At 62.6% G+C, this 55999-nt stretch carries 57 protein-coding genes, 2 pseudogenes and 1 riboswitch (1 of these 60 cut by a window edge); of the genes and pseudogenes, 40 read left to right on the forward strand and 19 right to left on the reverse strand.

The window, feature by feature from the left end; genetic code table 11:
- Window positions 1-403: pseudogene (locus CIC12_RS29480) on the forward strand (NAD-dependent dehydratase); the annotation flags it as partial.
- A gap of 168 nt (window positions 404-571) precedes the next feature.
- Here the strand turns inward: CIC12_RS29480 and CIC12_RS29485 are convergent.
- Window positions 572-1300, reverse strand: a complete 729-nt coding sequence (locus tag CIC12_RS29485; protein WP_168669688.1) for a FadR/GntR family transcriptional regulator — start codon at window positions 1298-1300, stop codon at window positions 572-574.
- Between the two features lie 273 nt (window positions 1301-1573).
- On the opposite strand from CIC12_RS29485, the gene uxuA reads away from it, so the two are divergent.
- The 8 genes from uxuA (at window position 1574) to CIC12_RS29525 (ending at window position 10298) form a co-directional block, all read left to right on the forward strand.
- Window positions 1574-2614 (forward strand): mannonate dehydratase, encoded by a 1041-nt coding sequence (gene uxuA, locus CIC12_RS29490; protein ID WP_342030585.1) that lies wholly within the window; start codon window positions 1574-1576, stop codon window positions 2612-2614.
- 87 nt (window positions 2615-2701) lie between these two features.
- Window positions 2702-4015 carry an MFS transporter gene (locus tag CIC12_RS29495; RefSeq protein ID WP_168669570.1) on the forward strand — a complete coding sequence of 438 codons (1314 nt, stop codon included), beginning with the start codon at window positions 2702-2704 and terminating at the stop codon, window positions 4013-4015.
- A 147-nt stretch (window positions 4016-4162) separates the two neighbouring features.
- Window positions 4163-4885 (forward strand): FadR/GntR family transcriptional regulator, encoded by a 723-nt coding sequence (locus CIC12_RS29500; RefSeq protein ID WP_174772246.1) that lies wholly within the window; start codon window positions 4163-4165, stop codon window positions 4883-4885.
- A gap of 108 nt (window positions 4886-4993) precedes the next feature.
- On the forward strand, window positions 4994-5761 hold the full coding sequence (locus tag CIC12_RS29505; RefSeq protein WP_168669572.1) for an SDR family oxidoreductase: 768 nt from the start codon (window positions 4994-4996) through the stop codon (window positions 5759-5761).
- A gap of 110 nt (window positions 5762-5871) precedes the next feature.
- On the forward strand, window positions 5872-7164 hold the full coding sequence (locus tag CIC12_RS29510; protein ID WP_168669574.1) for an MFS transporter: 1293 nt from the start codon (window positions 5872-5874) through the stop codon (window positions 7162-7164).
- Between the two features lie 52 nt (window positions 7165-7216).
- Window positions 7217-8464 carry an enolase C-terminal domain-like protein gene (locus CIC12_RS29515; protein WP_168669576.1) on the forward strand — a complete coding sequence of 416 codons (1248 nt, stop codon included), beginning with the start codon at window positions 7217-7219 and terminating at the stop codon, window positions 8462-8464.
- A 625-nt stretch (window positions 8465-9089) separates the two neighbouring features.
- Entirely contained in the window at window positions 9090-9545 is a 456-nt protein-coding gene (locus tag CIC12_RS29520) for a ribonuclease (RefSeq protein ID WP_168669578.1), read from the forward strand.
- 288 nt (window positions 9546-9833) lie between these two features.
- Window positions 9834-10298 (forward strand): VOC family protein, encoded by a 465-nt coding sequence (locus tag CIC12_RS29525; protein WP_168669695.1) that lies wholly within the window; start codon window positions 9834-9836, stop codon window positions 10296-10298.
- A 300-nt stretch (window positions 10299-10598) separates the two neighbouring features.
- On the opposite strand, the pseudogene CIC12_RS29530 reads toward CIC12_RS29525, so the two are convergent.
- Window positions 10599-10969: pseudogene (locus CIC12_RS29530) on the reverse strand (amidohydrolase family protein); the annotation flags it as partial.
- Between the two features lie 223 nt (window positions 10970-11192).
- A riboswitch (glycine riboswitch) is annotated at window positions 11193-11286 on the forward strand.
- Between the two features lie 168 nt (window positions 11287-11454).
- On the opposite strand from CIC12_RS29530, the gene CIC12_RS29535 reads away from it, so the two are divergent.
- On the forward strand, window positions 11455-12663 hold the full coding sequence (locus tag CIC12_RS29535) for a D-amino acid dehydrogenase (RefSeq protein ID WP_168669581.1): 1209 nt from the start codon (window positions 11455-11457) through the stop codon (window positions 12661-12663).
- 70 nt (window positions 12664-12733) lie between these two features.
- Here the strand turns inward: CIC12_RS29535 and CIC12_RS29540 are convergent, their stop codons facing one another.
- From CIC12_RS29540 to CIC12_RS29555, 4 genes are all read right to left on the reverse strand, one after another.
- A complete protein-coding gene (locus tag CIC12_RS29540; protein WP_168669583.1) occupies window positions 12734-13699 on the reverse strand; it encodes a LysR substrate-binding domain-containing protein in 966 nt (321 codons plus the stop codon).
- 82 nt (window positions 13700-13781) lie between these two features.
- Entirely contained in the window at window positions 13782-15209 is a 1428-nt protein-coding gene (locus CIC12_RS29545) for a M20 family metallopeptidase (RefSeq protein ID WP_168669585.1), read from the reverse strand.
- Window positions 15210-15266: 57 nt separating this feature from the next.
- Window positions 15267-16481, reverse strand: coding sequence for a porin (locus CIC12_RS29550; protein WP_168669587.1), 1215 nt, complete (start codon window positions 16479-16481; stop codon window positions 15267-15269).
- Between the two features lie 158 nt (window positions 16482-16639).
- A complete protein-coding gene (locus tag CIC12_RS29555) occupies window positions 16640-17944 on the reverse strand; it encodes an MFS transporter (RefSeq protein ID WP_168669589.1) in 1305 nt (434 codons plus the stop codon).
- 489 nt (window positions 17945-18433) lie between these two features.
- Here CIC12_RS29555 and CIC12_RS29560 point away from each other — a divergent pair, with 489 nt between their 5' ends.
- On the forward strand, window positions 18434-18883 hold the full coding sequence (locus CIC12_RS29560; protein ID WP_168669697.1) for a hypothetical protein: 450 nt from the start codon (window positions 18434-18436) through the stop codon (window positions 18881-18883).
- 250 nt (window positions 18884-19133) lie between these two features.
- Here the strand turns inward: CIC12_RS29560 and CIC12_RS29565 are convergent, their stop codons facing one another.
- The gene (locus CIC12_RS29565) at window positions 19134-20435 is read right to left on the reverse strand and encodes an MFS transporter (protein ID WP_168669591.1); all 1302 of its coding nucleotides are present in this window, start codon (window positions 20433-20435) and stop codon (window positions 19134-19136) included.
- A 90-nt stretch (window positions 20436-20525) separates the two neighbouring features.
- Entirely contained in the window at window positions 20526-21749 is a 1224-nt protein-coding gene (locus tag CIC12_RS29570; protein WP_168669593.1) for a CaiB/BaiF CoA transferase family protein, read from the reverse strand.
- A 148-nt stretch (window positions 21750-21897) separates the two neighbouring features.
- Between CIC12_RS29570 and CIC12_RS29575 the strand changes: the two genes are divergently transcribed.
- The 17 genes from CIC12_RS29575 to CIC12_RS29655 all read left to right on the forward strand — a co-directional run bounded on the left by CIC12_RS29575 (window position 21898) and on the right by CIC12_RS29655 (window position 36890).
- Complete coding sequence (locus CIC12_RS29575) at window positions 21898-23109, forward strand: ABC transporter substrate-binding protein (RefSeq protein WP_168669595.1); 1212 nt, start codon at window positions 21898-21900, stop codon at window positions 23107-23109.
- Between the two features lie 11 nt (window positions 23110-23120).
- Window positions 23121-23963, forward strand: coding sequence for an FAS1-like dehydratase domain-containing protein (locus CIC12_RS29580; RefSeq protein WP_168669597.1), 843 nt, complete (start codon window positions 23121-23123; stop codon window positions 23961-23963).
- Window positions 23964-24010: 47 nt separating this feature from the next.
- The gene (locus tag CIC12_RS29585; RefSeq protein WP_168669599.1) at window positions 24011-24754 is read left to right on the forward strand and encodes an SDR family NAD(P)-dependent oxidoreductase; all 744 of its coding nucleotides are present in this window, start codon (window positions 24011-24013) and stop codon (window positions 24752-24754) included.
- Window positions 24755-24771: 17 nt separating this feature from the next.
- Entirely contained in the window at window positions 24772-25698 is a 927-nt protein-coding gene (locus tag CIC12_RS29590; protein ID WP_168669601.1) for an NAD(P)-dependent oxidoreductase, read from the forward strand.
- Between the two features lie 4 nt (window positions 25699-25702).
- Complete coding sequence (locus CIC12_RS29595; protein WP_168669603.1) at window positions 25703-26581, forward strand: branched-chain amino acid ABC transporter permease; 879 nt, start codon at window positions 25703-25705, stop codon at window positions 26579-26581.
- Window positions 26574-27581, forward strand: coding sequence for a branched-chain amino acid ABC transporter permease (locus CIC12_RS29600; protein WP_342030586.1), 1008 nt, complete (start codon window positions 26574-26576; stop codon window positions 27579-27581). The genes CIC12_RS29595 and CIC12_RS29600 overlap by 8 nt, the downstream gene beginning before the upstream one ends.
- Window positions 27578-28372 (forward strand): ABC transporter ATP-binding protein, encoded by a 795-nt coding sequence (locus CIC12_RS29605; protein WP_168669605.1) that lies wholly within the window; start codon window positions 27578-27580, stop codon window positions 28370-28372. Before CIC12_RS29600 ends, CIC12_RS29605 begins: the two co-directional genes overlap by 4 nt.
- The gene (locus CIC12_RS29610) at window positions 28365-29126 is read left to right on the forward strand and encodes an ABC transporter ATP-binding protein (RefSeq protein ID WP_168669607.1); all 762 of its coding nucleotides are present in this window, start codon (window positions 28365-28367) and stop codon (window positions 29124-29126) included. The genes CIC12_RS29605 and CIC12_RS29610 overlap by 8 nt, the downstream gene beginning before the upstream one ends.
- A gap of 52 nt (window positions 29127-29178) precedes the next feature.
- Window positions 29179-30102 carry an SMP-30/gluconolactonase/LRE family protein gene (locus CIC12_RS29615; RefSeq protein WP_168669609.1) on the forward strand — a complete coding sequence of 308 codons (924 nt, stop codon included), beginning with the start codon at window positions 29179-29181 and terminating at the stop codon, window positions 30100-30102.
- An 87-nt stretch (window positions 30103-30189) separates the two neighbouring features.
- Complete coding sequence (locus tag CIC12_RS29620) at window positions 30190-31404, forward strand: FAS1-like dehydratase domain-containing protein (protein ID WP_174772247.1); 1215 nt, start codon at window positions 30190-30192, stop codon at window positions 31402-31404.
- Window positions 31405-31443: 39 nt separating this feature from the next.
- Window positions 31444-32610, forward strand: coding sequence for a CoA transferase (locus CIC12_RS29625; RefSeq protein ID WP_168669611.1), 1167 nt, complete (start codon window positions 31444-31446; stop codon window positions 32608-32610).
- Window positions 32607-33806 carry a CaiB/BaiF CoA transferase family protein gene (locus CIC12_RS29630; RefSeq protein WP_168669614.1) on the forward strand — a complete coding sequence of 400 codons (1200 nt, stop codon included), beginning with the start codon at window positions 32607-32609 and terminating at the stop codon, window positions 33804-33806. Before CIC12_RS29625 ends, CIC12_RS29630 begins: the two co-directional genes overlap by 4 nt.
- A 43-nt stretch (window positions 33807-33849) precedes the next feature.
- A complete protein-coding gene (locus tag CIC12_RS29635; protein WP_342030587.1) occupies window positions 33850-34431 on the forward strand; it encodes a cysteine hydrolase family protein in 582 nt (193 codons plus the stop codon).
- Between the two features lie 7 nt (window positions 34432-34438).
- Complete coding sequence (locus CIC12_RS29640) at window positions 34439-35251, forward strand: HpcH/HpaI aldolase/citrate lyase family protein (protein WP_168669616.1); 813 nt, start codon at window positions 34439-34441, stop codon at window positions 35249-35251.
- 111 nt (window positions 35252-35362) lie between these two features.
- Window positions 35363-35992, forward strand: a complete 630-nt coding sequence (locus CIC12_RS29645; RefSeq protein ID WP_168669618.1) for a GntR family transcriptional regulator — start codon at window positions 35363-35365, stop codon at window positions 35990-35992.
- Between the two features lie 93 nt (window positions 35993-36085).
- Entirely contained in the window at window positions 36086-36490 is a 405-nt protein-coding gene (locus tag CIC12_RS29650) for a PaaI family thioesterase (RefSeq protein WP_168669620.1), read from the forward strand.
- A gap of 157 nt (window positions 36491-36647) precedes the next feature.
- Complete coding sequence (locus CIC12_RS29655) at window positions 36648-36890, forward strand: hypothetical protein (RefSeq protein WP_238812958.1); 243 nt, start codon at window positions 36648-36650, stop codon at window positions 36888-36890.
- Between the two features lie 6 nt (window positions 36891-36896).
- Here CIC12_RS29655 and CIC12_RS29660 read toward each other — a convergent pair whose 3' ends face one another.
- On the reverse strand, window positions 36897-37826 hold the full coding sequence (locus CIC12_RS29660; RefSeq protein WP_168669622.1) for a LysR family transcriptional regulator: 930 nt from the start codon (window positions 37824-37826) through the stop codon (window positions 36897-36899).
- 150 nt (window positions 37827-37976) lie between these two features.
- Here CIC12_RS29660 and CIC12_RS29665 point away from each other — a divergent pair, with 150 nt between their 5' ends.
- The gene (locus CIC12_RS29665) at window positions 37977-39116 is read left to right on the forward strand and encodes an iron-containing alcohol dehydrogenase (RefSeq protein WP_168669624.1); all 1140 of its coding nucleotides are present in this window, start codon (window positions 37977-37979) and stop codon (window positions 39114-39116) included.
- Here CIC12_RS29665 and CIC12_RS29670 read toward each other — a convergent pair.
- Complete coding sequence (locus CIC12_RS29670; RefSeq protein WP_168669568.1) at window positions 39086-39433, reverse strand: hypothetical protein; 348 nt, start codon at window positions 39431-39433, stop codon at window positions 39086-39088. The genes CIC12_RS29665 and CIC12_RS29670 overlap by 31 nt on opposite strands.
- Before the next feature lie 370 nt (window positions 39434-39803).
- On the opposite strand from CIC12_RS29670, the gene CIC12_RS29675 reads away from it, so the two are divergent.
- The 5 genes from CIC12_RS29675 to CIC12_RS29695 all read left to right on the forward strand — a co-directional run bounded on the left by CIC12_RS29675 (window position 39804) and on the right by CIC12_RS29695 (window position 44573).
- Complete coding sequence (locus CIC12_RS29675) at window positions 39804-40688, forward strand: manganese catalase family protein (protein ID WP_168669706.1); 885 nt, start codon at window positions 39804-39806, stop codon at window positions 40686-40688.
- A gap of 152 nt (window positions 40689-40840) precedes the next feature.
- Window positions 40841-41353 (forward strand): phasin family protein, encoded by a 513-nt coding sequence (locus tag CIC12_RS29680; protein ID WP_168669626.1) that lies wholly within the window; start codon window positions 40841-40843, stop codon window positions 41351-41353.
- 364 nt (window positions 41354-41717) lie between these two features.
- Entirely contained in the window at window positions 41718-42038 is a 321-nt protein-coding gene (locus tag CIC12_RS33475) for a response regulator (protein WP_342030588.1), read from the forward strand.
- Between the two features lie 196 nt (window positions 42039-42234).
- Window positions 42235-42771 (forward strand): hemerythrin domain-containing protein, encoded by a 537-nt coding sequence (locus tag CIC12_RS29690; RefSeq protein ID WP_168669628.1) that lies wholly within the window; start codon window positions 42235-42237, stop codon window positions 42769-42771.
- 53 nt (window positions 42772-42824) lie between these two features.
- A complete protein-coding gene (locus CIC12_RS29695) occupies window positions 42825-44573 on the forward strand; it encodes a RecQ family ATP-dependent DNA helicase (protein WP_168669630.1) in 1749 nt (582 codons plus the stop codon).
- Between the two features lie 175 nt (window positions 44574-44748).
- Here CIC12_RS29695 and CIC12_RS33480 read toward each other — a convergent pair whose 3' ends face one another.
- From CIC12_RS33480 to CIC12_RS29705, 3 genes are all read right to left on the reverse strand, one after another.
- Complete coding sequence (locus CIC12_RS33480; protein WP_238812959.1) at window positions 44749-45057, reverse strand: hypothetical protein; 309 nt, start codon at window positions 45055-45057, stop codon at window positions 44749-44751.
- The gene (locus CIC12_RS29700) at window positions 45054-45428 is read right to left on the reverse strand and encodes a phage holin family protein (protein WP_168669632.1); all 375 of its coding nucleotides are present in this window, start codon (window positions 45426-45428) and stop codon (window positions 45054-45056) included. Before CIC12_RS29700 ends, CIC12_RS33480 begins: the two co-directional genes overlap by 4 nt.
- Window positions 45429-45532: 104 nt before the next feature.
- Window positions 45533-45829 (reverse strand): CsbD family protein, encoded by a 297-nt coding sequence (locus CIC12_RS29705; protein WP_168669634.1) that lies wholly within the window; start codon window positions 45827-45829, stop codon window positions 45533-45535.
- A gap of 756 nt (window positions 45830-46585) precedes the next feature.
- Between CIC12_RS29705 and CIC12_RS29710 the strand changes: the two genes are divergently transcribed.
- The 4 genes from CIC12_RS29710 to CIC12_RS29725 all read left to right on the forward strand — a co-directional run bounded on the left by CIC12_RS29710 (window position 46586) and on the right by CIC12_RS29725 (window position 49976).
- Window positions 46586-47287, forward strand: coding sequence for a glycosyltransferase (locus tag CIC12_RS29710; RefSeq protein WP_168669636.1), 702 nt, complete (start codon window positions 46586-46588; stop codon window positions 47285-47287).
- A 177-nt stretch (window positions 47288-47464) separates the two neighbouring features.
- Complete coding sequence (locus tag CIC12_RS29715; protein WP_168669708.1) at window positions 47465-48694, forward strand: DUF2252 domain-containing protein; 1230 nt, start codon at window positions 47465-47467, stop codon at window positions 48692-48694.
- Between the two features lie 174 nt (window positions 48695-48868).
- Window positions 48869-49306 carry a response regulator gene (locus CIC12_RS29720; protein ID WP_168669638.1) on the forward strand — a complete coding sequence of 146 codons (438 nt, stop codon included), beginning with the start codon at window positions 48869-48871 and terminating at the stop codon, window positions 49304-49306.
- Window positions 49307-49697: 391 nt separating this feature from the next.
- Window positions 49698-49976: a hypothetical protein gene (locus tag CIC12_RS29725; protein ID WP_168669640.1), complete on the forward strand. Its 279-nt coding sequence runs from the start codon at window positions 49698-49700 to the stop codon at window positions 49974-49976.
- 272 nt (window positions 49977-50248) lie between these two features.
- Here CIC12_RS29725 and CIC12_RS29730 read toward each other — a convergent pair whose 3' ends face one another.
- The 6 genes from CIC12_RS29730 to CIC12_RS29755 all read right to left on the reverse strand — a co-directional run bounded on the left by CIC12_RS29730 (window position 50249) and on the right by CIC12_RS29755 (window position 54740).
- Complete coding sequence (locus tag CIC12_RS29730) at window positions 50249-51166, reverse strand: YihY/virulence factor BrkB family protein (RefSeq protein WP_168669642.1); 918 nt, start codon at window positions 51164-51166, stop codon at window positions 50249-50251.
- 117 nt (window positions 51167-51283) lie between these two features.
- Window positions 51284-51457 carry a hypothetical protein gene (locus tag CIC12_RS29735; RefSeq protein ID WP_168669644.1) on the reverse strand — a complete coding sequence of 58 codons (174 nt, stop codon included), beginning with the start codon at window positions 51455-51457 and terminating at the stop codon, window positions 51284-51286.
- Window positions 51458-51698: 241 nt separating this feature from the next.
- Complete coding sequence (locus tag CIC12_RS29740; protein WP_168669646.1) at window positions 51699-52148, reverse strand: DUF3597 domain-containing protein; 450 nt, start codon at window positions 52146-52148, stop codon at window positions 51699-51701.
- A gap of 205 nt (window positions 52149-52353) precedes the next feature.
- On the reverse strand, window positions 52354-53265 hold the full coding sequence (locus CIC12_RS29745; RefSeq protein ID WP_168669648.1) for a DUF72 domain-containing protein: 912 nt from the start codon (window positions 53263-53265) through the stop codon (window positions 52354-52356).
- Between the two features lie 66 nt (window positions 53266-53331).
- Window positions 53332-53949, reverse strand: coding sequence for a rhomboid family intramembrane serine protease (locus CIC12_RS29750; RefSeq protein WP_168669650.1), 618 nt, complete (start codon window positions 53947-53949; stop codon window positions 53332-53334).
- Window positions 53950-54380: 431 nt separating this feature from the next.
- The gene (locus CIC12_RS29755; protein WP_168669652.1) at window positions 54381-54740 is read right to left on the reverse strand and encodes a DUF3022 domain-containing protein; all 360 of its coding nucleotides are present in this window, start codon (window positions 54738-54740) and stop codon (window positions 54381-54383) included.
- A 155-nt stretch (window positions 54741-54895) separates the two neighbouring features.
- On the opposite strand from CIC12_RS29755, the gene CIC12_RS29760 reads away from it, so the two are divergent.
- Both CIC12_RS29760 and CIC12_RS29765 read left to right on the forward strand, forming a co-directional pair.
- The gene (locus CIC12_RS29760) at window positions 54896-55171 is read left to right on the forward strand and encodes a hypothetical protein (protein WP_168669654.1); all 276 of its coding nucleotides are present in this window, start codon (window positions 54896-54898) and stop codon (window positions 55169-55171) included.
- 213 nt (window positions 55172-55384) lie between these two features.
- Window positions 55385-55999 carry the 5' portion of an NADP-dependent oxidoreductase gene (locus CIC12_RS29765; protein WP_168669656.1) on the forward strand. The gene runs 327 nt beyond the window's last position, so the window shows 615 of its 942 coding nt (coding positions 1-615); its start codon is at window positions 55385-55387; its stop codon lies off the right edge, out of view.

The raw sequence follows: 55999 nt of genomic DNA on the forward strand, positions 1-55999 counted from the left end.
GGGTCTCATCACGCCGCTTATCCAACTGGTGCGCGAGAAAGGCGTTTGCGCATTCGTCGAGGAAGGGCAAAACCGCTGGCCGGCGGCGCATCTTTCGGACGTCGTGCGGCTGTACCGGCTCGCGATCGAGAAGGGTGAAGCCGGGGCGCGCTATCACGCGGTCGGTGAAGAGGGCGTCAGTGTCCGCGAGATTGCGCAGGCGCTGGGGCGCGGCCTGAATGTGCCGGTCGTCTCGATCGCCCGCGAGGAAGCGCTGGCGCATTTCGGTTGGATGGCGATGTTCGCCGCGCTCGATATGCCTGCATCGAGTGCGCAGACGCGGGCGAGTCTGGGCTGGCAACCGGAGGGCCCGACGCTGATCTCCGATCTCAACGAAGCGCGCTACGTCCAGGCATTGACGTGATCTTCGAGGTCGCGGTCGACTTGATGGATGCCTTTTGAGAATCGGCGGACATGCGCCGCTCGATCGCGCGCATTGGCGAAGAGCGATCGGTCGTCGGTCTTCGCCGACGACCGTAGTGCGTTGAAACTGCGCTTATCACAGCAGCATGCCCAGGCGGTACGAGTATGTTCACCGCCAGGCTTGCGTAAACTCGCTGACCACTCGCGCCAGATGGGTTTGCATCGCCTCGCGGGCCGCAGCCGGATCACGGGCCATGATGGCGGCGAAGATCCGCTGATGGTCTTCCTGCGACGCCTCCCGCAAAGCCGTCGTGTGAAAGTGCTCCTCGATCTTCTCCCACAGGGGATCGCTGCGCGCGCAGTCCCACATGGCGGTGACCATGTGCAATAGCACGGAGTTGCCGGTGGCTTGCGCGATACACAGATGGAACTGCCGGTCCGCGGCATCGTTGGCCTGCTTGTCGTGCATGTTCTCGCGCATCGCAGTGAGCGCGAAAAAAATCCGATCGAGGTCGCTGTCTTTGCGCTCGGTGGCTGCGAGCGCCGCAACCTCGGATTCGATCAACGCCCGCGCCCGCAGCGTTTCGATTGGCCCGGGCCCGCGCGGCAACTCGAAGGTCACGGGTCTCGCACCCAGGTCGGTCGCCACATAGATTCCCGATCCGCCGCGGACTTCTACGACACCGTGAACTTCCAGCGCAATGATCGCTTCGCGGACCTGCGTGCGGCTGACGTTGAATTTGTCCGCCAGGGTCCGCTCCGAAGGCAGCCGCGATCCCGTTGCAAAGTCTCCCGCCGCGATCAACGCATGGATCTGCTTCGCGAGGCCGAGGTAGGAACGGTCCGCGCCTTCGGCTTCCTGTCTCTGGTTGAACGGTTGGAGGGAGAGGTCAGTCATTGGGTCGCTCGTGTATTGACGTATCGAAAAGCGAACTTCGCGCTCATCCGAAAAATGGTACACCAATTCCGCGAGCCAGCACATTCCGTCCTGCCATGGAAGTGCGGCACGCCGCTGAATGTGTCGACAATACAGGCTTGGCAGAGCAGGGCACTGGTAAACCACTATCGTGTGAAAGTGGTCAACCAATCATACTCGGCAGCCATCAGGGGCTTGCTACGTTCGTGTCCTCGATGCATCAAGGTCCGCGCAATCAATGAAAGGAGTGAAGTCGTGAAGATGTCTTTCCGGTGGTACGGCGAGTCCGATCCCGTCACGCTGCAATACATTCGCCAGATTCCCGGCATGACCGATATCGTGTCCGCCATTTACGACGAACCAGTCGGCGAAGCGTGGCCCGCGGATAAAGTCGCGGCCCTGAAGTCGACGATCGAGCAGGCCGGTCTCCGGTTCGAAGTGGTCGAGTCCGTGCCTGTGCACGAAGACATCAAGCTCGGCAAACCGAGCCGTGACCGGCTCATCGCGAACTATCAGCAGACCATCCGCAACCTCGGGGCCGCCGGCATCAAGGTCATCTGCTACAACTTCATGCCGGTATTCGACTGGACCCGCACAGAGTTGTCGAAGACCCTGGAAGACGGTTCGACCTGCCTCGCGTTCAGCACGAAGGAAATCGAAGAGATCGACCCGGACCGCGGCATTGCGCTGCCGGGTTGGGATTCGAGCTACAAGCCCGAGGAACTGAAGGCCTTGCTCGCCGACTATCGCGAAGTCGACGAAGCCCGCCTCTGGGAGCATCTGGAGTATTTCCTGAAAGCGATCATTCCTGTCGCAGAGGAAAGCGGCGTGAAGATGGCCATTCATCCGGACGATCCGCCCCGTCCCATTTTCGGTTTGCCGCGCATTGTGAAGAACCGCGACGACCTTGCCCGGATCGTCAGCATCGTGGACTCGGAGGCCAACGGGTTGACCTTGTGCTCGGGCTCGCTTGGCGCCGGACCGCAAAACAACGTGGAAGCGCTGGTGCGTGAATTCGGTGCGATGGGGCGCATCCATTTTGCGCATATCCGCAACGTGAAGATCACGCCCGAGGGCGATTTCGAAGAGTCCGCCCATCTTTCCAGTTGCGGTTCGCTGGATATCGCCGCGATCGTGAAGGCCTATCACGACACGGGATTCACGGGCTATTTCCGGCCAGATCATGGCCGCATGATCTGGGGCGAAACCGGCAAGCCGGGCTACGGTTTGTACGACCGGGCTTTGGGCGCCGTTTATATCAACGGCTTGTGGGAAGCCATCGAGAAGCTGTCCTGAAACTCGAGCCCCACCATCTGTCTTTCAACAACGACGCCAGTGAACGGTTCAACTGGCGTAACAAAAATAGCCACGCCGGAGACTTCCATGCCACGCATCCGATGGACCATGATTTTCATGTGCTTCCTCGCCAACGTCATCAACTTCGTTGATCGGGCCAACCTGGCGATCGCGGCGCCGAGCATTCGCGCGGAGCTGGGTCTGGACGCGGTCGGCATGGGGCTCGTGCTGAGCGCGTTCTTCTGGACGTATGCTTTTCTGCAGCTTCCGGCCGGGTGGTTCATCGACAAGGTTGGCGTGCGCATCAGTCTCGCGCTGGCGGTGGGCTGGTGGTCGGCCTTCACGATCGCGACAGGCGCGGCGCGTGGTCTTGCCCAGTTGGTGGGTGTGCGGCTGATGCTCGGCGTCGGGGAAGCAGCGGCAATTCCATCGTTTGCGAAGGTGGCCTTCAACTGGTTCCCACGAAGCGAACGAGGCCTCGCGAGCAGTATTTTCGATAGCGGTTCGCGCGTGGGGTCGGCGCTGTCCCTGCCGTTGGTTGCCTGGTTGATTTCCGTCGTCGGATGGCGTGGGTCGTTCGTCATCACGGGCGGCCTCGGAATTATCTGGGCCGCCGCCTGGTGGTTCATCTATCGCGATCCGGAGCGCTACCGCGCCATCGCACCTGAAGCGGTCGATGCCTTGCTCGCGCAGCGCGGTTTGCCTGCCGCTAGCGACGCCGCCCATCCCACCGACTCGGTCTCATGGCTCGACCTGTTTCGCTACCGGACGGTGTGGGGGATGATGATCGGCCTGTTCTGCCTGAACTTCGCGATCTACTTTTTCATCACCTGGTTTCCGAGCTATCTGCTGCAGGCGCGTGGTTTCTCGCTGGCGTCGTTAGGGACCTGGGGCATGCTCCCGGCGCTGCTGGCGATTCCCGGCGGCTGGCTTGGCGGGCTGGTATCGGACGGCTTGTTCAAGCGTGGATGGAGTGCGACGGCCGCGCGCAAGACGTGCCTCGTGCTCGGCATGTTGCTGTCATCCTCGATCGCACTGTCGGCGTACGTCGACAGCATTTGGGCGTGCCTCGCGCTGTTCTCACTGGCTTACGCGAGCTTGTCGTTCGCGGGCGCGAACGTCTGGACGCTGGTCGGCGAAGTCGCGCCGACGCCGGCTCACGTTGCGTCGCTTGGCGGCATCCAGAACTTTGCAGGCAACCTCGCAGGGATCTTTATCACGACGTTCACAGGCGTCATGCTGGCGCTCACGAAAGGCTCATTCGTGATCCCGCTCATCGTCGCGGGCTTGCTATGCGTGGTCGGCGCGTTGTCGTATCTGTTCGTGGTCGGGAAGGTCGAACCGTTGCCGCCGCTGCCGCGTGCGCACATGAAGAAGATGGCCGGAAGCGAAGCGGTCTGACTGTCGGCGTCAACTTCCTGTCTCCATCGGGGCGCAGCTTGAAGCCTCCCCGTCTACCTCGCTCATTCGCTTGCCGGGTCAACCCTGGTTGCTTAAAAGAGTCGCCGCGGATATCTTTCTACATCATACGTATGACTTAGAGAGTAAATGGTGGCAACACTGCACAGACAGGTCCTGAACCAGCTAGGCGAACAGATCTGCTCAGGTAAATTCATGCCCGGCGACATCCTGCCTGCCGAGCCGGTGCTCGCGGAACAGATGCAGGTGAGCCGCATCACCATCCGGGAGACGATGAAGTCGCTCTCGGCCAAGGGCATGCTGCAGGTGCGCCGCCGTTACGGCACCGTCGTACTGCCGCGCGCGCAATGGCAGCTATTCGATCCTGACGTCATGACGTGGCGGGCGCGCGCCGGCGCAATCGAACCGGGTCTCATCGAAGATCTGATGGAGTTGCGCCTGATCATCGAGCCGAACGCGGCCAAACTCGCCGCAAGGCGCGCGACGCCGGAAGATCGCTTTGCCGTGCGCCGCGCCTTCAAGGCGATGGAGCGTGCGGTCGCTGGTCACGGCGACTATGTGCCCGCCGACCTCGCGTTTCACGGCGCCATCCTTGCGGCCTGTCATAACCAGTTCGTCCAGCAGATGCAGAACGCGCTGTCGGCGATCCTGCGCACCAGTTTTGAACTCAGTTCCGAACTCGAGGGCGGCCCGGCCCGTTCGCTGCCGATGCACGAGGCGCTATGCGTCGCGATCGAGCAGGGCGATCCGCAAGCCGCCGAGCAGGCAGTGCTGACATTGATCAAACGCGCCGAGCAGGATTTCGAGGACCGCGCCGCACTGAACCGCACCGCCAACAACCAGCCGACCTGACGCACTCCGGTTTCGCTACAGCGGATCCAACCCATTTGAAACGCGACGCGCAGCACCGTCGCGATGGGCGCACTCGCGCCTTTTTCCTGATCACACAGAGGACCCAGCATGACTCATCTATTCGATCTGAGCGGCCGCACGGCACTGGTCACCGGTTCGGCACGCGGTATCGGCTACGCGCTGGCCGAGGGACTGGCGGCAGCAGGGGCCAGCGTCGTACTCAACGGCACGCGGGCGGACACGGTCGCCGAATCGGTCAGCAAGCTTGCCAGCACGGGCTACGAGGTGCAGGGCCGTGCCTTCGACGTCACCGACGAAGCGGCCGTCGCCGGGGCTTTCGCGCAGTGGGACAAGGACGGCGTGCAGATCGACATCGTCGTGAACAACGCTGGCATCCAGTTCCGCAAGCCGCTCGTCGAGCTTGAACTGAACGACTGGCAGCGCGTGATCGACACGAACCTGACCAGCGCGTTCATCGTCGCGAAGCAGGCCGCGCGCCGCATGATCGCGCGCGGCACGGGCGGCAAGATCATCAACATCGGTTCGCTCACGAGCGAGGCAGCGCGGGCGACGGTCGGTGCATACACGGCGGCGAAGGGCGGCATCAAGATGCTGACGCGCGCGATGAGCGCCGAGTGGGCGGTCTCGAACATCCAGGCGAACGCGATCGGTCCGGGCTACATCCTGACCGACATGAACAAGCCGCTGATCGAGAACGCGGCGTTCGACGCGTGGGTGAAGAGCAGCAACCCATCACAACGCTGGGGTAAGCCGGAAGAGCTCGTCGGGACGGCGGTGTATCTCGCATCGCCCGCGTCGAGCTATGTGAACGGCCAGATCATTTACGTGGACGGCGGCTGGCTGGCGGTGCTCTGAAACCGTTTTGAATGCAGGTCCGCGCGAACACAGCAGAACAAAAAAAGCCACTCGCGCGCAGTCAATTGCGCAGTGAACCCTTGCATGCGTCGTATCGATCCGGAGACATCATGGAAAGCGTCAAGCCCGTAGCACCCCAACGATGGTGGTATTTGATGCCTATCATCTTCATCACCTATAGCCTCGCCTATCTCGACCGCGCGAACTACGGCTTTGCCGCGGCGGCCGGGATCGACAGGGACCTTGGCATCACGCACGGCACGTCGTCGCTGATCGGTTCGCTGTTCTTTCTCGGCTACTGCCTGTTTCAGGTACCCGGGGCGATCTATGCGCAGCGCAACAGCGTCAAGAAACTGATCTTCTTCAGCCTGATTTTGTGGGGCGTGTGCGCAGCGGCCACCGGTATGGTCAGCAATACTCCGGTGCTGATGGCGCTGCGATTCATCCTCGGCGTGGTGGAGGCCGCCGTGATGCCGTCGATGCTGATGTACATCAGCCGCTGGTTCACGCGCAGCGAGCGTTCGCGCGCCAATACATTCCTGATTCTCGGCAATCCGGTGACGGTGCTGTGGATGTCGGTGGTGTCAGGCTATCTGGTGCGCAGCTTCGGCTGGCGCGAGATGTTCGTCTTCGAAGGCGCACCGGCGCTCCTCTGGGCCGTGGTGTGGTGGTTCACCGTGAAAGATCGTCCGGCTGACGCCTCCTGGATGAGCGACGCGGAAAAGATCGAACTCGACGCACGTCTGAACGCAGAGCAGGCGCATATCGCACCGGTGCGCGACTACAAGTCGGCGTTCCGTTCGTCTATCGTCATGAAGTTCTGCGCGATTCACGCGCTATGGAGCATCGGCGTGTACGGCTTCATCATGTGGCTGCCGTCGATTCTCAAGGCCGCGTCGACGATCGATATCGTCTCGGTCGGCTGGCTCGCGGCGGTACCCTATCTGGCGGCCATCATTCTGATGCTGCTCGCGTCGTGGCTCTCGGACAAGACGCGCAATCGCAAGCTGTTCGTGTGGCCGTTGCTGCTCGTCGGCACCATTGCGTTCGTCGCCTCGTACCTGATCGGCGGCTCGCATTTCTGGATCTCGTTCGCACTGCTGGTCGTCGCGGGTGCCACGATGTATGCACCGTATGGCCCGTTCTTCGCGTTGGTGCCTGAGCTGATTCCGAGCAACGTGCTGGGCGGCGCGATCGGCCTGATCAACGCATGCGGTGCGTTGGGTGCGTTCGCCGGTTCGTGGGTGGTGGGGTATTTAAACGGCGTGACCGGCAGCCCGGCGGCTTCGTACATTTTTATGGCGGCCGGCTTGCTGCTCTCCGTGATTCTGATGATCACCGTGCCCGCGCGGTCCGATCAGCGCGCGAAGCATGAAGCGCCGTTGTCGCTGCATCGCACGTGAAGCAGCGCGTGCGCCGCTTTGTATTCCTTGATGCGTTTTTTGCAGGCTGAAAATGGCAACCCTGATTACCGATGTAAAGGTCATCCTGACCGCGCCGGAAGGCATCAACCTGATCGTCGTGAAGGTGGAGACGAACCAGCCGGGTCTGGTCGGTCTCGGATGCGCGACGTTCGCTTACCGGCACGTCGCGGTGAAGTGCCTGATCGAGGCCTATCTGCGGCCGCTGCTGATCGGGCGCGACGCCGAGGCCATCGAGGAACTCTGGCAACTGATGCATCAGAACGCGTACTGGCGCAACGGGCCGATCGAGAACAACGCGATCTCCGGCGTCGACATGGCATTGTGGGATATCAAGGGCAAGCTGGCGAATATGCCGTTGTATCAGTTGTTCGGCGGTAAGTGCCGTGAAGGCGTGCCGATTTACCGGCACGCCGACGGTCGCGACCTCAACGAACTCTGCGAGAACATCCAGAAGTATCGTGAGCAAGGCATCACGCACATTCGCTGTCAGAGCGGCGGTTACGGCGGGGGCGGTTATGGCAAGGCGCCTTCGAGCGCGCCGTCGGGTTCGGCCGACGGCGTCTATCTGGACAGCAGAAAATACATGCGCGAGACGCTCAAGCTGTTCGATGGCATTCGCAGCAAGATCGGCTTCGATGTCGCCTTGTGTCACGACGTGCACGAACGTCTGAAACCGGTCGAAGCGATCCGTTTCGCCTGCGAGCTGGAACAGTACGATCTGTTCTTCCTCGAAGACGCAATCCCGCTGGAAGAGGGCGAATGGATGCGGCAATTGCGCGCGAAGACGACCACGCCGCTGGCTCAGGGCGAACTGTTCAACAATCCGCACGAATGGCGCTTTCTGATCACCGAACGGCTGATCGACTACGTGCGTGTGCATCTGAGTCAGATCGGCGGCATCACCGCGGGACGAAAGCTGCAGATCTTCGCCGAGCAGTTCGGCGTCAGGACCGCATGGCATGGACCCGGTGACATGTCGCCGATGGCACACGCTGCGAACATCCACATCGATCTGGCCTCGCGCAATTTCGGTGTGCAGGAATGGTCCGGCACCGAGCCGCCGAACTTCGTGATCCAGGATCTTAAAGGGCCGAGGGCCGCATTGCTCGACGTGTTCCCGGGACTGCCCGAGTTCCGCGACGGCTACGTCTATGCCAACGACAAGCCGGGACTCGGCGTGGATATCGACGAAGCCGAGGCGGCGAAATATCCGTGCGAGAACAGCATCACGACGTGGACGCAGACGAGGTTGAAAGACGGGACATTGCAAACCCCATAACTTCGCGCGCCCGGCATGGTGCGGCGGTGCCGCTCGCCCCGGAGAACGACGATGCTGATGGCTATGGACGGCGACGGCGTAGCACTGAAGCCGCTACTCGCGCCGACGGCGCACGACGTGTCCGCCGCGTGGCAGGCGGTGCGAAAAGCGGTTTGCTCTTCGCCCGTTTCGCTCATTGATTGATGTTCCGCTGGAACTTCATTTCCTGGCGGCGCCCCTCAGACATCTGCCGAGTGTGGACGGGGCTCGCTCGCGCTCGATCGGGACGCTGACCATCAAGCGCAAGACGCGGGTCAATTCGAGAAGCGATTCAATCGTCCGATAATTGGTCTTCACGTAGCTTGGGGAGAGTGTCGTCGTTTTGCCCAACTGAAACCTACGAACTCTCGTGGCGCGGCGGGGCGGTGTCGTCGATTCGAAGTGCAGTCAGAACGCGCCGCTGTGTGCAAAGCGTGGCCCTCGTGCCCGTGATCGTTGCGACCATTGCGCCGCGATCGGCTCAAGCGAATGAAACTGCTGTCCATCACTTTCTATTTCCGGCCGGACATTGATTCACTCTGCCATTGGAGATACCCTTAGAACGTTCATGGTCCTCCAATGCTGCTCAACCCGGAGACATCGTTTCATGAAGCGAGCGTGGGCTTTCTCCTGCATCCTCGCCTTGAGCGCGATCCTCGGGGCATGCGGCAAGGAAGGATCGCAAAACGCTACGCCGCAAGCCGGCGCATCCGCGGGCCAGGCGCCGGCTCAGCCTGGGCAGGCCGCCAGCGCGGCCTCTTCGGCATCGGGCGTGCAGGCCACCGTCACCAAGGCGCAGTTGCCTGGGGAAGCAGCCGACACACTGCGTCTGATCAAGGCGGGCGGCCCTTACCCTTTCGGCGAAGACGGCGTCTTGTTCCGCAACAGTGCGGCGTTGCTGCCGCAGCACGAGCGCGGCTATTACCACACGTACACAGTTCGCACGCCCGGCTCGACGGATCGCGGGCAGCGGCGCATCGTCTGTGGTGGACCGCGCAGGCAGACCGGCGACTGTTACTACACCGACGATTACTACGTCAGTTTCAAACGCATTGCACAGTAGCTAAGCCAATGAACACGCCCCAAGGTCTCCGATAAGCGAGACGCCGGGGCGCTGCGGTCTTCTCCGCAGGATCCCGAGAAGACGCCTTAGGTACGCGCGTTGTAACGGACAAGGCAGCGCCTTGTCTCAACCAGATGCCAAGGATCGCAAATGGCTTCTCGATCCGATTCTTGAACCGACGTGAAAACTTTCATTCTCGCCGTGTCGATTGTGATGGCCTTCCTTCGTCGTCCCAATAGTGGCAGCGGCCTGCGCTCCGCCTTGCCCGACATTAACAGGAGATTTGCCATGACGATTCAAAAAATCACTCCCTTTCTTTGGTACTCCACGCAAGCCGAGGAGGCCGCCGCTTTCTACGCGGCAATCTTTCCGGACTCGCGCATTACTCGGATCACGCCGGTGCCGGGCGGCGGCTCCACAAAGGTCGTCGAGTTCGTTCTCTTTGGGCAGCCCTTCATCGCGATGAGCGCCGACGGATCCGACGCGTTCAATCACTCGGTATCCCTCATGGTCAACTGTGATGATCAGGAGGAACTCGACCGTTACTGGGATGCGCTTCTCGAGGGAGGCGGTTCACCCGAGGCATGTGGTTGGCTGAAAGACCGCTTCGGCGTTTCGTGGCAACTCACGCCAACCGATCAGCTCAGGATGATTGCCGACCCCGATCCGGAAAAGGCGAGGCGCGTTTTCGAGGCTATGTTGAAAATGGTGAAGCTCGACATCGCCACGTTGAAAGCCGCCTATGCGGGATGACGGCGGATAAAAGAAGCCCCTTGCGCTGCCTGCTTCCTGACGCGATAGCGCACAATGATCAGACCCACGGGCGCCTGCCTCGCAGGTGTGAAGGTGCGCATCACTCGCCAGCGTACGGTCGGAAAAATCGCCCGACACAGTGGCGCGGACATAGCAGCCGAAGTAACGCCCGGCCGCCCGTGGCATCCCGCTGCTGCGCCAGCCATCGGCCCTGCAAGGCCGCTTCTGCCTGCGCGCACGAGGCAATCGGTTCTGCGCTTGCCGGCTGAATTGCTCCGGCAAGTTTCGAGAGTACCTGCGCTACAGCGGCAGCTCGGTCTCCCGGCGGCGGGGCTTGGCCGGATCGGGTCGTGCGCATGGCAGGAACTCGCCGCGGCCGGCCTGCCACAGGGCTTCTCACCGTCCCACACCACGTCGCCCCGCGACAGGGTAAGCGCAGGCCAGGCGCCCAGATTCATGCCTTCATACGGTGTGTAGTCAACGTTGTGGTGCAGCCTGGCATTCTCCACCACGAACGTGCGACTTTCGTCCCAGATGACGAGATCGGCGTGCGCGCCGATCGCAATGCTGCCCTTGCGCGGGTAAAGCCCGTACAGCTTCGCCGCATTGGTCGAGGTCAGCGCAACGAAGGTTTGCGGCGTGATGCGGCCAGTGCGCACCCCTTCGGACCATTGACCCGTCTCGCAACGACACGCGCTCAGAGCGGCAGTTTCGCCAAACCGCCAATCAAGCCCAACGTCGGACTCGCGAATGGTCTTTCCGAATTACTGGCGAGTGAATGAGCGATCTCGCCTGCTCACTCGCTATGAGCGGTGACGGATTGATCCATGCTGCCGACCATTGCACGAAAGACTTGCGGTAAATATTTTTGCCCGGTATTGTCGAGCCGTTCTGCGATGCAGCGCGGGAGAGATCGTCAAGGATTCGCGACGACGCCGACGGAGCAACCGCCCCGGAAACTCTCAGGCAAAAGGACCGCGCAGCAGGAACATCTGGAGAGCGGCGCACGCGCGCCCACCGAAGGGGATTCCCCGCCTGCTTGCCCAGGCGCGGGAAGAAACTCTCAGGTACATGGACAGATGGGGCATCGACGCCGATTTCGAATCAGTCACCAAGAAATCGACATCGGCGATGCTCAACCACTCTGGACCATGTCATGTCACGAATCGCCATCATCGGCGCCGGCATTACCGGCGTCACGACTGCTTACGCGCTCGCGCAGCGCGGCCATCACGTTACCGTGTTCGAACGCCACCGCTACGCGGCCATGGAGACCTCGTTCGCCAACGGCGGCCAGCTCTCCGCGAGCAATGCGGAAGTCTGGAATAGCGCGGCAACCGTGCTCAAGGGCCTGCGCTGGATGCTCACGCGCGATGCGCCGCTGCTGCTCAATCCGCTGCCCACGTGGCACAAATATTCGTGGATGGGCGAGTTCCTGCGGCAGATTCCGCACTATCGCGCGAATACGGTCCAAACCGTGCGGCTCGCGCTGGCCGCGCGCGAGCATCTGTTTTCGATCGCCGAAAAAGAACGTATCGACTTCGATCTGGAACGGCGCGGCATTCTGCATATCTACAAGACCAGCAAGGAATTCGACGCCGCGAGCAGGGTAAACGACCTGCTGCGCGAAGGCGGTCTCGAGCGCAACCCGGTCAGTGCAGGCGAATTGCAGCGTATCGAACCCACGGTGCATGGCGACTTTTATGGCGGCTTTTTTACGCCGTCCGATTCGACCGGCGACATTCACAAGTTTACGCGCGGGCTTGCTCAGGCATGCGAACGACATGGTGTCGAATTCCACTACGACGCGCAGATCACGTCGATCGAACAGCCTGCCGAAGGCCGATTTTCGTTGTCGGTCAATCTTGAAGGTGAAAGGCAGCCGTTCACGTTCGAGCGCATCGTCGTCTGCGCCGGCGTGAAAAGCCGTGACTTCGCGGCGATGCTCGGCGATCACGTGAATATCTATCCTGTGAAGGGCTATTCGATCACCGTCTGTCTCGACGACAACACCAGCCAGCAGCACGCGCCGTGGGTCAGCCTGCTCGATGACAGTGCGAAGATCGTGACGAGCCGTCTCGGCGTGGATCGTTTCCGCGTGGCCGGTACGGCGGAAATCAACGGCTTTAACCGCGATATCCGTTCGGACCGCATCGCACCGCTCGTGGACTGGACGCGGCAATATTTTCCCGAGGTATCGACTTCGCGCGTGATTCCCTGGGCTGGTTTGCGGCCGATGCTTCCGAGTATGCTGCCCAAGGTCGGCCGTGGGAAACGGCGCGGTGTGTTTTACAACACGGGGCATGGTCATCTGGGTTGGACGTTGTCGGCGGCAACGGCGCAAGCTGTTGCGAACGCGATGTAGCATCGACTTGCCGCCGCACTGTCGGATCATCTCTCACGCACATGGCGCGGAAGATGATTCGACACGTGCACTAGCGAACGCCAAGCGCAACGCGCGTATCGCTGTAGCGCATGCCGGCAGGCATGCGTCCCTCGTCGTCGCCGTCCAGTTTGGATCGCAGGCGCCGGATGAAATCCTGAGCGGTGGCGGTCAGCAGCTCCTTGCTGGAATAGGCGAGGTACATGCCGATCTTGGGCATCGGCTCTGTCAGCTTCAGCAATTTGAGCATGCCGTCATCCACGCGCTGCGACAGCAATGGCATCGCCAGCGACGTAAATATGGTGACTGCCTCCATCTGCATTGCGAGGTCCAGATAGAGATTCATCGCTGAACAGCGCGTCGTGCGTGCCGGTGTTGGCATACTGTGCGCCCGGAAGAGCGTCGCGACAAAGCCGGATTCGTCGTGAGGGGAATCCAGCAGGAGCCATGGAAGCGCGTGAAGCTGTTGGATCGACAGCGTCTCGCTGCCTTGATAGGACGCGGCGATCGTCAGTTGCACGTCGAGATCATAGAGTTTCGTCCATTCGAACGTGGCGTTTTTTGGCTCGCCGTATTGCGTGAAGATCGCCACATCGATCGTGCCGTTTCGCAAACCGTCCGCGATATTCTCGGCGCGCCATTCGATCACCTGCAAGTTCACGTCCGGGCGCGCTGCCGTCAGTTCGATCAACGAATCGGCGAGCGCGCGCGTCGACGCCGGAGGCGTGACCGCGAGCGTGAGCCGTCCGCCGAGTTCTCCCCGTGCTGTCTGTGCGTCTTCCACGATGCGCCCAACTTCCCGTTGCACGACAAGGGCGCGTTTTAGCACCTGGTGGGCGAATGGCGTCAAGGTCGCGCCATTCGCCGATCGGGTCAGCAACTGCATGCCGAGTTCGACTTCCAACTCCCGGATGGACCGGCTGATCGCCGGCTGCGTCAGGAACAGACGGCGAGCGGCTTCATGCAGGCTGCCGGCCTCGGCGACCGCACGCAGCGCGTCGAGTTGTCTCAACTTCACAGTGCCCCCCGTTCTCATGTCCATGTTGCAGGGGCATAGCTTAGCGGGACAAAAATGCTCACGGGCGCGTCGGTGCGGCGGATCAGGCCGCTGCTTTCGGCAGTGGCGGCTGCACACCCTCCGGAATCGGGCACACGTACGGCTCAACGGTCAGACGCTCCGCCAGTTCCGTGCGCGCTGCCGCGAGCAGCAGCGGGTTCGCATACAACTCGAGTGCCGTGGCGGCCATTGTCTTGGCCGCGAGCACCATGCCCTTGTGCGCGATCGCGCTCTTGCCCTGGGCGACCCACTGCCACGAATGCGGCGACGTGCCGAACGCAAAGCACGCGGTCATGCACTGCACCGTGGGCGTCACCCAACTCACGTCGCCGACGTCGGTCGAGCCGCCCATCTTCGACGGACGGTCGTTGTCGAGCGCATCGACGCCATCGAACAGCGCCTTCGGCTGGCGCCACGCTGCGGCAAGCATCCGTCCCGCCATTTCGATCTCGTCGGGGCGCGTCGTTTGATGGATCGACTCGGCGAACTGCAGTTCGGCCTTGTCATACTGCGGCGCGCCGAACTCCTTCAGCTTCGCGTGCATCAGCTCGTTCAGCGTCGTGTTGCGCATCAGGTTCGAACAGGCCGAGTGGACTTCAATCTCGAGTTCGCAATCGGTCATCAGCGCCGCTCCACGCGCGATGTTGCAGACCCGCTCGTACAGATCCTGAGCATCACGATTGCGCGGCGCGCGGATCATATACAACGCCGCCGCATTCGGCTGCACGACGTTTGGCGCGACGCCGCCCGTGTCGGTGATCGCGTAGTGAACCCGCGCATCGGGAATCATGTGTTCGCGCAGGAAGTTCGTGCCGATGTTCATCAGTTCGAGCGCATCGAGCGCGCTGCGTCCAAGGTGCGGCGAGGCGCCGGCGTGCGCGGCAACCCCCTTGAAGCGGAAATACGCCTGTTTGACCGCGAGACTTTCGATATTCATGATCGTGTTCGCGACGCCGGGGTGCCACGTGATCGCAGCGGACACATCGTCGAACAGGCCCGCGCGGGTCATGAAGGTCTTGCCCCAGCCGCCTTCTTCGGCAGGACAACCATAGAAGCGCACCGTGCCTTCGATGCCGCTGCGCTCCAGCGCGTGTTTGACCGCGACGGCCGCCAGATGGGCGCTCGTCCCCAGCAGGTGGTGGCCGCAGCCATGGCCGTTACCGTTGACGATCTCGTTCGACGGGCAGCAACTGAGCGCGAGGCTTTCCTGACTGAGCCCGGACAGCGCATCGAATTCGCCGAGAATGCCGATCACCGGGCCGCCCGAGCCGGCTTCGGCGACGAACGCCGTCGGAATGCCGGCAACGCCCTCACGCACGGTAAAGCCCGCCGATTTCAGAAACGCGATATGTGCGGCGGCCGATTTCTGTTCCGTATAGCCCAGCTCCGCGTATTGCCAGATTTCGTCCGACAGCTGGATGTACCTGTCTTTTCTACTCTCGATGAAATCGTGAACCAGTTCGACCGACATGGATTATCTCCTCAGTAGGGTGACGCAAATGGAGGCGCGACGGGGCCGCGCATCCGCTCAGAATTGATGGTTGATTCCCAGCGTGACGCTCGTCACGGTGCGTCCGGGCGCAGGTGCGGGCGAGCCGCTGTCGTAGTTGTAGGTGACGCTCGAGTTCGGCCCGTTACGCATGAGGCCGGCGCGCCCGTAGACGGACGTTCGCTTCGACAGAAAATGATCGATGCCGATGGTCGAGCCGTATGCGTAGTCTTGAGCTTTCGTCGTATCGCGATACGCAAGCGAGGCTCGCAGCAAATTGACGCCCCACCATTTTTGCAGGCCGAGCAGATAAAGACTCGCGATAGCCGTGTCGGCGGTTTGTGGCACGTAGCGGATATAGGCGCCCTGCGCGATGAACGGGCCGACGTCATACATCAGCGAGACCAGATAGGTGTCGGTGCGCTTCGTCGGCGCCATTCTGGTGTCGCCGACACAACTACCGGTCATCGACGGGTCGCACCAGCTCTGCCCGAATGCGATCGACAGCACCGCCCGTTTGTCGATATAAGAGACCATTGCCGAGCGCTGGTGCACGGCGGGCCCGATCGATTGATCGCCTTTGAGGGAGTAGCTCAGGTCGAAACCAAATGGGCCGAAGCGCGGCGAGATATAGCGCAACGTGTTGGGCAAACGTCCGAGCGCGTCCCCGTTCGCACCGGCACCGAGATCCGTCACGCCGAGAAAATACGTATAGACCGATTCGTGCGCGACGGCGAGGAACGGATCCGCGCCGAGCGCCGCAGCACCGGCCGACGTATATTGACGGCCTAAGGTCAGTTGCCCGTAAATGGGATTCTGCATCCCAATATAGGACGCGCGGTTAAAAAACGACGTCGTATCCTGAACCGCGCCGGTGTTGCCGAGGAAACCGTTTTCCAGCCGGAAGAACACGGTCCATTGATTACCCAGGTATTCCTGTCCGTAGAACCCGAACTTCGATGTCAGTGCGCCGCCCGATTGCACGCGCGTGATGCTATATGGACCGGCCTTCGTATAGTTGATGCCCATGTCCAGCGTCCCGTAAAGCGTGACAAAGGTGCGCTGTGAAGCGACGCCAAGTGTCTGCGGCCCCAGGCCGGCTCCCCAGTATCTGAAGATTGACTGCATCTGCGAGCCGGTTGCGTACAGAACAGCAGCTGAGTCGGCTGGGGCGCCTGGCGATACTTCGGCGAATGCGCCGGAGCACGCTAATGTGCCAAGCGAAGCGAGCAGCGCACCTAATGTTTTTTTCATTGCAGATCTCCACGTGCGTGTTTTTAATCAATGCGCGAGTGAACGGGACGAGCCACTCCCTCGCGTCTTATTCGAACGCGAATGCTGATTCACTCAGTGCGATGAATAGCGGTTTGGCGTTCGGCGTCCGGCCGCCCACAGGCGGACGGTGCCGTTCGTTATGAGGCGCGCCTGCGCGGCTCGGGGAGGCTGGACATCGCGCACACGGTGACGATTCCACAAGCGATCATGTAAAGCGCGAGCGACATCGGATTGCCCGTCTTCGCGAGCAACCAGGTCACGATGAACTGCGCGGACCCGCCAAAGAGTGCAACGCCGAGGCTGTAGATGACGGAGAGTCCGCTTGCCCGCACGCTGGCGGGGAACATCTCCATGAGCAGCAGCAACATCGGTGCGCTGCCGAAGCTGCTCGCCGCCGTGACGATGGCGACCACCACAAGGGCCAGTGGAATGCCCGGATGCATGTTCATCGCCCAGAACGCGGGGTAGATGAGCAGCGTCGTCAGGACGACGGACGCGAGTGCAAGGGGTTTGCGCGAGACGGTCCGATCGGCGATCAGGCCGGATACGAGGCACATGACCGTCATCGTTGCACCCGATACACAGCCGGCCATCAACGACAGCGACGTGGAAAGGTGCAGTACGCGTACCAGATAGGTCGGCATGAAAAACACGACCAGGTACATGCCGACCGTTCCGGCGACGATAGACAACACGCCCCGCACGATCTTGCTGCCATGCTCGGTGAACAGCGTCGCGAGCGGATGAGATTCCGCTGCATCGCCATCCAGCGTTTCGTCGAGATGAGTGCGGATATAGAGGCCTACCGGCGCGATCAGCAGGCCGAGCAGAAACGGCATCCGCCAACCCCAGGACTCGAGCGCGGAGGGCGACAGGCTCGCATAGAGCACCGCACCGCTCAATGCGCCGAGCACGGCGGCACATCCCTGGCTCGCGCCTTGCCAGCCAATTCTGAAACCACGGCTGCCGAAGCTGCCGGATTCCATCAACATCGCGGTCGACGCGCCGATTTCTCCGCCCAGCGAGAAACCCTGCAACATGCGGCCCAATACGATGATGAGCGTGCCGAGAGTTCCGGCTGTTGCATACGTGGGGGCGAAGGCGATGCACAACGTGCCGCCCACCATGAGCGCGATCGTTAGCGTCATCGCCGCCTTGCGCCCGCGCCGGTCGGCAAAGCTGCCGATGACCAGCGCGCCGAGCGGGCGCATGACGAAACCGATGCCGAAGGTTCCGACCGCGAGCAGCAGGGAACCGTACGCGCTATCGACCGGGAAAAACAGCTTGCCGATCAGCATGGCGAAAAAGCTGTAGACGGTGAAGTCGTACATCTCGAGCGCGTTGCCGATCGAGCAGGCGGCGATCGTGCGTATCTGAGGACTCGATTGAATCGGGCGGACTGCGGCGGGCGTTTCGGCGGTTTGTAGAGTGACGTTGCTCATCGAATTCCCGGAGGACGACAGTTTGATGGCAAGCACACGGGCGATCCGCACAAGTGTGGGAACCGGCATCGGCTTGAGGTGAAGCCAGTATTTCCGGGAAAAAAACCTTCGGCTATTCACATTTTTTTGGGCCGATAACTTTTGGTATGTGCCTTGTGCGGGGGTGGGTATGCCGGCCGTGTGCAACATCAACGGTCGCGTACATCTCGGGCAGCGGGTCGGCGTACCACTCCCGGTGGTGCGCGGGCCGCCCGGAAGTGGCTGTTCTGCCCAAACACAATCTGGCGCAGGCATCGTTAGCTAAGGAAGGCACGGGAAGGAAGCGCGTCCATCCGGAGCCGTTTAAGATATGAGGTGTGACAGGCGCGAGTGGCACGGGAGATGCTTGGGAGTGCGTCAGCGCAAGGAGCGCCCGAACTTGGGGCTCTCGCGTCCGCAGGGGTGAAACGCGGTGAGCGTTTCCAGGATCACATCAAGGAAGAATGTGCAATGCGACCGCTCTCGAAGTTGTTGGCAATCGTTGCGATGGTGCCGGCGTCGGCATTCAGCCACGCCCTGGACGACCAATTGACGTGCGGAGAAACTGCACACGAATTCGTTACCAGTCTCGTCGATACTCAGTCTATCGCGGTCCCCGCCATGCGGGTCGAGGCGAACTCGGTGAACGCGTTCCGCCCGACGAACGGAGCGGGGTTGACGGCATTTGGCCTCCGCGTTCATGCCGTGTTCGGATACCAGCCGGATGATCCGCTTTTCAAAGCTGGGGACGGGAATCCTCCGTCAGGCGCAGTCTACGGTGTGGTGGTGCTCGGGTCGGCGGACTCGGTCAAGCGTCTGCTCTCGGGCGCTGGGAGCACGGCCGCTGTTCATCCGGTTATTCCAATGGTGCTGACGGCTATCGTGTGCAGGCAGCCAGCGGGTGAGCGTCCCCAGGAGTGAGTGACGATGGCGCGCCTGGCGGCATGCGCGGCACTGAAAATCTCAGCGGTGGTATGAAAGCCTTCTTCGTCCTCGACAATGGTTTTCCATCTCCAACGGCAGGCGCGCTCAACGTGGCGCGCTATCCGGTCGACAGGCGTTCGTCGGTTGGGACATGACCTCCAGTAAAGTCACGCTCGGCCGGCAATATGATTCGATTGTGGACTACACCAGCGGTTTCTCTCGCCGGCGATCACGATGGTCCGGTCGTTCAGCGCAAGAGGCTTTGGACCGTTGCGCCCGCCATCCGACCGGGTCGCAGCATGATCGCCGCCGTGATGACAGTGATCGCGACAAACGCCGCTAACGCGAGCATGCCGCTCGCGAAGTTACCGGTTGCCTGCCTGAGCACGCCGACCACGTATGGCGCGACAAAGCCCGCGACATTGCCGATAGAACTGACCACGGCAAGGCCCGCGGGCGCCTCGGATTCCGTCAGCATCGCCGGCGGTATCGTCCAGAACACGGGCAGATTGGCGAACGCGCCGAAACCGCCCGCGATCAGCGCGCCGAGGCGCAGCGGTGGATTGTCGCTGAGCGCGGCGACGCTCAGCGCGAGCACGGCCACGATGCCGGGGATCAACAAGTGCCAGCGCCGCTCGCGCATGCGGTCCGAGCGCGCGCCCCACCAGAGCACGCCGATCGCGGCGGCGACGAAGGGCAGCGCCGACAGCAGACCGACCGCCGTGAACGAGGCGCCGAACGCATGCACGATCTGCGGCAGGAAAAAGGTTACGCCATAGTTTGACGCGACAATGCCGCAATAGACGAATCCCAGCAGCCACACGCGCGGGTTGCACAACGCCTGCCAGGCGCCCGCGTGGCCTGTCGATAGTGTTTGCGCGCGCCGCTCGTCGGCCAGTGTCGCGTTCAGCCAGCGCCGCTCGTCGTCGTGCAGCCACGCGGCGTTCGCAGGGCTGTCAGCCAGCACGCGCAGCACCACGAAGCCGAGGATCAGCGACGGTATCGCCTCGATGATAAACAGCCACTGCCAGCCACTCAGACCGCCCGCGCCATGCAGATTCAGGATCCAGCCCGAGATCGGGGCGCCGATTCCCGCCGACGCGGGGATTGCGACGGCAAAGGCGCCGATCATGCGCGCCCGGTAGGCAGAAGGAAACCAGTGCGTCAGATACAGCATGACGCCCGGAAAAAAGCCGGCCTCGGCCACGCCGAGCAGGAACCGCAAGCCGAGAAATTGCCCCGTGGTGTGAATGAACGCGAACAGAAACGACAGCACGCCCCAGGTCAGCATGATCCGCGCGAACCAGCGGCGTGCGCCGAAACGACGCAGCGCGAGATTGCTCGGTACTTCGAACAGCACGTAGCCGAGGAAGAAGATACCCGCGCCGGCGCCGAACACGGCAGGGGAGAAACCGAGCTCCTCGTTCATCGACAGTGCGGCGAAGCTCAGGTTGACACGATCCAGATAAGCCGCGAAATAGCACAGCATCAGCAAGGGCAGAATGTGCCGGCGAATCTTTGCAATCGTGTCAGTCTCGTTGATGACCATCCTTTGTCTCCTTGTGTTCGTGTGCTGCCCTGTATTGGCTCGGCTCGTGGCCGGTTGAGGAGCGCCCGCAGCCGCTTCGCGCAAGCCGTGTTACCGGTTCACGGGCGCCCAGACGAACGCGTCGGACTCGTGCGTCCTGACCGCGCCACAAGACAGAAGCTCGTCGCACTCACGCGCATTGAGCCCCGCGGATTGCAAGACCTCCAGCGTGTGCTCGCCAAGCTCCGGCGGTGGCAGGGTGCGCAGACCGTCACTGTCCGCCCCGGCCCGTGGAAATTCCGGGACTTCGAAGTCGAACTCGCGGTAGCGCACAGCGCGCAATTTGCCGGGTTGATGCGCTTGCGGTGCTTCGAGAACGCGTTCGAGCGGTAGAACTTCGGTGCAACCGACGCCCGCTTCCTTCAGGCGCGCGCTCACGTCGTCGAAGCGCTGAGCGCCGACCGCTGCTTTCACGATTGCCTCCACCGCTTCGCGTGCTTTCTTTCGCTGGCGGAGGGTCGCGAGCGATTCATCGTTCGCTTGCGGTAACTGCATGGCTTCACAGAATTTCCGCCAGTGCCCGTCGTTAAGCATGAGCAGATAGATCCAGCGTTCGTCGGCGGTGAGATAGGCGCCGTAGCCCGGCATGCTGAACTCGCCGTGCGGTTCGCGCTCGGGTCGTCCAAGCAATTGCGTCTTGAGCTGCACACCCACCAGATCGCGCGACGCCACGTGCAGTCCGGTCTCGTAGAGCCCCACTTCGACGTCGTTGCGACGCTCCCCGTGCTTCGCCTGCAGCAACGACGCGAGCATGCCGATCACTGCATAGGCGCCCGCAAACTGGTCGTGGTACGACGGCCCGAGCCGGCTCGGCCTGCCATCGATCCGGTTGGCTTCCATCACGCCCGTCGAAGCCTCGGCGACGGGATTGGACGCCAGATCTTCCGCTTGCGGTCCGGCCGCATACCCGCGGATGTGGCAGTAGAGCAGCGCGGGGTTCACCGCCGCGCAATCCTCGCGCGTGACGCCGAGCTTGCGCGCGGCTTTGGGGGCGAGGTTATGCACCAGCGCATCGGCGTTGGCCATCAGCTTCAGCAATGCCGCGCGGCCCTCGGGCTTGCCGAGATCGATGCATACGCTCTTCTTGCCGTGGCTGTAGGCAATAAAAGTGCCGCTCGGGCCGCCGCGCACGAGGCTGCGCGTTGGATCGCCGCCCGGCGACTCGACTTTGATCACTTCCGCGCCGAGCTGGCCGAGGATGTGAGTGGCAAAAGGGGCGGCCAGCATCGTGCCCAATTCGATGATGCGCAGTCCGGCAAGAGGAAGACCTGTCATGAGGTTTGAGCCTGTTTGTAACAAAGATAATGCATTCTATATTCTGCGGAAACTAAGTAAACCTGCATATCCACCGTGAAAACCCTGACTTTCGTTCACCAGTAAAGAATATAGAATGCATTCTCATCGACACGGACCCCACACGACCATGCGCAGAAGAACCTTCGTCTTGACGAGCGCCGCTATCACTTCAGCGGCTTTTTCCGACGTCGGATTTGCGCAGCAGGCGTCGCCCGGCATCGACGTCGCGAGCAGGACGGTGACAGTGGGCGCGTTCACGCCGATCACCGGTCCGGTGCCGTTTTACGCGATCCTCACGCATGCGGCGGAGTCCTGTTTCCGGTGGTCCGACGAGACCAACGCGCTCAACGGCTGGAAGATCAAATACGTGACCTACGACGACGGCTACGAGCCGTCGCGCAGTGTCGCGGTGACGCGGCGGCTCGTGGAGGAAGACAAGATCTTTGCGCTTGCGGCGCCGGTCGGCACCGCGCAAACCGGGGCGGTGATCCCCTATGTCAAGGAAGTCGGCGTGCCGATGATTGGTCCGATCGGCGGCTCGAGCGCACTCTTTGCCGAGCGTCTCTCGTTCCCGCTTTTGCCGGACTATGGCTGGTCCGCGGCATCCAATCTGGACTACGCGCTCAATGGCCTGAAGCTGAGCCGCGTCGCGTTGCTATGGGAAAACGACGAATTGGGACGCTCGGCTAAACGCGGCTTCGAGCTATATCTGAGCGGGACGAACAAGCAGGCGATCGAATCGATTCCCTTCGAAGTACGTAACACCGATTTCACGCCGCATATCCGGCGTCTCGCGAATTCAAAGGCCGATGTGGTGATTCTGTTCGGCTCGAACGCGAACCTGGCCGCCGCGTTGAAATCGGCCGATCGCCTCGGCTTCGAGGCGAAGTGGATGGCGCCGTTCTTCACGGCGGACCCGACCACGCGCAAGCTCGCCGGCCCGCTGCTGGACGGCGTGTACTTTTCTTCGTGGCTGATGCCCGTGACGTCCAACGATGCGCCGATCAAAGCCTATCGGGACAGCATCGCCAAATACTATCCGGGCGACCCGGTGGGCGTCTTCGGCTTGAACGGCTGGAGCAACGGCATGCTGTTCGTCAAGTCGTTCCAGATGTTGCTCGCCAGTGGCAAGCCGCTGACGCGCGCGAGTTTCGTCGAAGTGATGGAGACGATGAAGAACGTCGACATCGGCGGCGCGCGCGGGGTGACTTTCAGCAGCGGCGATCATCGCGGTGCACGCCAGGAAGGCATCATCCAGGCGGGCGCGGACGGCGGCTTCAAACTCGTGCAGGGTTTTCGCCCGTATCCGGCGCAGGTCTTCGACGCCAAGCTCGCTTAACCGGAGTGACGATGACACACGCTTATACAGACTGGATCGGACGCGAAGAAGAACACGAAGCGCACATCGCGGAGCAGGCAGTGCGAGCGATGGCCGCCACGCTGGACCTCGACACGGCGCCCGCATCCGGCGCGCCGCTGCCGCCGGGCTGGCAATGGCTTTTCTTCAACCCTGCCGTGCGCCGCAGCGGTCTGGGCGCGGACGGTCATCCGCAACGCGGCGGTTTTCTGCCGCCGATCGACTTGCCGCGCCGCATGTGGGCGGGCAGCCGGTTGCGCTATCTGGCGGCTCTACCTGTGAACGCGCAGGCGACGCGGCGCAGTCGCATCCTCAAGATCGAAAACAAGGTGGGCAAGCGCGGCTCGCTGTGGTTCGTCACCGTCGGCCACAGCATTCATTGCCATGGCAGGCTCTGTATCGAAGAAGAGCAGGACATCGTGTACCGTGATGCGACGGCGCCCGGCGCGGCACCGGCGGCAGCGCCCGCGCGTTTCGACGAGGTGGCGCAATGGGGGGGCGATGTTCGTCCGGATACGACGCTGCTGTTCCGCTACTCCGCGCTGACCTTCAACGGTCACCGCATTCACTATGATCAGTCCTATGCCCGCGACGAAGAGGGCTATCCCGACCTCGTGGTGCATGGTCCGCTGACGGCCACCCTGCTGCAACAGTTCGCACTCGGTCAGTCGAACGGACGACGCCTTGCCGGCTTCGATTTTCGCGGCGTGAACCCGCTCTTCGTCGGCAGGGCGTTCAGGCTGGAAGGGCGCGCGGCGGACGACAACAGCATCGCGCTGTGGGCACGCGGCCCCGACGGCGAACTCGCGATGTCCGCCACCGCAGTTTTCGCATGACACTGACACACCCGCATCGATCAATACAACGAAAGGAGACGTGATACATGGCACAGCATCTGAGCGGTCCTCCGAGTCTGGCAGGGCAGGTCGCGTTGATTACAGGCGGTGCGGGCGGCATGGGCCGCGCAATCGCGAACACGTTCCGGGATGCGGGCGCGCGCGTCATCGCGACGGACATCGCGGAGCACGCCGAGATCGGCGCGGGCATCCAGTATCGCCGCTACGACGTGACCTCGCGCGCGCAGACCGACCGGGTGATCGACGACGTGCTAGGCGAGCATGGCGCAATCGACATTCTCGTGCTGTGCGCCGGCATCATTGCGCGCACGCCGTTGGGCGAGAGCACCGACGAAGAGTGGGACGCGATCATGTCGGTCAACGTGCGCGGCGTCGTCAACCCGACACGCAAGCTGTTCCCGCTGATGTGCGAGCGCGGCTTCGGCAAGATTCTCGCGGCTGGCTCGATCGCCGCCAAGAATGGCGGAGTGGCCTCCGGTCCCGCCTACGTGTCGGCCAAGGCGGCGGTGCACGGCATGATGCGCTGGGTCGCCAAGGCCGGCGCGCCGCACGGCGTGTACGCGAACGTGCTCGCGCCGGGACCGGTGGAAACCGCGATGTGGTCGAACGTGACGGACAACGTCGCGCCGTCGGCCAACGCGACGGTGCCGCTCGGGCGCTACGGCAATGCCGACGACATCGCGCAGGCGGCGTTGTTTCTGTGCTCGCCGGCTTCGAACTGGATCACGGGCACGTCGCTGGATATCAGCGGCGGCATGTGGATGGACTAATCTCCGGGGAGCGCGCAATGGCAGCAGACACACAAGTGGTGATCGGCTTTGTCGGCCTCGGCGTGATGGGTGGTCCGATGTGCCGCAACATGGCGCTCAAGCATGCGGGCGACGTGCTTGCATTCGATGCCAATGAGCAGGCGTTCCAGATCCTCGGCGGCACGAAGGCACGGCGCGCCGCGTCGCTGGCGGAGATCGCCGCGCAAGCCGACATCGTCTTTCTGTCGTTGCCGGGCACGCCGGCAGTCGAGGCGGTGTGTCTGGGCCCGCAGGGGCTCGCGGCCGGCTCGCGTCATCCACGCGTGATCGTCGATCTGAGCACGACCACCGTGGCCGGTGCACGCCAGGTGGGCGAAGCGCTCGCCGCACGTGACATTGCCTTCGCCGATGCCCCGGTCGCGCGTACCCGCGAGGCCGCGCAGCGCGGCGAGCTCAGCATCATGGTCGGCGCGGATGCTGCGCTGTTCGCGCGCATCGCTCCCTTGCTGCACTACATCGGCACCGACGTGACGCATTGCGGCGGTGTGGGCTGCGGGCAGGTGGTCAAGCTGATCAACAACGCACTCGTGTTCGAGAACACGGTCGCGCTCGCCGAAATGATGGTGCTGGGTGAACGCGCGGGCGTGGCGCCGGCCACTTTGCTCGACGCAGTATCCAAAGGTTCCGGTGACAGCTTCGTGCTGCGCAATCATGGACGCAAGGCGATGCTGCCGCGCCAGTTTCCGGAAAAATCATTCCCGCCGGAATACGTGCTCAAGGATATCCAGTACGTGCTGGAACTCGCGGCCGAGACCGACGTGACGGCCCGCGTGACCGAGCTCGCCCAGCGTTATTACGCCGCGGCCGCGCAAGGCGGCTACAGCGGGCGCTATTTTCCCGCAGTGATCGAGGTGATCGACGGCAATGCCGATCTGCCGTCCACGACGAATCTTCGCAAGGACTGATTCCATGACGGACTTTCTCGGGCTGATCTGGGCAGGCGTGATCAGCGGGTGCCTGTACGCGCTGGGCGCGATCGGGCTCGTGCTGATCTATAAGAGTTCGAACGTCGTGAACTTTGCGCACGGCAACCTCGCCGGGCTGGCGGCGTTTCTCGTGTACGGCTTCACGGCGGGCACTTTCGCGCAGTTCAGCTGGGGCGTCGCGGTGCCGCTGACGCTCGTCATCATGATCGTCGTGATGACGCTCAGTTGCGCGCTGATCGGACCGCTCCTGTTCAAGTCCGATCTGACGAGCACGATCGCGACGCTCGGCATCGGCCTGATCGCGCAGGGTGGCACGCAACTGCTGTTCGGCTCGAACGTGGTGTCGCTCGACCTGCCGTTGCCTGCATGGCGAGCACACGTCGGTCCGATCCGTGTGTCGAGCTATGACCTCGCCGTGCTGGCCGTGACCGCCGCGATCGTTGGACTGCTGTATCTCCTGATCGAGCGCACGCGGATCGGCATCGCGTTCCGGGCGGTGTCGGCGCATCCTTTCGCAAGCCGGGTATGCGGACTCAACCTGCAGCGCATTCATCTGTTCTCGTGGGTGGTGGCGGGGCTGCTCGGGCTGGTCGCGGCGCTGCTGATCGTGCCGACCACGTTCCTGTCGTCGACGAGTGTCGCGTCGTTCATGTTGCAGGCGTTCGCTGCCGCTGTGGTGGGCGGCTTCAGCAGCCTGCCGGGTGCGGTGGTCGGCGGCATTCTCGTAGGCGTGCTGATGAACCTGATGTCGTTCTACGTGTCGGCCGAGTTCAACAACACCTACATGCTGTTGCTGATCCTGCTGGTGCTCAATCTGTTCCCGAAGGGCGTGCTGGCCACGCGGGGAGGCGCCCGTGCCTGATGTGTCAATGCGCCCCGGCGCGGTCGCCGAGAAGAGGCGGGCCGCGAGCGATCCCGCAGCCGCGGTGCCGGCGGTGCGTCGGCCGCGCTTCGGGCTGACCGGCGTGCTCGCACTCGCGTTGCTCTGTCTGCCGCTGCTCGGCGGCGGCTACTGGACCTATACGCTCGGCCTGTGCTTCGCCAATGCGATTGCGGTCATCGCGGTGAGCTTTCTCGTGCGCTTTGGCGGTGAGGTGTCGATCGGTCACGGCGTATTCGTCGCGGCGGGTGCGTACACGGTTGCGCTCGCGGAGAAATACCTCGGCGTGTCGCTCGTCGCAAGTTTGCCTCTGGCGGCGGTGGTCGGCGCAGTGCTCGGCATCCTGTTCGCATTTCCGTCGCGGCACCTGTCCGGCATTTCGCTCGCGGTCGCGACGATGGCTCTCGCGCTCGCGTTGCCGGAGATCCTGCTGCACTTTTCCCATGTGTCGGGCGGCTACGAAGGGCTGTACGTGAAGCTCGATGCGCTGCCCGGCATGTCCAAGCCGCTGCAGCGTTATTACCTGCCGCTGCTCGGGTTGTTCGCGATCGTCGCGTTGCTCAGGCACTTCCGCCGCTCGCGCCAGGCGATGGCGCTGCTGCTGATCCGCACGTCGACCTATGCGGCAGAGTCGCTGGGCGTGCGGCGCAGTTGGGCCCGGCTGTCGTGCATGGCGCTGAGCGCATCGATCGCCGCGACGGCGGGCGCCTTGCTGTCGTTCAGTTCGTCCACGGTCTCGCCGAACAGCTTTACGTTGTGGACGTCGATCTTCCTGCTGGTCGGCTCGGTGGTCAGCATGTACTCGTTGTCGCTGCTGGGCGGGCTGATCGGTGGACTGTTTCTCACGCTCATGCCGCTTCTGCTGGCGGGCGCCGGCGACTGGGTGCCGGTCCTGTACGGCGCCGCGCTGCTCGCTGTCGTGCTCGGTGCGAATGCGCTGCCGGCCGCGCTGCGGGGACGGCTCGAAGGGAGGGGCCGATGAGCGCTGCTTTGCTACCCGTGGTTGAAGGCCAGCCGGTCGTCATCGAAGATCTGGCGCTGTCGTTCGGCGGCAACCAGGTGCTGCGTGATATCGGCCTGCGCCTGCAGCCGGGCCAGATCACCGGCCTGATCGGCCCGAACGGTGCGGGCAAGACCAGTTTCTTCAATTGCCTGACGGGGTTGTATGCGCCACAGCGGGGCAGCATCGTGTTCGGCGATCTGCATCTGGAACGCGTGCCCCCTACCGGCCGCGCGGCGTTGGGGTTTTCGCGCAGCTTCCAGCATGTGGCGCTATGCCCGGAGCTGAGCATCGTCGAGAACGTGATGATCGGGCTCGATCGGCAATCGGCCTCGGGCTGGCTCGACGCATTCCTGCCGTTCACGCGCGGACGCGAGGAGCGCGCCCGCAATCGGGAATTGGCGCTCCAGGCGCTAGCGCGGCTCGGCATTGCCGACGTCGCCGGCGAGATGCCGTCGCAGTTGCCGCCCGGCGTGTTGCGGCTCGCCGAGATCGCGAGGGCGATCGCAGGCGAGCCGCGCGTACTGCTGCTCGACGAGCCGGCTGCCGGACTCAATTCGGTGGAGACACGCGACCTCTCGAACGCCTTGATGAAGCTGCGTTCGCCCCATCTCGTGCTGGTGGTCGTGGAGCACGACATGGACCTGATCATGGAAGTGTGCGACGTCATTCATGTTCTGAACGTCGGGTGTCTGTTCGCATCGGGCAGTCCGGCGCAGATCCAGTCGAACCCCGACGTGATCCGCATCTATCTCGGAGACGACGATGAATGAGCCGCATCCGAACCTGCTGACGGTCGAAGGATTGACCGTGCGCTATGGCGCGGGCCCGGTGGTGCACGGCGTCAGCTTCGGCATGCCCGGCGCGAGCGTCGGTGCGCTGCTCGGCGCCAACGGCGCGGGCAAATCGAGCACGCTGCGGGCCATCGCCGGGCTCGAACCGGCCCAAGGGCGGGTGCTGTTCGACGGCGCCGACGTGACGCGTCTGGACGCCGCGGCGCGATTTCGCGCAGGCATCGTCTATGTACCGGAGGGCCGCGCGATCGTGACGGATCTCTCGGTCACGGAAAACCTCACGCTCGGCTCGTACTTTGTGAATCCGCGCATTCGCGAACGCCGCCGCGCGATGGTGCTGGAGTTTTTCCCGGAACTCGCCAACCGCCTGAAGGCGCCGGCGGGTCTGCTGAGCGGCGGCGAGCAGCAGATGCTCGCGATCGGGCGGGGCTTGATGTCGGGACCGCGTCTGCTGTTGCTCGACGAGCCGTCGCTCGGGCTCGCGCCGTTGCTCGTGGCGCGCGTCTACGAACGCCTCGCGCGCATCCAGCAGGAACAGCAGCTCGCCGCGCTGCTCGTGGAACAGAGCTTTCACGCGGCGGCGCGGCTCGCATCGCATGCATGGGTGATGCGGCATGGGCATATCGTCGGCGAACTCGACAAAGCGTTGTTGCGCAGCCGGGAGGGGCGTCAGCAAGCGGTCGATGCCTACCTCGGCGCGCGTCAGGACGAATTGCCGAATCCGTGCGTGTGAGCTGCGTCTGCGTCGCATCTGAAACGTGCGCTATCTGAAAACGGAGAGAGGGATGAACCTGAAACTGCAGGGCGAAGTGATGGCGACCGGACTTCAGTTCCCGGAAGGCCCCATCGCAATGCCGGACGGCAGCGTGCTGGTAGTGGAGATCGCGGCGGGGCGCCTGACGCGCGTCTATCCGAACGGCGAGCTGAAGGTGGTCGCGCAAGTGGGCGGCGGCCCTAACGGAGCGGCGCTCGGGCCCGACGGCCACTGCTACATCTGTAACAACGGTGGTTTCAGCTGGCGCACGGACGAGGGTTTCAAGCGTCCCACGGGCGCGGCCGCCGATTATCGCGGCGGCGCGATCCAGCGCGTGAACCTGGAAACGGGCGCGGTCCAGACGCTCTACACGCATTGCGGCGACATCCCCTTGCATGGGCCGAACGACATCGTGTTCGATCGCGACGGCGGCTTCTGGTTTACCGATTTCGGCAAGACCTTCGAGGATCGGATCATGCGTGGTTCGGTGTACTACGCGCGTATGGACGGCAGCCACATCACGTGCGCAGCGCATCCGGTGCTCACGCCCAATGGCGTGGGGCTGTCGCCCGATTGCCGCACGCTGTACGTCAGCGAGACGGAAACGAGCCGGCTCTGGTCCTATCCGGTGCTCGGTCCCGGCGATCTCGGCCATGAACCCTGGCCGTCGCCGAATGGCGGACGGCTCGTACACGGGCTCGCGGGATTTCAGCGCTTCGATTCGCTCGCGGTGGAAGAGAACGGCAACATCTGCGTGGCGACGCTGGTGCGCGGCGGCATCAGCGTGTTCTCTCCGAGCGGCGAGTTGCTCGAATTTCACGAGGCGCCTGAGGGCTACTGCACCAACATCTGTTTCGGCGGCGCGGATCGGCGCACGGCATTCATCACGCTGTCCGGATACGGCCAGCTTTTTGCGGCACGCTGGCCGCGGGCGGGACTGCAACTGACGGCATGACAGGTTTCAAGCCCCTCGCGACGAAGAGGGGTTCGGATGGCAGGCATTCTGGCACGATATTTCGGAACCCTAACTGTGGAGATTGAATTGGATACGACCATTACCACCCCCCAGAACGACGTAGGCAGCGCACCGGCGGAAGGCCGCATCACCGACGAGGCGATCGCGGAGGCGAGAGCGATGATCGGTCTCCATCTGCGGCCCGAAGGTCCGTACCTTCAGGATGCCTCGCCGGACACGCTGCGCAACTGGTGTAACGGTATCGGCGACCTGAATCCGCTGTATCGCGACTATGGCTACGGCGCCGAGACGCGATACGGGTCGATGGTCGCGCATCCGATGTTTCCGATGGCGTTCGGCTGGCTCGGCAGAACCCGTTGGGGGCTCGCGGGCGTGCATGGTTTTTACGCCGGCAACGATTGGGAACTGTTCCGTCACGTGCGTCCGGGCGACCGCATCACGGCCATCGAGCGAGTGGTCGGCGTAGAGGAAAAAGAGAGCAAATTCTCCGGGCGCCTCGTGTTGCAGTACGTAGAGGCGTGCTATTACAACCAGCGCAGTGAACTGGTGGCGCGTGCGCTCGGCACGTGTACGCGTCACGAACGCAAGGCGGCGCGTGAAACCGGCAAGTACAAGGAGATCGTCCAGCACGAATACAGCGACGAGGAGCGTGACCGTATCGACGAGATGGTGCTCGACGAGCCGAACCGGATCCGTGGCGCCAACGTGCGGTACTGGGAAGACGTGCACGAAGGCGAAGAGCTGCCGACCATTGCGCGCGGTCCGCTGTCGCTGATGGACACGATGGGTTTCCTGGTCGGCTGTGGTCGCGGTCATACGCATGGTGTGGTGCTGCAAACAGCGGTCCGGCATCCGGGGCACTTCTTCCGCAACCCGGAAGCGGGCGGCGGCGTCGAGTACACCGGCATCGGCCACCATCGCGAGTCGGTCGCCAAGGAGGTGGGCGTGCCCGGCACTTATGACTACGGCCCGCAACGCTCGTCGTGGATGTGCTCGCTCGTCACCAACTGGATGGGCGACGCGGGCTTCATCAAGCGTGTGCGCACGGAAATGCGGCGTTTCAACATCATGGGCGACACGACGTTCTGCAAGGGCAAGGTGGTGCGCAAGTACGTGAAGGACAACGTGGCGCTCGTGGACATCGAGCTGGCCGCCGTGAACCAGCGCGGCGAGGTCACGACGCCGGGTCTCGCGACCGTCGCGCTGCCGTCGCGCGACGCCCGGTTGCCGGCGTTCATCGACGGCGCCGGCGTGGACCTCGACTTGCCGCTGGTTCGCTAAGCGGCGCATCGCATCCCGGTCACTGAGGAGGAAGTCCAGATGCACTTCAACGACAACCCGAATGGCGCGGTCCTGCCGTTGTCCGGGTGCTGCGTCGTCGAGCGTTCGCGCACGGTGGCGGCAGCCTATGCCGGCCGCCTGCTGGCCGCGATGGGCGCGCGCGTGGTGATGCTGGAGCCCGGCAGCGGGCACCGGCTGCGCCAGGCGGCGCCGCTGCTCGAGCAGACCGGCGAGAGCGCACTGTTTGCGTACCTTGCCGCGGGCAAGCGCAGCCTCGTGTGCGACCTGGAAACCGCCGACGGGAGGGCCTTGCTCGAGCGCGAACTCGAGCATGCCGACATCCTGCTCGACGATACGCCGGTACGCGAGCGGGCCGCGCAGGGGTTGGACCCGGCCGAGCTCGCGAAGCGGTTTTCCGCGCTTGTTCACGTGTCGGTGCTGCCGTTCGGCGCGAGTGGTCCGAAAGCGGATTGGGATGGCGAGGAAGTCAATCTCGTGCATGCCGGCGGCGAAGGTTTTCTGCTGCCGAACGGCCTCTCGAACGAGCGCTTTCCGGACCGGCCGCCGCTGATGATCTATGGGCACTTCGCCGGCTATCAGGGCGGCTGCTCGGCGGCGCTGTGCGCATTGACCGCGTGGTGGGGCGCCCCGCTGGAAGGCGGCCAGTACGTCGACGTGTCGGTGCAGGATGCCGCGGTGGCGGTCGGCGCCTTCGCGCTACAGCGGCTCGGCGACGGGTCGCTTGAACATCGTACGACGCGCAGTTTCCGCTACGGCGGTGTGTTCGAAGCGCTCGACGGGCACGTCGAGATTCTCACGCTGGAAGACCGGCAATGGCACGCGCTCGTGCAGTTGCTCGGCTGTCCGGCGTGGGCGGACGAAGCGGCGCTGCGCGATCCGCTCGAGCGCAGCCGCCGTGGCGGCGAAATCAACGGGCACATTCGCGCGTGGATGGCGCGGCATCCGGTCGAGGAAATCGTGGCCCGCGCTCAGGCGCTCGGTGTGCCGGCCGCGAAATACCGCACGCCGGCCGAAGTGGTGGCCGGCGCGCATGAAAACGCTCGCGGGTTATTCGGCGAGACGACGCTGGAAAGCGGCATGCAGCTCGACGTGCTGGTGGCGCCGTTCCAGTTTCGCTGCACACCCTTGCCTCGCGATGCAAGAGTGCCGGCACTGGGCGAACTGGCTGAGGAGGCCCTGCAATGACGCAAACCCGCGCCCCGCTCGCCGGGATACGCATAGCCGACTTTACGATCCATGCCGCGGGGCCGTTCTGCACGCACCTGCTTTCGCAACTCGGCGCGCAGTGCATCAAGGTCGAAAGCCGCACGCGGCCGGATGCGTTTCGCAAACCGCATGCGGTCTACGGGCGGATGTCCGCGGCGACCTTCGATCAGGTGTCGGCGAACAAGCTGTCGGTGCGGCTGAACCTCAAGCAGCCCGAGGCGGTCGCGCTGGCGAAGCGTCTCGTGGCGATCTCGGATATCGCCGCCGAAAGCTTCAGGCCCGGTGTGATGGAGCGCCTCGGGCTCGGCTTCGAAGCCTTGCGCGAAAGCAAGGACGATATCGTCATGATGTCTTTGTCTTCGTGCGGACAGAGCGGTCCCGATTCGCACTTTTCCGGCTACGCGCCGCTCTTCGGCGCATGGGGCGGACTCGGCTGGATGAGCGGTTACAGCGACGGGCCGCCCGTGGAAATGCGTCACGTGATGGATCATTCGGCCGGCTTGCATGCCGCCCTCGCGACGGTGGCGGCGCTGCATCAACGCCGCGTCACGGGCCGCGCGCAACACGTCGATCTCGCCGCGCGCGAGGTCGCCTCGGCGATGATCGGCGACGCGCTGGTGCTGGCGAGCGCGGGCATGACGCCGGTGCGCCCGGGCAACGCCGGTCTGGACATGGCGCCACACGGCATCTACGCGAGCGCTGTGCCGGACCGCTGGCTCACGCTGGCGATCCGCGACGACGCGCAATGGCGCACGCTGGCGCAGATGGCCGGCTGGTCCACCGCCGACGCACGATTCGCGACGACGCAGGCGCGCCTCGCGCATCGCGATGAACTGGACGAGCAGCTGACCGCGTGGCTCTCGCGCTGCGATGCCGACGCCGTGGCGGCCGACTTGCAGCGAGCCGGGGTGTGCGCGCACGTGTCGTCGACTATGCAGGACATTGCCGCCGATCCTCATCTTGTGGCACGAGGCGCCGTCGTGGAGGTCAGCGCGCAGGGGATTCCGCCCCGTCCGGCGGTGGGCGCGCCGGCGCGCTTTTCCGGTACCGATGAGGTGGGCATTCGTTCGTTGACCCCCGCCCTCGGGCAAGACGAAGAGTATGTGTTCGGCGAGCTGCTGGGCTTGAGTTCGGCACAGCGCGCCGATCTCGAAGCACGGGAAGTGATTTCGTGAGCGCGCCGCCGCGCACACCAATCGATAAGACAAGGAGAGCTTCGTGAAGGACGCAATCTATCTGGTGCTGGACATGGAAAACGATCTCGTCCATGCCGACGGCCCCAACGGTAAGGCTGCCTATGGCGAGCAGGTGAGGGCGCGCGACGTGCTCGCCAACACGCGCCGCGCGATCGACAAGGCGCGTGCCGCGGGCGTCGCGATCGGCTTCGTGCGCGTCGGGTTTTCGCCGGACTATCGCGAATGCCCGCCCAACTCGCCGATTTTCTCCGGGGCTCGCAAGAACGGCATCTTCAGGCTGGGCACCTGGGGTACCGAAGTACATTCCGATCTTGGCCAGCAGGAGGGTGACTTCGACATCGTCAAGCATCGCGTGAGTCCGTTCTACGCGACGAACCTCGAAGCGATTCTGCGCGCGCGCGGTGTGCGGCGCATTTACTGCTCGGGCATCTCGACCAATGCCGTCGTCCAGGCCACCGTGCGCGAGGGCCACGATCGCGACTACGACATGGTCGTGCTGGAGGACGGCTGCTGTGGGTTGTCGACGCAGGAACATGAAAACGCGATCGAAGGATTGAAGCGCTTCTGCAAGATCACCACATCCGTCGACGTCGTTTTCGAGTGAGGCAAATATGGCTCAGGTAGCACGCAGTCTCCTGTTCGTGCCTGGCAATCGCCGGGAGCGATTCGACAAGGCCGGGGCCAGCGGCGCGCACGAGGTGATTGTGGATCTGGAAGATGCGGTGGCGCCCGCTGAAAAGACCACGGCTCGCGATGCGGTCGCGGCCTGGCTCGATGAACGTCGCCGGGCACTCGTGCGGATCAACGCCGCGCAAACCGAATGGTTCGAGGATGATTTACGGTTGATCCAGTCCTTGCCGTCCGCCGGCGTGATGCTTGCAAAGGCCGACCGGGAGTCTCTCGCGCGCACCATGTCGACGCTGCCGGGACGTAGAATCGTCGCGTTGCTGGAGACGGTGCAGGGCTACGTCGATTTGCGTTCGATGGCGGCCATGCCGGGCCTCGAGCGCATCGCGTTCGGCGGCGTGGACTTCGCAGCGGAGAGCGGTATCTGGGACGAGAGCGAAGCGCTGACGCCCGTCCGCATCCAGATCGTGCTGGAATCGTGCCATGCGGGCCTGGCGGCGCCGGTGGACGGCGTCAGTGTCAATTTCGCCGACCAGGACCGGATGCGCCTGGACGCGCTGGCGTCGCGCAAATTGGGCTTCGGCGGTAAGCTTTGTATTCATCCGGCCCAGGTCGGCGTGGTCAATGCGGCCTTCGCGCCATCGCCGGAGGAAAGGCGATGGGCCGAACGCGTCGTCGCTGCATTCACCGCCAGCGAGGGCGGGGCCACTTCAGTTGACGGGAAAATGATCGATAAACCGGTGGTCGATCGCGCGCGGCGCGTGATCGCCGAATTCACGGGCGCCAGTTTGGCTTAAAATCAGGCCGGTGGCTGAATTGCCGGAAGCGGCGCGTGAGCGGCGCCGCGTCACGGAACGGTCGGACCATATTGCTATCAACAGAAATCATACCGGCCCGAGTTACATTTGATGGAATACCGAACCAAAGAAGATCAGGTTGCAGACTTCCTGCGCGAGCGCATCATTTCGGGCGTGATCGCTCGTGGCTCGCGGTTGAAGCAGGCCGAGATCGCCGAGCAACTCAATCTGAGCATCACGCCGGTGCGTGAAGCGCTGAAACTGCTCGAGGCCGAAGGCTATATCAGTACCGATTCGTATCGCGGTGCGCGGGTCGTGCCGTTCGATGCGTCGGCATCTTCGGAAATCCTCACGCTACGGTTATTGTTGGAAACGCAACTCGTACGAGGCGCGGTCGAAAAAAGCACCGCGCAGGATATCGCCGAACTCCGTCAGCTTGCCGATGAATTCTCCAAAGCGTTCGAATCGGGTGACCGGGCCACCGCACGAGGCGTGAATTACCGTTTCCATCGGCGCATGTATGACATTGCAGGCATGCCGCAGACTTTGCATTTCACGCAGATCCTGTGGGCACGCTACCCGTTCGATATCATCAATGCCGCCGAGAACCGCGGCGAGGATGCGGCCAGGGAGCATGACGAGATTCTGCAGGCGCTCGCGTCAGGAGACGTCACCGCTACGATGCTGGCGATGCGCAAGCACATCGAGTCGGGCTGGACGGTCTTGAAGTCAGCCAGATAGCCGGTTGCAGAATTCATCCGGTGCGGCGGCCATGGCTATGGATGGAGCCAGGATAACTGGCCTCACGATGAATTCTGAACAGGAGGGTGCGCAATGAACCAGGACGAGGTCCGGTCTTTGCAAATTGAGTCTGAGTTTTGCCTCGATCAAGGGTTCGAACTTATCAGCTACGGCGATGGCAAAGTCGTTATCGCCTGTGAGGTGCTGCCCCGCCATTCGAACACGCGCGGCAATGCGCACGGCGGCGTCCTCGCCGCTTTGCTGGATACTGCGATGGGCCTCGCGGTGAGACATGAAGGGTCCGTTGAAAATCTCGGAACGGCCAGTTTGACCGTCAATTACATCAGGCCTGCGCGCGGGCGCATTGCCGCGCATGCCAGTCTCCAACGTTGCGGACGGACGCTGGCTTTCTGCGAAGCGCACGCTCGTACCTCGAGCGACGAAATCGTTGCCACGGCGAGCGCGGTCTTCTCGATTGCTCGCGATGGGCGTAAGTAAGTCTTCGTGGAGACGGGCCACAGCAGGGTGAGGCGTTGTCCCATGGACAACGGACGCGCGAACTGAACGAGTCAGAGGAACTTTTTGCGGTGGATCACGGGCGTTGGATCGTTTTAGGGGCGATCCTCCAATATGCCAGGCGTCGAACCTGTAAAGATTGGTCTCGCCGCGCCGTTACTCACTGATGATTGACCAACACGACCGCTTCCCCGACGAAGCTTTCCCACCCGAACTGGAAGCCTTCGCTTTTTGCGCGATGGTCGACGCGATCCGCAAAGCCCAAGGGCGCGAAGACCCAGCGGCATTTGAGGCAGGGTCGCTGGAAAGAGCGCGGGCGGAGATCGATCTGATTCGCGACACGCTGCGGATGATCGGCATCGATCCCGACGACGATGCCTGAAAACACCTATTTGCGCCCGCACTCGACAATTGCGTCCATCAACATGCGTGCCCCGGGCGAGAGTGGCGCATCCCGTCGCGTGACCAGTTCGTAAGGCTCGCTTTTCGACGACAGTTGCAGCGGCAGCGTGCACGCGACCCCATGCTCGGTACAGAAACGCGCGACATCGATCGACACCAGCGCGACGAGCGACACGTTCTTCTGCAAGAGTGACAAGGTGGCGAACGCGGAAGTCGTCTCCAGCAGATGCGTGGGAAAGCGCAGCCCCGCGTCCTGGAATTCGCGTTCGAGCAGCAACCGCATCGGCATATTCGCGCGATAGACGACCCAGCGGTAATCGGCAAGATTCTTCAGCGACACCCGGCGCCGGCGCGCGAGCGGATGCGCCGTATTGGAGATGACCGCGAGCGTCTCGTCCTGGACGAACACGCTGTCGTACAGATAAGGCGTCTGACTCACGCTGGTGCGGCAAATGGCCAGATCCAGCCGGCCCGCATCGATCTGGCCGAGCAACGTGGCGCTCGTATCCTCGACGATCTCGACCGACATCTCCGGTTGTTCCGCGCTCACCGACGCGAGCGCATCGGTCAGAAGCGGCACCGCGCCCATGATGACGCCCACCGATACGCGCCCTCCATAACCCCGCATGATGCCGACAATCTCTTCGCGCAAGTGCGCGAGGTCGGTATGGATCAGCCGCGCGTAGCGGATCACGCAATGCCCGACCGGGTTGGGTGCGAGTCCACGATTGGTGCGCACGAAGAGCGGCGTGCCAAAGGTCGTCTCGATCTCGTGCAGGGCCTTGCTCGCGCCGGGTTGCGTCAATGCAAGCTGCTTTGCCGCGCCGAGCAGCGAGCTGTGCTCGCCGAGCGCGATCAGCAGACGCAGCTGTTTGACGTGCAGGCGCGACATGATCGAATTGAGCGTGGGGGTCATCAGGCTTGACGAAAAGTTATAGCGCTATCAAATGTTGTCAATATCGCGGCACGGGGACCGTCAATATACTAGACAAGGAACATGATTCACTCGCGCCGGCCGCTTTACCGGCCGGTAGCATCGCCCCCCTATAACTTTCTGTCAATCAACATGTCCCTGATCAACTACATCACGCAGATCCAGTTCGACTACGGTGCGATCCGTCTCATAGCCGCTGAATGTGAGCGCGTAGGCATCCGGCGGCCCTTGATCGTGACGGACGCGGGCATTCGCGCCGCCGGTATTCTGGACACCGTGCTCGCGGAGCTGTCCAGCGCGACACCCGTAAGCGTGTTCGACCGCACGCCGCCGAACCCGAACGAAGCGGCCGTGCGCGCCGCCGTCGCCCTGTATCGCACGCGCGAATGCGATGGCGTGATCGCGGTGGGCGGCGGCTCGTCGATCGATCTGGCGAAGGGCGTCGCCGTGTGCGCCACGCACAGCGGCCCGCTGCAGAGCTTCGCGCTCGTGGAAGGGGGCGCGGCGCGCATCACGTCGGCGACCGCGCCCGTCATCGCGATCCCTACCACGGCGGGAACCGGCAGCGAGGTCGGTCGCGGCGCGATCCTGATACTCGACGACGGCCGCAAGGTGGGCGTGCTGTCGCCTTATGTCGTGCCCAAGGTGGCGATTTGCGATCCGGAGTTGACGCTCGGCCTTCCGCCCAAACTCACGGCGGCCACCGGCATGGACGCGATTGCGCATTGCCTGGAAACCTTCATGGCGCCAGCGTTCAATCCACCCGCCGACGGCATCGCGCTCGACGGACTCTGGCGCGCATGGCGGCATATCGAACGCGCCACCCGCGATCCGTCCGACCGCACGGCGCGCCTGAACATGATGAGCGCGTCGATGCAGGGAGCGCTCGCGTTCCAGAAGGGGCTCGGTTGCGTGCACAGCCTCAGTCATTCGCTCGGCGGCATCGATCCGCGCCTTCACCACGGGACGCTCAACGCGGTTTTCCTGCCGGCGGTGATTGCCTTCAATCGCGATGCGCCGTCAATGCGGGAAGAACGCAAAATCGAGCGCCTCGCACAAGCGATGGGGCTGACCTCGGGCGACGAAGTCGGGCCCGCGGTCCGCACGATGACCGCGACGCTTGGCCTGCCGCGCGGTCTTGCCGAACTCGGCGTGACGCGCGAGCTGTTTCCACGCATCGTCGCGGGCGCGCTCAAGGACCATAGCCATAAAACCAATCCGGTCGAGGCGTCGAGCGACGACTATCTCGCGATGCTCGAAGCGTCGATGTAAGGCGGTTCACGGCAGAACATCACCCCGTCCGCGTGTGCGAACGGCTCACTGGCAATCGCGGTGAGCCCGGGGACACGCCCGGCGACATAAAAACCATGCAGACGGCAAAGAAGTGAAGCCCGCGTGTGCGGCGCATCCAGCGCGTCGCCATGTTCCTGTTGGCGCTCGCACGCTGTATCAACTGCGGTGTGCGTGCCCAGATCAAGAAGACTTACGCTGCCAGATTTACTGCCTTGCAGGGACGGCAGGTACTTGGGCGTTGCGTCCGATAGGGAAAGGTTGCCATTGATCACCGGCCGTACCGCCACGTCCACCACGCACGTATTCTTCGAAAGATTGGGGAAAATCCACAGCTGTCGGCCACGCGGCCGTTGACCCGCAGACAGCCCAGTCGTGGTGCGTCAGAGCCAAAATCGGGCCGCACTGCGCCAACGCCGATCCGACCGACGTCCCGGGCATGACGCATGCGGAGTCCCAGACGCAGGTGTTTCCCGTTGCGTTCCTGCGCGCACATCACGCCAGAGCAGTTGCTCTGAGATCAGGGTCGGCGGCATTCCGCACACGCGTTCGTCATCGCCCATACATTCGATTTTCCATCCAAGGCGTCCTCTGTCCGAGTGTCTTCTGCCGCTCACGACGGGAAGAACTGCGGCGGTGGAACCCACAATCGTTTTCTGGAGAAATGCGATGTTTGTGCACAATAAACGGCTTCAGTACACGGTGCGCGTAGCGGCGCCCAATCCCGGTCTTGCCAATCTGCTGCTTGAGCAGTTCGGTGGCCCGCAGGGAGAACTGGCGGCTGCGTGTAGGTATTTCACACAGGCGGTAAGCGAAGACGACCCCGGCCGGCGCGACATGCTGTTCGACATCGCGACCGAAGAACTCAGTCACCTGGAAATCATCGGTTCGATCGTCGCGATGCTCAACAAGGGCGCCAAAGGCCAGCTTGCAGAAGGCGTCGAGGAGGAAGCCGCGCTTTATCGTTCGCTGACCGGCGGCGGCAATGACTCGCACACCACGGCGCTCCTGTACGGCGGTGGCCCCGCGCTGACCAACTCCGCGGGCGTGCCTTGGACCGCCGCTTACATCGACACGATCGGAGAGCCGACCGCGGACTTGCGATCGAACATCGCCGCGGAAGCGCGCGCGAAGATCGTCTACGAGCGCCTGCTCAATGTGACCGATGACCCGGGCATCAAGGAGGCCCTCGGTTTTCTGATGACCCGTGAAATTGCCCATCAGAAATCATTTGAAAAAGCCTTGCATTCGATCCAGCCGAATTTCCCCCAAGGCAAATTGCCGGGTGTTCCCGAATTTACCAACGTCTACTACAACATGTCCGATGACGAGGACGCGCCGCGTGGTCCGTGGAATGATGGACCGGGATGGGAATTCGTCGACAAGCCGCAACCGGCAGTCGACGGCGGCGACGGCCTCGCGAGCGTTCAGGTTTCGGAAAAAGAACTCGAGGTGTTGGGCGCGATGGCGTCGCGCACGGCTTCCGCGACCGAAACCGACCCGGTCACCGGCGCAGACCTGGGCGCTGGACAGGATGCAACAGTAGCGAAATAAAAGCACTGAGAGCGTAGTCACCGTCGCCGGGAGAGCCATGCCGGCAACGGTGCATGATGTCGAATTCATCCGCACAGCACGAATGGCGCGACAGGGTCGCCCAGACGGCGCCGTTTACGGCGCTGTGCACGCCCAACTATAGCGGAGCCTCTATGTACCTTGATACTGCCGATCAGCTTTCCTCGCGTCGACGTGACGCTGCCGTCAACGCGGCCTTCGATTGCAACGCCGAAGTTTTCGACGGGATCACCAAAGTTGTTGAGCTCAACATACAGACGGTAAAAACATCATTATCCGAGCAGCAGGCGATGGCCGACGCTGCACTTTCTGCACAATCGCTCAGTGCAGTGATCGATCTCCAGTCGCGGCAATTCCCGGCTGCCGTTAAAAAGACGTTTGCTTATTGGCGGCACGTGGAAGATATCGCTGTGCAGACCGGAATCGGGCTATTCACAGCGATGCAGACACACGTTGGCAGCGTTCTCACGACGTTCGCCGACATGGCCGACGTTGCGCCCGGCACGGCGGCCACTCAGGAGGGGCTCGGCAAGTGGAGCGTGTTCGTGACAGGGCAACCGGCGGTCGACCCCGCGCAGCCGGGGGGCATCGTAGATAGCTCGGGCAACGCCGTTTCTTCGGCCGAGGTGCGCGGCGACCTGCACTAGCATCGGATCAGCGCCCGCCGGCAGGCGGGCCTTGACCCGCCCCGCGCCACTCGCCCGCAGCGAAGCGGCCCGGCGCAGAGGCATGGGAACGATCGTTGCGCTTACCTGGTAGCGGTCCTCATGCCGATGCCCAACGCCAACGCCAATAGCGAGAGAAACCCGTGAACTCCCAACCCAAAAACCGTCAATGCCCGGACGATCCGTCCGGCAGCCGCCCCGACCGCCTGCGAGACGCGGTGCCGGTTCGCGTGCTCGTTGTCGACGACTCCCGACCATCGGCAGACGCGCTCAGCGCTTATCTGCAGGCCGGCGGGATGAGCGTTCGGACCGTCTATCACGGTTCCGACGCGTTGAAGAAGCCAAAGTGTGGATTCCCGACTGCATTGTTCTCGATGTTGCCATGCCCGGTTTATCCGGCATAGGCGTCGCGGCGGCGCTCAGGCGGATCGAGGCGACGGCGAGAATACCTCTTCTGGCCTTTACTGCGTTCGATACCGCCGATCACATCCGTGAAATGAAGGAGGTCGGCTTTGACGCCGTTTGCCGCAAGCCAGCTGAGTTAAGCCGGCTCGAGAACATGATTTTCAGGCTGGTCGGCCGTGGAGCAGTCAATGGCTTTCCGGTGCCGGCGGCGGCGCGGCTTGTGCCGCGCGACCTGGGACTGGACACGCTCGATCGACATTAGCGTCTGGGTCCTCTGCCGGGTGGATGCATCCGCTTTGCAAATGCGTCCAGTAGAAGCGAACGCGTCTTCACGGCGAAGTGTCGATTGCGACTTTGCGCCTTGCTGCTTCGTCCGCCACCAGGCATATGCCTTGCTAAATATGGAATCGGCTCCGGCATTTCGTCCGGGAGCCAAACGGCATCCCCAGGAGACAAGCATGGAAGCGACAAAACAGGACAATGTAGAGGCAGGATCCGGTTCGCCGGACGCGCTGGCTATGCTCGAGGCAGACCATCGCGCGGTTGAAAAACTTTTCAAGGCGTTCGAGAAAACCGCCGACGACGACCTCGAAGCGAAGGCCGCACTGGCTCAACGCGCGTGCGAAGAGCTGTCGATTCACACGATGCTCGAAGAAGAGCTGCTTTACCCGGCCGCTCACGAGGCGTTGCCGGACAGCGACAAGATCGACGTCGAAGAAGCGTATGTCGAGCACTTTCTGGTCAAGACCCTGATCGCGAAGTTCGAAACGATGAAGGTGGGCGACAAGGGCTTCGACGCAACCTTCAAGGTGATGAGCGAAATGGTGAACCATCACGTCGAGGAAGAAGAGAAAGAACTCTTCCCGGAACTGCGCAAGTCGACATGCAATTTGCGCGCGCTTGGCGACGGGATGGCCAAACGCAAGGCGCAGTTGCAAAGCAAGCTCGATAAGGCGGGTAGCAAGGCGGTGGGCGACAAGACCGCGACGCTTTGAATGTTGGAGCGCAACAGCCTGTCGCGCACGCTAACGGAAAATAGAACACATCCATGACGCTAGAGCAGCGGCTTCGCAGCATGCGCAAGACGATGCGTGACATGTTCGGCATTGCACGACTACGCGCCGGTCAGGAAGACATCATTCGCAGCGTGCTGGAACGGCGCGATACGCTGGCGACGATGCCAACAGGCGCCGGCAAATCCCTCTGTTACCAGTTGCCGGCATTGCATCTCGACGGTACGACGCTGGTCGTGTCGCCGCTCATCGCGCTCATGAAAGATCAGGCGGACAAACTGCTGGCAGCGGGCATCGAGTGCACGTTGGTCAACAGCACGTTGCGCGAGCGCGAAGAACGCGAGGCGTTGCAACGCATTCTGGATGGCAACAGCGGCATCGTTTTCGTTACGCCGGAACGGCTCGCGCAGCCCGCGTTCATGAAGGTATTGCAGGCCGGCGGAGCGCAAAGCGTAGGGCTGGTGGTAGTCGACGAAGCGCATTGCGTATCGCAATGGGGCCACGACTTTCGGCCCGCGTTTCTCGGGATCGCCGGCGCCGTCAAGGCGCTCGGCCAGCCACCGGTACTCGCTTTGACCGCGACTGCAACCCAGCCTGTGCTCGACGATGTCACGCGTTCGTTGGGATTGCGTGACCCGCGCATCGTCCGCACGGGCACGTTGCGGGAGAACTTGCGTTATCGCGTCGTACAGGTCAGCGTGGGTGGCGGTAAAGATGGCGCCGAGCGGGCCGCCCAGGCCAAGCGCGAACAGTTGCGGGAGGTGATCGCGTCGAACGCGGGGAGCGGCATTATCTACACCGCGACGGTACGCGAAGCCGAGGGCATTTACGCGTGGCTCGCGGATGCGCAAGAGTCAGTGGCGCTCTACCATGGCAAGCTGGCTCCGAGCGCGCGGGACGCTGCGCAGGACGCGTTCATGTCGGGCGGGGCGCGGCTCATGGTCGCCACCAACGCGTTCGGCATGGGCATCGACAAAGCCGATATCCGTTTCGTGGTCCATTATCAGATGCCTGGCAGCCTTGATGCCTACTACCAGGAAACCGGCCGCGCCGGTCGCGATGGCGAACCCGCCGACTGCGTGCTGCTATTCGATCTGAATGACCGGCGCATCCAGCAGTTCTTTCTCGCTGGCAGGTATCCGAGCGTCGAACTGGCGCAGCGCCTGTACGACACACTCGCAGCCCGCTGCAAAGAAGCGGGCGCGGGCGCCACGTTCGTCGAACTCAAGGACGCGCTGCCCGACGTGGGCCGCGGCAAACTGGAGGTTGCGCTCAACATGCTGGTCGAGGCACGGATTGCGGCGCGCGACCGGCAGCGGCGCTATCGCCTGCGAGCACGCGACGGTGCCCGAAATAGCGCGCACGAAGCGGTGGCGAAAGCCGCCGGACAATTCGAAGCAAGGAGCGTTCGCGACAAGGAAACACTGCAACAGATGATCGATTACGCGCAGAGCGGTCAGTGCCGTTGGCGCGTGATACTGGCGTACTACGGCGACACACCGTCGATGCGGCGCTGCGGCGTGTGCGACAACTGCCTGAACCCGCCACAAATCGCGCCGGTGGAGCGGTCGATCACGGTGCGCGGCGCATTGGTCGACGCGGAAGTAGCCGACGGGGCGTCGAAGCCGCAACCCTGGTCACCCGGCGACGCGGTGCGCGTGCCAAGGTTCGGCTCGGGAGAGGTCGCGTTGGTAAGCGGCGAGCAGGTCGCGATCGTGTTTCCGGACGGCAGGACCCGGACGTTCATGGCGAGCTACGTGCGGGCGGCACGGCGGCCGGTTTAGCTCATCTGTGTGGCAATTCAGCTTTCATCCGGACAGCGGGGGGCAGGCGGTCGAAGGGCGGGCAAGCGCTGCCCTGACCCAGCCGCCGCGATGCGCGACTACGCGGACTTCACTGTGCAGACACACGGCGTGACCTTCCGCACGGACGTAGCCGCGCCAGCCTTCACGCGGCGACTTAAACGTCCTGGGTGATTGCTTTGCGCGCGGCACGCCCTAGCCATGCGGTAATTCCCGAGCGGCCCACAATGCCGACGGTGCGCCTCGGTCCGAGGACGATTGCGCCAACACACAACGCAAGGAGAAGCGTCACGCGCGGTGCCTCTGCCAACGAAGTCACGACACTGGCCACCGTCGAGCGCGTCTGCCCGCGAACAACCGGAACCGCTGGTGGAGCACGGTTCGCTACGAGCAACGCCTCGCGCGACGCTGCCATGCGCAGCAGGATGGCGGCCTGCGCGTCCCTGGAGGTACGTTCGTGGTTCAACTCAGTGCCTCCTTCAGTGTGTCGAGATCGTCCCGGATTTCTCTCTGCAAAACGTGAAGCGATCGTCCAGGTTTCTGTGACCGGACGACAGCGAGGGACACGATAGATATAACCAGCCACATTGCTGCAACGCCCCATACAACGTGTAGAAAATAGGGCGTTCCCCAAGCCGTCGCGATGACCGCGATGCACACAAACGAAAGGGTGAAAAGGCCGGCGACCGCGAGGGCGACGAGTGCGCTTAACTCGCGGACAAGGCGTTTGCGGGTCTCCTCCAGTTCGACACCGAGGAGTTCGCCATAGTCGGTGGCCCGTTCGACACAGAATCTGCCGACGTTGCGCCACTGTGTGACTTTCGAACGCATGGACATAGCGGGACTCCTCGATATAGTTTGGTTCGCAGACGCGGCAATGGCCAGTCAACCGCTGTCGTCCGTACCTCACCATTCGCGACGAAGTACAGACGCCAATCGTCTTAGTCCCGGTCTCTCCAGCTGTCCCTTGGATTATCGGGCCTCCCCCGGTTCGCCGAACGTAGCGCCCCGAGTACAAAGCCGATGCCGGCAGCAATCGCCAGTGCAGCGAATGGCCGCTCCACCGTGGTTTCGCGAACGACATCGGCGATGTCGGCATAGAGTTGCTGTGCCTTTCCGCTCAGCTCCCTGGCCTTGCCGCTGACTTGCGCGCCGGCATCACCGAGCAACTCGCCGGCGGCTTGCTGTACGTCGCCGACAGCCTCGCGTAGTGCTCCTTCTCCTTTCGTCGTTTCCATTGCCTACTCCTCAAGTGGGTGCGATCGGGCCGCACAGGGAAATGCGTCTATTTGCACAGTCGAGCCTTCGCTATTCGCACAGCGTTCACCCGATGGGCGGTACGCCGTGCCAGATAATGCGCAAAAGTCGGACCCGCCTTGATGGTCCGCCGCTCGGTGTGAATCCCCGGCACCGAAAGTAACGTCCGAGGATTCTGATTCGCGCGCCAGGCGCAGCAGTTCGCTCGTCCCTTGCAACTGACTATGCCCGACCACGTCGTCCGGACCAAGACTCCGGCAACACGCCGGACACCCCGGCTTCATGGTGGCAAAGAGAACGTTCTCTCCGTCGTATGTACCGGCGTGGGTTAAGTTGCGCAGTCGCGCCTGATGCCCACCGGCTCGAAAAGCGCCCACCTCTACCGTTTCGATGAGGGCTCCCCGATGTCCGCATGAGCATTCGACGTAGGTGAAGATCCGGGTTTTCATGTTGGCCTCCTGCTGGTCACCTCCCATGCCGCATGAATTGGGCCACTCAGCCATCCTGTGATCGTTGCCTTATATGAAAACGCCGCGCACGTCGCTGCAAGGAGCGGGCACAAGTTGTGCGAAGTGTCGGGGCGGCACTGTCTGTCGGTGCGACGACGACATAGCCATGCATAAGCCGTCCAGTCCGACGACGGTGCCTAACGCGTTTCATACCGGTCGGCGTGTTCGGGAAGTAGTGGCCGGTCGCCAGGCGCGGAGCGCTCGGACCGAGAGGAACAGGAGAAGACCATGCTCGGTGTCGTCATTCCAGCTCATAACGAAGCCGACTATATTGGCTCGTGCGTGCGCTCGGTCATCGAGGCCGCACGGCATCCGGCGCTCGGTGGCGAACAGGTCAGCATCTTTGTGGTCCTCGATAGCTGTACTGACGCAACCGGTGACGTTGCCCGTGCACTCGACGCACATGTCCTACTTGTCGAGACCCGCAATGTAGGCGTCGCGCGCGCGACGGGGGCCGCTGCCGCGTTGGCTCAGCGCGCACGGTGGCTCGCCTTTACGGATGCTGACACTACCGTCGCGCCGGACTGGCTGGTCCAGCAACTACTCTGCCGCGCGGACGCCGTCTGTGGCGTGATCAGTGTGACCGACTGGGGTGGCCATAGTGACGCCGTGCGCGAAAACTTCGTGACGACGTATCGCGATGCCGACGGTCATCGCCATATTCACGGTGCAAATCTGGGCGTGTCCGCAAGCGCTTATGCGCTGGTAAAGGGCTTTCAGCCCCTTGCAACGAACGAGGACGTTGCTCTGGTGGAGGCGTTGATCGCCGCCGGGGCGACGGTTGCATGGAGCGCCGCTCCCCGTGTGATTACCAGCGCGAGACTGGATTCGCGAGCCCCCGGTGGATTCGGCGATGCATTGCGTCAGGTGAGTCGCCGATTGGCGGCGACCGAGCTCAAAACAGCGGCGCTTACGGCTTGCGGACGGTGAGCTCGCGCGAAAAATAGAGTGGCCGTGCACGGGATCACGCGGCGTCTGTCGAGTGCCGGTCGCGTCGCTCGCATCGATCTCTTCGCAAACGCGTTAGAACTTGCACGTTGGCGAGCAGGAACATCACGGTTGCCTCTCGCCAAAAAACTGAAATTCGAATTGCTCGGGGGAAACGCTATGGCCCAAAAAGCCGGTAAGAACAGGAAAGTGCCTGACTTCAAGAGTCGGCAGGCCGTATTGACGGCGCTACGCAATACAAAGATGGCCCGCTCAGCGCACGCGTATGTGCGTGGCAATACGATGAAATTCTATGAATGGCTTGAGACCCGTCACACTCAATCATTGCCAGAAGGCCCTCCCATCTGGATATGTGGCGACTGCCACACGGGCAATCTCGGCCCCGTTGCCGATGCGCAGGGTCGTGTGGAAATTCAGATTCGCGACCTCGACCAGACTGTGATCGGAAATCCGGCGCACGATCTGATCCGGCTGGGGCTGTCGCTTGCCACGGCTGCGCGCGGTTCCGACTTGCCAGGGCTCACGACGGTCCACATGATGGAAGCGCTCGCCGATGGATATGAACGCGCGCTGGAGCGGGAATCGAAGGGCAAGGAAACAGATCTGGAAAAGAAGCCGGCGACGGTGCGCGTCGTCATGCAGGAAGCGGTGCGCCGTTCGTGGAAGCACCTGGCCGTCGAGCGTCTCGACGACATCACGCCCACGATACCGCTAGGCAAGCGATTCTGGCCGCTTACAAAGGACGAAGCGGTCGAAATCGCGGCGCTGTTCGAGAAGGAATCGATAAGCCAGCTCGCGACCAGTCTGCGTGGGAGAAAGGATGACGGTCAGGTGTCGGTGCTCGACGCCGCCTATTGGGTCAAAGGTTGCAGCTCACTCGGCCGTCTGCGGTACGCCGTTCTGCTCGATGTCGATGGCGGCGTCATTGAGGGAGATGATCTCTGCCTGATCGACATCAAGGAAGGGTTGAAGGCCGCAGCACCGAGATATGCGGGCGCTGGCATGCCGAAAGACAATGCCGAGCGTGTCGTCGAAGGGGCGCGGCATTTATCGCCATTTCTCGGCGAGAGGATGCGCGCGGACCGGGTGCAGGATCGTTCAGTGGTGATCCGGGAATTGCTCCCACAGGACATCAAACTCGAGATCGATCAATTGAGCCAGTCGGAAGCGATGGACGTCGCGCGCTATCTGGCGCAGGTCGTCGGCAAAGCGCATGGGCGGCAGATGAATCACGCCACTCGGGCGGCGTGGCTCAAGGAGGTGCGGCGCGGTCGCTCGAAAACCATTGATACGCCGTCGTGGCTCTGGAATGGCGTTGTCGAACTTCTCGGCAGCCATGAGGTGGCTTATCTGGAGCACTGTCGCCGGTATGCGTTGGAGACAGCGTAGATCATTTCGGCTCGCGGTACGTGGGGCAGATGGTGGAACGCGGACGCTCTTGCGAGTCGAGGCGTGTCTTCAGTCTCCAGTCCGCCTGTTCGCCCGCTCCAAACTGGGTAAGACTGCTCCGCCGTCACGGTACGGTTGTTGCGGCCATGGATGAACCGTTGCGGACCGCTTCCCATGCCAACGATTCTTTTAGTAGACAACGATCCGGACATCCTCGCCGCCTTGAGCGTCGCTATGGAGTGGCGCGGATATCGAGTCCGGTTATCGGGAGATGGCAAGGCCGCGCTGGAAATGGCGGGAAGGTGTTTGCCGGACCTGATTGTCACGGATTGCAGCATGCCGGAGATGGACGGCGTCGACTTGTGTCGGCGGCTCAAGTCATATCCAGCCCTTGCGTCGATCCCAGTCATCCTGGTCTCAGGACAAGTGCAGCCTGATCGGAAACCAGCCCTCTGGAGCGCGTTTTTCCAAAAGCCCGTAGATTTTGGCGCGTTTGAATCCACGGTGGGATTGCTGCTGTTATCGCGACCTTTGCGCGAGATGCTTCGTCCTATGCGTTCCGACCGTGCAGCGTCGCGATGGCAGCCGGTATCGGCGGCGTTGATATCTTGAGCGCGCCGGGGCAATCGTCCTCGCCCGGTCGTCGAGGGTTTCAGGTAAGCATTGAATCTCCCGGCGGTGCGCTATCACACGATGCTGCCTGGGCGATGCTCCGCAGTTTAGATCGCAGAATCTCCGGTCACTGTCAAGCCGGCCCGCCCAGGTTTGCGCCCATTCGATTCACCGGGATATTGCAAGTTCTCCGACGGAAGTACGGCGAAGAGTTCGCTTCGCTCGAACACGTGGCCGGTATTTGAGCGCGAGGCAGGCTATTGCGACAATCTGCGGCCTTCAGCATGAGGGCTGCCTACTCGTCCGACCTACGGCATGCGAATTGCGGCGGATGTAGAGCGGGTTCGCACCTCCCGGTGCCAACGACCGCCCATGCCTTGAGGAGACTGTCATGCGAGTTGCGACGAAGGGACTTTTGTTTTCGGCATTATTTATCGGTATTGCAGGAAGCGTATATGCGCAAGGCGCCGGCGGCGGGGCGGCCGGTGGGCAAGGTGGCACGGGAATGAGCAAACCCAATGCGGCCGGTTCGACCGATACCGTTTCCGGTGCATCGGGTGCGAACACCATGGCGCCAGGCGGTACCGCCTCATCGCACAAGAAGATGCACAAGAAGCCAAGCGCCGCGACGCCGGCATCTGCAACCAATCCAGCTTCAGGCGGTAGTTGAAGAATGCAAGGGAGAAAGCGCGACAATCCGCCGTTCATGTCGTTCGTGAAAGAACATGAACAATACGGAGAAATGCAAACACACCGAGACGGCCCGTCTTGAGTTGCGTATCGCGGGTGGCGCTTGTCGTAGGAGCGCCACGTCGCTAGCATGCTCTACCTGAACTCGCGGCACGTTCGCATGGAGGAACTGACCGCGAGTTTCCCGGCTCTGCACGGCGGCACGGACGTAAGAAGATTGACGCTCGCTTCGGCAGACATTCAAGGCGCCCGTCAGGTGGTCCGATCCGGAGATTGCTGTCTTTCACTGGGCTTGTCGCTCGCCGTCTTCGACGCCTCCCTGAGAGCGGCGGTAACTTCCGAGCCGAATAAGAAAACGACTGCTGCAAAGAATAGCCACATCATCAGCACCGCCAGCGACCCTGCAGCGCCAAATGAGCTTGCCGTACCGGCATGGGCAAGATAGAACCCGAAGAGATGCCTCCCGGCGGTGAAGAGTGCTGAGGCAGTTACGCCGCCCACAAGCGCGTGACGAAAGTGCACATTGACGTCCGGCAGCCATTTGATAAGGGCGGCAAATCCAATTGCAAGCACAACCAGTCCGAGGACAGATTCGCCCACGAATGCGACAACAATTAATGCGGAATCCCCAAAAATCGCGTGACCGGCGAACTGTATGGCCGCGTCGAGAACCAGCGAGACGACTAGCAGGAAGCCGAGCCCCATCGCCATGCCGAAGGAAACCAGCCGCGCACGCAGTAGAAGCGCCAGTCCAGCAATGCCTTTAGCGGACTCTGCGTGGAACACGACGTCGAGTGCGGTGTTTAGAGACGAAAACGTGGCTGATGCACCGATGGCTAAAAGGGCAATGGAAAGCGCAGCGGCAACGCCGCTTCCGCTTGAAGTGTGCGCATGTTCGACGAGAGATTGCATCGCGCTTGCAGCGTCGTTGCCAAGAACGCCCTTGATCTGGTCAAAGAGCCGTCCCTTGGCCGCGTCCTGACCAAAAAACCATCCGGCGACAGCGAGAACGATGAGGAGCGTCGGCGCGAGCGAAAATGCGGAAAAAAAGCCGATGCTAGCCCCCATCATCGGGCAGCGGTCTTCCGAGAATTTGCTCAGCGCAGCTCGCCCTATGGACACCAATGACGGCTTGAGCGCAACGGCTCGACGGTTCGCTTGACTCGACATGGGGAACCTCACGTTTCAGGCCGTGCGGCCTCGTTGCGGTAAGCGACTCGCAGCTTTTTTCCCTTTGACGCCTCCGCGGCATCCTGCACGCCGACCGTGTTCACGTCTTGTCTCTGACTACGTCTGATCAGGCCGGTCCTCATCGACTTCCTCGCCGTCCTCTGACTCAATCCGGGTGGTGCCGCCGGTCGCTGGTGGGTCGCTGGCGGGAAAGGTGTCTTCAATGGCCTGGTCGACCTCGTCTTCGGACTTGTCGCTTGCAGAATTCTTCTGCTTTGGAGCGGTGGTCATTTGGATCTCCGGTTTCATGGACTGATTTGGGACGAGCAAGGCTTATTCCACGAAGTCGAGGCGTGCAAATCCGTTGAGACGGTTGTCAACCCGGCTGAGCGCGTGAGTAACGCCATGCCACTCCGCTTGAACTGGGCAAGCCGTTCGCGACACCGCATGAAGCACTCGCGGGCAAAAAAATGCCGCAGACCATGCCGCGGCAAGTGTCCCGCCGAGCATCACGCTCTTCAAGACAGGTTCATTATTTCAGCTCGTCGGGCACCTTGCCGCCATTCGCTGCGAGCTTCTGCATCACTTCCCGATGCAGCCAAACGTTCATAGCGGCGGAATCTTCGGTGCTGCCAGAGTAATGAAGTTCGGAGGCGAGTTGCTTTCGCGCATCGAGACTACTGTCCAGCCCCAGAAGTTTGAGCAGGTCTACGATCGACGTTCGCCAATTCAACTGTTGGCCGCTCCCTTCCTGCAGCCTGGTCAGCACCGCCTCAACATCGACCGTCGGCATTGGCGCAACCGAGGGTTGTGACGTCTGCGCCGAAACAGTGGGTGGCGTCGACGGGGTGCCTGCCGGTACCGTCGTGCTGCCGGGTGCTGATGCTGCAGTCGCGGCCGGGGCAGTCGTCGAGGCAGAGGTCGTGTTGGCGGGATGGTCGTGCGGGAAAATCTTGTTCAGGATAGTGGAAAAAATACTCATTTGTCGCTCCTTGGTCCGTGACCGTCCACTCGGGGCCGGTACTACGACCGCGCAACGGACATGCCCAGGCGCAAGTGCGATGAGTCGCGAGTAGGTCCGCCCGCAGCGGGAATTCCGCGGCTTGCGTCAGCGAACGCTTCAGCAACCGGTTGCCGTGCGTGGCCGCACCCGCCGCGAAGAGGCAGCCTGAAGATTGCTCTGAGCTTCACCATGCCGCTCGTGCTTGTTGAGCAAGTATTGCCATCAGGGTGCGCGCGTTTCGCTGACCCTGGTCTTCGCGGCAGTTATTGAAAATCACGTGCGTCGTTGCCACCTGCCTCGAGATATCGCGGATGGGTCCAGATAACTGCGTCAGTTCGCCCTCGCTGTAGTCGTAGTCGAAGCGTGTCGAGGCCGTGGAGGCACCGGTCGGGCTCCACGTATCCGCGTTGCGGCCATGCAGTCGCACGAACGCAAGATCAGGATTGGTCACTTCCCACACGGTATGCGCACGGTTCGTGACCTCTGCAGGCGCATCCATGATGACGTGTACGAGCTTGTATCGCCTAAGCAGGTCCAATGTGCTGGATGCGTGTTTGTCGTCCAGCCAGGAATTGTTGCGAAACTCTACCGCGACTGTGTATCCCTGCATTCGGTCCGCACACTCTTCGACGTGGGCGTTTCCTTCAGGGCTGCAACTCAGCCATGGAGCAAACTGAAAAAGAACCGCACCCAGTTTGCCGGCGCGGCGCAGTGGCTCGAGCGCATCGCGATAACGCCGCCAGAGTTCATCAAGTAACTCGTCTGGAATATCCCGGTAGTAGAGGTTCTTTTTGCCCGTCTCCGGGATCGCCGTCGCGATGTCCTTTGTCAGAGACTCCCGCACGGTCTGATGTCCGGTCAGAAGCCGAAACGCCTTGATATCGAAAGTAAAATCGCCGGGCGTGCGCTCCGCCCACAACGCCGCATTCGACGCAGAGGGCATCCCGTAGTAGCTGGAATCCACCTCCACCAGCGGAAACTGCGACGCATAGAATCGCAGTCGTGCCTCGGCGCTTCTACATTCGGGCGGATAGAAGCGCTTGCACGCGACGAGCGTCTTATCCGTCCAGCCAGCCGACCCGCAAAGTATTTTCACGATGCCCCCTGAACCGAGTGCGGTGCCCGCCGGACGACGATGGATTATCTCGTGGTGGCCGCGTCGTCACACATGTGATTGGCGGGAAGAGCCAAGGCGCGCGGCAATAACGCCGCCCAGCAGGCCGCCGAGATGACTTTGCCATGACAGGCCGGGATAGAGCGGCAAAACACCGAACAGCATGCTGAGGCCGAAGCTGCTTGCCACTAGCAATGCCACAAGTATCGAAACGATTTTGCGGGTGTAGTAACCTCGTGCAACCAGGTAGCCGGCATAGCCGAATACCACTCCGCTCGCGCCGATGTGCAGGGAGCCGGAGGCACCGAATAGCCACGCGCAGAGGCCGGCGCCAAGCATCGCGCCCGCGGTTGCCTCCCAGAAGTTCGCGATGCGAGGCCACATGCAGAGCCATCCGAGCACCAGCAGGCCGCCGGTGTTGGCCGCAATGTGCCCGACGCTTGCGTGTAGCCATGGGGCGAACAGGATGCCTTGCAAGCCGCCGAGCGAACGTGGCGCCACGCCGTGCCCATTCAAATTCAGGAACGGCATCACGACCGATAGGAAGAATACCGCCCACATCGAGCCGACGAACAGTGCGAGCAGCGCGACGCGTGCCTTGAGCCGGTTGGCTAGTGAGGCCTTGGCGGCAGTCGAGTTCCCAAGCCGTATCGTCGGTTGCGGCATGGCGCATTGCTCCGGACAGGGGTGCCGCGTCAGGAGCGCCGCTTGAGTACGCCGGCCTTCGGCGTGCCTAAACGTGCAGCATCTGAGGACAGGAAGTGACGCTCACTTTACCGTGTAAAAGGAGTTTTGGCATATCAGTCGCCCAGTCAAGGCCAGACGCGAGCAAGCCTCGCCAAATGGGGGCGCGGCGTATCGGCAACTTTTTTTCGCGATTCTTTCTTGCCGGTGATTCGTTCGACCGGCAATCTTGCGAAAGGCGTTTTCTGCGCGTCCCGCCCGACAGTCGCAGAAGCTAGCGTTCCACGCTCGCGCCATCGTGTGCCTGGGCTGCGTCATTCTGTGATTCCATCAACGGGTGACCGTTCCGGGAGCCGACGGGAGACACGATTCCTACAGGCGATATTTCGCGCAAAATCTGCAATATGTCCTCTTCAGAACAGTTCGTCGGGTACGTCGATCTCTACCGCGCAATCGCCTCTCCATGCCAGTGGAGTCTGACGCTCGTCGAATTGCTTGCGTACCCATTCGCCAAGGCGTGTCTGAAACGCTTTACGACGCGCTGTATCCAACCCAGCATAGCGCTCGAATTGCGCGTGCGTGAATGCGAGTGTGACGACGCAGCGGGCGTCGAGCGTACTGTCGCGATGCGAATCGATGACCCAGGAGACCTGAACGAAAAGCCTGGTGCCTTCGTCATAGCTGCTGATAGCCGGTGCTTTGGGCGACTCAAAAACGCCGCTGAGCGCGAGTTCGATTTCCTCGACGCGCTGTTCCAGTTCTGGTTCATCCATTCGCGTGTCCCGAGAGCGATTTTCCATTCAAGTGGGCGTAGCAACATACATTCCTTGCTCGTATGCGGGGTGGCCTGGCAAGAAGCCTGTTGGGCATGACTGATGCTGCTGCTTCGGTGTCGTGCAGGCGACGACTGAGTTACAGGAGACATATCGTGCATCGAATTTTGAAGAACGCGCTTGTCACGCTTTCAATGGCCGCATTCGCGGCGGCGGCTTCCGGCTGCAAGCGCGCGGACAACGGCAACGATGCCCTGAGTGCCGGCAGCAGCGGCGTGATGAGCAATTCGGCGGGCGTGAGCGGCACGCCGGGTAGCAGCGACGCGGCGAATCGCGCGAGCGATGCCGCTGGGGCAGCAGCCAGTGAGTCGCATGCGGCGAGCGGTGAAGCGCCGGTGGTGAGCACCCCGGCAAGCGCGGCGAGTCAATAAGGGGGTGTGCGGCGCGTCGCGCTTCGCAAATGGCGGCCTGATCTGCGCGGGAAAAGCCTCAATTCGACATCGCCGCTGCGACCGTTACAGGCTCTATTTGGCGCTGACGCGAGTTCATGAGGAACGCCGTTTGCACGAGAGGGAGGAGATATCGCCCACCATCCCGCCGTGCGATTGCCCACGCCCCGCGTCGGCTCTTTCAGGGAGCTAACGATGCGTCAGATGTTTGCCTATCGTATTCACGAATTCGGCGGTCCCGAGGTTTTAAAACGGCAGAAGATCGATGTGCCTATGCCTGCGGATCACGAAGTCCTGGTTCGCGTGCGGACTGCCAGCGCCAATCCGGTCGATATCAAGACACGTGCGGGAAAGTACCCGCTGATAGGAACGGACAAGCTGCCCTATACGCTAGGACGGGATTTTTCCGGGGTGGTGGAGGCTGTCGGCAACGCGGCGTTGCAATGGAAGGCGGGCGACGAAGTGTACGGCTTCGTCGGCCAGGGGCAGGGCGCTTATGCGGAGTTCGTCCTGGTCGATGCGAGCGCGCTGGGCCGCCGTCCGACGACGGTCGACTGGACGGCCGCAGGGGCCGTGCCTCTGGCTGCGCTCACTGCATGGCAGGGACTCTTCGATCATGGCTATCTGAATGCCGGCGAGCGCGTGCTGATTCATGCAGGTGCGGGAGGCGTTGGACATTTCGCGGTGCAGTTCGCGAAGATCAGAGGCGCACAGGTGTTCGTCACCGCGTCGGGAGAGGGTATCCAGTTCGTGCGGGGACTCGGCGCCGATCACGTGATCGATTATTCGCAGCAACGCTTCGAAGACGCC

This window comes from Paraburkholderia sp. SG-MS1 (genome assembly GCF_012275575.1).
Taxonomy (GTDB): Bacteria; Pseudomonadota; Gammaproteobacteria; order Burkholderiales; family Burkholderiaceae; genus Paraburkholderia.

Coding starts and splice junctions, on each gene's coding strand:
- CIC12_RS29485 (WP_168669688.1), bottom strand. CDS start 1,300: ATGACTGACCTCTCCCTCCAACCGTTCAACCAGAGACAGGAAGCCGAA.
- CIC12_RS29495 (WP_168669570.1), top strand. CDS start 2,702: ATGCCACGCATCCGATGGACCATGATTTTCATGTGCTTCCTCGCCAAC.
- CIC12_RS29500 (WP_174772246.1), top strand. CDS start 4,163: ATGGTGGCAACACTGCACAGACAGGTCCTGAACCAGCTAGGCGAACAG.
- CIC12_RS29505 (WP_168669572.1), top strand. CDS start 4,994: ATGACTCATCTATTCGATCTGAGCGGCCGCACGGCACTGGTCACCGGT.
- CIC12_RS29510 (WP_168669574.1), top strand. CDS start 5,872: ATGGAAAGCGTCAAGCCCGTAGCACCCCAACGATGGTGGTATTTGATG.
- CIC12_RS29515 (WP_168669576.1), top strand. CDS start 7,217: ATGGCAACCCTGATTACCGATGTAAAGGTCATCCTGACCGCGCCGGAA.
- CIC12_RS29520 (WP_168669578.1), top strand. CDS start 9,090: ATGAAGCGAGCGTGGGCTTTCTCCTGCATCCTCGCCTTGAGCGCGATC.
- CIC12_RS29525 (WP_168669695.1), top strand. CDS start 9,834: ATGACGATTCAAAAAATCACTCCCTTTCTTTGGTACTCCACGCAAGCC.
- CIC12_RS29535 (WP_168669581.1), top strand. CDS start 11,455: ATGTCACGAATCGCCATCATCGGCGCCGGCATTACCGGCGTCACGACT.
- CIC12_RS29545 (WP_168669585.1), bottom strand. CDS start 15,209: ATGTCGGTCGAACTGGTTCACGATTTCATCGAGAGTAGAAAAGACAGG.
- CIC12_RS29550 (WP_168669587.1), bottom strand. CDS start 16,481: ATGAAAAAAACATTAGGTGCGCTGCTCGCTTCGCTTGGCACATTAGCG.
- CIC12_RS29555 (WP_168669589.1), bottom strand. CDS start 17,944: ATGAGCAACGTCACTCTACAAACCGCCGAAACGCCCGCCGCAGTCCGC.
- CIC12_RS29560 (WP_168669697.1), top strand. CDS start 18,434: ATGCGACCGCTCTCGAAGTTGTTGGCAATCGTTGCGATGGTGCCGGCG.
- CIC12_RS29565 (WP_168669591.1), bottom strand. CDS start 20,435: ATGGTCATCAACGAGACTGACACGATTGCAAAGATTCGCCGGCACATT.
- CIC12_RS29570 (WP_168669593.1), bottom strand. CDS start 21,749: ATGACAGGTCTTCCTCTTGCCGGACTGCGCATCATCGAATTGGGCACG.
- CIC12_RS29575 (WP_168669595.1), top strand. CDS start 21,898: ATGCGCAGAAGAACCTTCGTCTTGACGAGCGCCGCTATCACTTCAGCG.
- CIC12_RS29580 (WP_168669597.1), top strand. CDS start 23,121: ATGACACACGCTTATACAGACTGGATCGGACGCGAAGAAGAACACGAA.
- CIC12_RS29585 (WP_168669599.1), top strand. CDS start 24,011: ATGGCACAGCATCTGAGCGGTCCTCCGAGTCTGGCAGGGCAGGTCGCG.
- CIC12_RS29590 (WP_168669601.1), top strand. CDS start 24,772: ATGGCAGCAGACACACAAGTGGTGATCGGCTTTGTCGGCCTCGGCGTG.
- CIC12_RS29595 (WP_168669603.1), top strand. CDS start 25,703: ATGACGGACTTTCTCGGGCTGATCTGGGCAGGCGTGATCAGCGGGTGC.
- CIC12_RS29605 (WP_168669605.1), top strand. CDS start 27,578: ATGAGCGCTGCTTTGCTACCCGTGGTTGAAGGCCAGCCGGTCGTCATC.
- CIC12_RS29610 (WP_168669607.1), top strand. CDS start 28,365: ATGAATGAGCCGCATCCGAACCTGCTGACGGTCGAAGGATTGACCGTG.
- CIC12_RS29615 (WP_168669609.1), top strand. CDS start 29,179: ATGAACCTGAAACTGCAGGGCGAAGTGATGGCGACCGGACTTCAGTTC.
- CIC12_RS29625 (WP_168669611.1), top strand. CDS start 31,444: ATGCACTTCAACGACAACCCGAATGGCGCGGTCCTGCCGTTGTCCGGG.
- CIC12_RS29630 (WP_168669614.1), top strand. CDS start 32,607: ATGACGCAAACCCGCGCCCCGCTCGCCGGGATACGCATAGCCGACTTT.
- CIC12_RS29640 (WP_168669616.1), top strand. CDS start 34,439: ATGGCTCAGGTAGCACGCAGTCTCCTGTTCGTGCCTGGCAATCGCCGG.
- CIC12_RS29645 (WP_168669618.1), top strand. CDS start 35,363: ATGGAATACCGAACCAAAGAAGATCAGGTTGCAGACTTCCTGCGCGAG.
- CIC12_RS29650 (WP_168669620.1), top strand. CDS start 36,086: ATGAACCAGGACGAGGTCCGGTCTTTGCAAATTGAGTCTGAGTTTTGC.
- CIC12_RS29660 (WP_168669622.1), bottom strand. CDS start 37,826: ATGACCCCCACGCTCAATTCGATCATGTCGCGCCTGCACGTCAAACAG.
- CIC12_RS29665 (WP_168669624.1), top strand. CDS start 37,977: ATGTCCCTGATCAACTACATCACGCAGATCCAGTTCGACTACGGTGCG.
- CIC12_RS29675 (WP_168669706.1), top strand. CDS start 39,804: ATGTTTGTGCACAATAAACGGCTTCAGTACACGGTGCGCGTAGCGGCG.
- CIC12_RS29680 (WP_168669626.1), top strand. CDS start 40,841: ATGTACCTTGATACTGCCGATCAGCTTTCCTCGCGTCGACGTGACGCT.
- CIC12_RS29690 (WP_168669628.1), top strand. CDS start 42,235: ATGGAAGCGACAAAACAGGACAATGTAGAGGCAGGATCCGGTTCGCCG.
- CIC12_RS29695 (WP_168669630.1), top strand. CDS start 42,825: ATGACGCTAGAGCAGCGGCTTCGCAGCATGCGCAAGACGATGCGTGAC.
- CIC12_RS29700 (WP_168669632.1), bottom strand. CDS start 45,428: ATGTCCATGCGTTCGAAAGTCACACAGTGGCGCAACGTCGGCAGATTC.
- CIC12_RS29705 (WP_168669634.1), bottom strand. CDS start 45,829: ATGGAAACGACGAAAGGAGAAGGAGCACTACGCGAGGCTGTCGGCGAC.
- CIC12_RS29710 (WP_168669636.1), top strand. CDS start 46,586: ATGCTCGGTGTCGTCATTCCAGCTCATAACGAAGCCGACTATATTGGC.
- CIC12_RS29715 (WP_168669708.1), top strand. CDS start 47,465: ATGGCCCAAAAAGCCGGTAAGAACAGGAAAGTGCCTGACTTCAAGAGT.
- CIC12_RS29720 (WP_168669638.1), top strand. CDS start 48,869: ATGCCAACGATTCTTTTAGTAGACAACGATCCGGACATCCTCGCCGCC.
- CIC12_RS29725 (WP_168669640.1), top strand. CDS start 49,698: ATGCGAGTTGCGACGAAGGGACTTTTGTTTTCGGCATTATTTATCGGT.
- CIC12_RS29730 (WP_168669642.1), bottom strand. CDS start 51,166: ATGTCGAGTCAAGCGAACCGTCGAGCCGTTGCGCTCAAGCCGTCATTG.
- CIC12_RS29735 (WP_168669644.1), bottom strand. CDS start 51,457: ATGACCACCGCTCCAAAGCAGAAGAATTCTGCAAGCGACAAGTCCGAA.
- CIC12_RS29740 (WP_168669646.1), bottom strand. CDS start 52,148: ATGAGTATTTTTTCCACTATCCTGAACAAGATTTTCCCGCACGACCAT.
- CIC12_RS29750 (WP_168669650.1), bottom strand. CDS start 53,949: ATGCCGCAACCGACGATACGGCTTGGGAACTCGACTGCCGCCAAGGCC.
- CIC12_RS29755 (WP_168669652.1), bottom strand. CDS start 54,740: ATGGATGAACCAGAACTGGAACAGCGCGTCGAGGAAATCGAACTCGCG.